General features: G+C 62.9%; 54 protein-coding genes and 2 tRNA genes (2 of these 56 only partly in view). 13 read left to right on the top strand and 43 right to left on the bottom strand.

The window, feature by feature from the left end; translation table 11 throughout:
* Window positions 1-1,083 carry the 3' portion of a phosphotransferase gene (locus ACEN42_RS06440; protein WP_371880945.1) on the top strand. It extends 15 nt beyond the left edge of the window, so 1,083 of the gene's 1,098 nt are visible here — the last part of the coding sequence; the start codon falls outside the window, past its left edge; the stop codon is at window positions 1,081-1,083.
* Window positions 1,084-1,101: 18 nt separating this feature from the next.
* Window positions 1,102-2,322, top strand: a complete 1,221-nt coding sequence (locus tag ACEN42_RS06435; protein ID WP_371880944.1) for an acyl-CoA dehydrogenase family protein — start codon at window positions 1,102-1,104, stop codon at window positions 2,320-2,322.
* 733 nt (window positions 2,323-3,055) lie between these two features.
* Here the strand turns inward: ACEN42_RS06435 and ACEN42_RS06430 are convergent.
* The 27 genes from ACEN42_RS06430 to ACEN42_RS06300 form a co-directional block, all read right to left on the bottom strand.
* Window positions 3,056-3,514 (bottom strand): MaoC family dehydratase, encoded by a 459-nt coding sequence (locus ACEN42_RS06430; RefSeq protein WP_238293844.1) that lies wholly within the window; start codon window positions 3,512-3,514, stop codon window positions 3,056-3,058.
* A 21-nt stretch (window positions 3,515-3,535) separates the two neighbouring features.
* Window positions 3,536-4,666: an acyl-CoA dehydrogenase family protein gene (locus tag ACEN42_RS06425; RefSeq protein WP_371880943.1), complete on the bottom strand. Its 1,131-nt coding sequence runs from the start codon at window positions 4,664-4,666 to the stop codon at window positions 3,536-3,538.
* 10 nt (window positions 4,667-4,676) lie between these two features.
* The gene (locus ACEN42_RS06420; RefSeq protein WP_371880942.1) at window positions 4,677-5,873 is read right to left on the bottom strand and encodes an acyl-CoA dehydrogenase family protein; all 1,197 of its coding nucleotides are present in this window, start codon (window positions 5,871-5,873) and stop codon (window positions 4,677-4,679) included.
* Window positions 5,874-5,930: 57 nt separating this feature from the next.
* Window positions 5,931-6,380, bottom strand: coding sequence for a DUF1178 family protein (locus tag ACEN42_RS06415; RefSeq protein WP_029672464.1), 450 nt, complete (start codon window positions 6,378-6,380; stop codon window positions 5,931-5,933).
* A 196-nt stretch (window positions 6,381-6,576) separates the two neighbouring features.
* Window positions 6,577-7,176, bottom strand: a complete 600-nt coding sequence (locus ACEN42_RS06410; RefSeq protein WP_035502982.1) for an NUDIX domain-containing protein — start codon at window positions 7,174-7,176, stop codon at window positions 6,577-6,579.
* 46 nt (window positions 7,177-7,222) lie between these two features.
* Window positions 7,223-7,543, bottom strand: coding sequence for a DUF2818 family protein (locus ACEN42_RS06405; RefSeq protein ID WP_029672462.1), 321 nt, complete (start codon window positions 7,541-7,543; stop codon window positions 7,223-7,225).
* Entirely contained in the window at window positions 7,543-9,000 is a 1,458-nt protein-coding gene (gene nuoN, locus ACEN42_RS06400) for an NADH-quinone oxidoreductase subunit NuoN (RefSeq protein WP_029672461.1), read from the bottom strand. The genes ACEN42_RS06405 and nuoN overlap by 1 nt, the downstream gene beginning before the upstream one ends.
* Window positions 9,001-9,040: 40 nt before the next feature.
* Complete coding sequence (locus ACEN42_RS06395; protein WP_029672460.1) at window positions 9,041-10,540, bottom strand: NADH-quinone oxidoreductase subunit M; 1,500 nt, start codon at window positions 10,538-10,540, stop codon at window positions 9,041-9,043.
* Between the two features lie 13 nt (window positions 10,541-10,553).
* Window positions 10,554-12,620, bottom strand: a complete 2,067-nt coding sequence (gene nuoL, locus ACEN42_RS06390; RefSeq protein WP_238214873.1) for an NADH-quinone oxidoreductase subunit L — start codon at window positions 12,618-12,620, stop codon at window positions 10,554-10,556.
* A 17-nt stretch (window positions 12,621-12,637) separates the two neighbouring features.
* Complete coding sequence (gene nuoK, locus ACEN42_RS06385) at window positions 12,638-12,943, bottom strand: NADH-quinone oxidoreductase subunit NuoK (RefSeq protein ID WP_007588140.1); 306 nt, start codon at window positions 12,941-12,943, stop codon at window positions 12,638-12,640.
* Window positions 12,944-12,963: 20 nt separating this feature from the next.
* The gene (locus ACEN42_RS06380) at window positions 12,964-13,653 is read right to left on the bottom strand and encodes an NADH-quinone oxidoreductase subunit J (protein WP_238214874.1); all 690 of its coding nucleotides are present in this window, start codon (window positions 13,651-13,653) and stop codon (window positions 12,964-12,966) included.
* 152 nt (window positions 13,654-13,805) lie between these two features.
* A complete protein-coding gene (nuoI, locus tag ACEN42_RS06375; protein WP_008341734.1) occupies window positions 13,806-14,294 on the bottom strand; it encodes an NADH-quinone oxidoreductase subunit NuoI in 489 nt (162 codons plus the stop codon).
* Window positions 14,295-14,316: 22 nt separating this feature from the next.
* Window positions 14,317-15,381: an NADH-quinone oxidoreductase subunit NuoH gene (nuoH, locus tag ACEN42_RS06370; protein ID WP_187608867.1), complete on the bottom strand. Its 1,065-nt coding sequence runs from the start codon at window positions 15,379-15,381 to the stop codon at window positions 14,317-14,319.
* A gap of 2 nt (window positions 15,382-15,383) precedes the next feature.
* Window positions 15,384-17,723 carry an NADH-quinone oxidoreductase subunit NuoG gene (gene nuoG, locus ACEN42_RS06365; RefSeq protein ID WP_371880941.1) on the bottom strand — a complete coding sequence of 780 codons (2,340 nt, stop codon included), beginning with the start codon at window positions 17,721-17,723 and terminating at the stop codon, window positions 15,384-15,386.
* Window positions 17,724-17,774: 51 nt separating this feature from the next.
* On the bottom strand, window positions 17,775-19,097 hold the full coding sequence (gene nuoF / locus ACEN42_RS06360) for an NADH-quinone oxidoreductase subunit NuoF (RefSeq protein ID WP_238293858.1): 1,323 nt from the start codon (window positions 19,095-19,097) through the stop codon (window positions 17,775-17,777).
* Window positions 19,094-19,579, bottom strand: coding sequence for an NADH-quinone oxidoreductase subunit NuoE (gene nuoE, locus ACEN42_RS06355; RefSeq protein ID WP_035502997.1), 486 nt, complete (start codon window positions 19,577-19,579; stop codon window positions 19,094-19,096). The genes nuoF and nuoE overlap by 4 nt, the downstream gene beginning before the upstream one ends.
* A gap of 151 nt (window positions 19,580-19,730) precedes the next feature.
* Window positions 19,731-20,984, bottom strand: coding sequence for an NADH-quinone oxidoreductase subunit D (locus tag ACEN42_RS06350; protein ID WP_187608864.1), 1,254 nt, complete (start codon window positions 20,982-20,984; stop codon window positions 19,731-19,733).
* 9 nt (window positions 20,985-20,993) lie between these two features.
* Window positions 20,994-21,596 carry an NADH-quinone oxidoreductase subunit C gene (locus ACEN42_RS06345; RefSeq protein WP_187608863.1) on the bottom strand — a complete coding sequence of 201 codons (603 nt, stop codon included), beginning with the start codon at window positions 21,594-21,596 and terminating at the stop codon, window positions 20,994-20,996.
* 21 nt (window positions 21,597-21,617) lie between these two features.
* Complete coding sequence (locus ACEN42_RS06340; protein ID WP_006052903.1) at window positions 21,618-22,097, bottom strand: NADH-quinone oxidoreductase subunit B family protein; 480 nt, start codon at window positions 22,095-22,097, stop codon at window positions 21,618-21,620.
* Between the two features lie 61 nt (window positions 22,098-22,158).
* Window positions 22,159-22,518 (bottom strand): NADH-quinone oxidoreductase subunit A, encoded by a 360-nt coding sequence (locus tag ACEN42_RS06335; protein WP_187608862.1) that lies wholly within the window; start codon window positions 22,516-22,518, stop codon window positions 22,159-22,161.
* A gap of 214 nt (window positions 22,519-22,732) precedes the next feature.
* Window positions 22,733-22,817 (bottom strand) — tRNA-Leu (locus tag ACEN42_RS06330).
* A gap of 127 nt (window positions 22,818-22,944) precedes the next feature.
* Window positions 22,945-23,319, bottom strand: coding sequence for a preprotein translocase subunit SecG (gene secG / locus ACEN42_RS06325; RefSeq protein ID WP_371880940.1), 375 nt, complete (start codon window positions 23,317-23,319; stop codon window positions 22,945-22,947).
* Window positions 23,320-23,407: 88 nt separating this feature from the next.
* Window positions 23,408-24,181 (bottom strand): triose-phosphate isomerase, encoded by a 774-nt coding sequence (gene tpiA / locus ACEN42_RS06320; RefSeq protein ID WP_035503004.1) that lies wholly within the window; start codon window positions 24,179-24,181, stop codon window positions 23,408-23,410.
* A gap of 165 nt (window positions 24,182-24,346) precedes the next feature.
* Window positions 24,347-25,363: an NAD(P)H-quinone oxidoreductase gene (locus ACEN42_RS06315; protein WP_371880939.1), complete on the bottom strand. Its 1,017-nt coding sequence runs from the start codon at window positions 25,361-25,363 to the stop codon at window positions 24,347-24,349.
* Between the two features lie 186 nt (window positions 25,364-25,549).
* Window positions 25,550-27,673 (bottom strand): polyribonucleotide nucleotidyltransferase, encoded by a 2,124-nt coding sequence (gene pnp, locus ACEN42_RS06310; protein WP_371880938.1) that lies wholly within the window; start codon window positions 27,671-27,673, stop codon window positions 25,550-25,552.
* Between the two features lie 353 nt (window positions 27,674-28,026).
* On the bottom strand, window positions 28,027-28,296 hold the full coding sequence (gene rpsO, locus ACEN42_RS06305; protein WP_035503009.1) for a 30S ribosomal protein S15: 270 nt from the start codon (window positions 28,294-28,296) through the stop codon (window positions 28,027-28,029).
* Window positions 28,297-28,455: 159 nt separating this feature from the next.
* Window positions 28,456-29,745, bottom strand: a complete 1,290-nt coding sequence (locus tag ACEN42_RS06300) for a branched-chain amino acid ABC transporter substrate-binding protein (protein ID WP_371880937.1) — start codon at window positions 29,743-29,745, stop codon at window positions 28,456-28,458.
* 195 nt (window positions 29,746-29,940) lie between these two features.
* Between ACEN42_RS06300 and ACEN42_RS06295 the strand changes: the two genes are divergently transcribed.
* Entirely contained in the window at window positions 29,941-30,456 is a 516-nt protein-coding gene (locus ACEN42_RS06295) for a hypothetical protein (protein WP_187608857.1), read from the top strand.
* A 75-nt stretch (window positions 30,457-30,531) separates the two neighbouring features.
* Here ACEN42_RS06295 and ACEN42_RS06290 read toward each other — a convergent pair whose 3' ends face one another.
* From ACEN42_RS06290 to ACEN42_RS06265, 6 genes are all read right to left on the bottom strand, one after another.
* Window positions 30,532-32,076: a 2-isopropylmalate synthase gene (locus tag ACEN42_RS06290; protein WP_371880936.1), complete on the bottom strand. Its 1,545-nt coding sequence runs from the start codon at window positions 32,074-32,076 to the stop codon at window positions 30,532-30,534.
* A gap of 379 nt (window positions 32,077-32,455) precedes the next feature.
* On the bottom strand, window positions 32,456-33,115 hold the full coding sequence (locus tag ACEN42_RS06285; RefSeq protein WP_035503013.1) for a C40 family peptidase: 660 nt from the start codon (window positions 33,113-33,115) through the stop codon (window positions 32,456-32,458).
* A 147-nt stretch (window positions 33,116-33,262) separates the two neighbouring features.
* Entirely contained in the window at window positions 33,263-34,861 is a 1,599-nt protein-coding gene (locus ACEN42_RS06280; RefSeq protein WP_371880935.1) for an ABC transporter ATP-binding protein, read from the bottom strand.
* Window positions 34,858-35,979, bottom strand: a complete 1,122-nt coding sequence (locus ACEN42_RS06275; protein WP_371880934.1) for an ABC transporter permease — start codon at window positions 35,977-35,979, stop codon at window positions 34,858-34,860. The genes ACEN42_RS06280 and ACEN42_RS06275 overlap by 4 nt, the downstream gene beginning before the upstream one ends.
* Window position 35,980: 1 nt before the next feature.
* Entirely contained in the window at window positions 35,981-37,021 is a 1,041-nt protein-coding gene (locus tag ACEN42_RS06270; protein WP_371880933.1) for a microcin C ABC transporter permease YejB, read from the bottom strand.
* Between the two features lie 13 nt (window positions 37,022-37,034).
* Window positions 37,035-38,903 carry an extracellular solute-binding protein gene (locus ACEN42_RS06265; RefSeq protein ID WP_371880932.1) on the bottom strand — a complete coding sequence of 623 codons (1,869 nt, stop codon included), beginning with the start codon at window positions 38,901-38,903 and terminating at the stop codon, window positions 37,035-37,037.
* Between the two features lie 233 nt (window positions 38,904-39,136).
* Between ACEN42_RS06265 and fabI the strand changes: the two genes are divergently transcribed.
* Complete coding sequence (gene fabI / locus ACEN42_RS06260) at window positions 39,137-39,934, top strand: enoyl-ACP reductase FabI (RefSeq protein WP_371880931.1); 798 nt, start codon at window positions 39,137-39,139, stop codon at window positions 39,932-39,934.
* An 89-nt stretch (window positions 39,935-40,023) separates the two neighbouring features.
* Here fabI and ACEN42_RS06255 read toward each other — a convergent pair whose 3' ends face one another.
* The 3 genes from ACEN42_RS06255 to ACEN42_RS06245 form a co-directional block, all read right to left on the bottom strand.
* A complete protein-coding gene (locus ACEN42_RS06255) occupies window positions 40,024-40,398 on the bottom strand; it encodes a hypothetical protein (protein WP_187608852.1) in 375 nt (124 codons plus the stop codon).
* Window positions 40,399-40,666: 268 nt separating this feature from the next.
* Window positions 40,667-41,020 carry a hypothetical protein gene (locus ACEN42_RS06250; RefSeq protein WP_187608851.1) on the bottom strand — a complete coding sequence of 118 codons (354 nt, stop codon included), beginning with the start codon at window positions 41,018-41,020 and terminating at the stop codon, window positions 40,667-40,669.
* 187 nt (window positions 41,021-41,207) lie between these two features.
* Window positions 41,208-42,521 (bottom strand): MFS transporter, encoded by a 1,314-nt coding sequence (locus ACEN42_RS06245; RefSeq protein WP_187608850.1) that lies wholly within the window; start codon window positions 42,519-42,521, stop codon window positions 41,208-41,210.
* A gap of 144 nt (window positions 42,522-42,665) precedes the next feature.
* Here ACEN42_RS06245 and ACEN42_RS06240 point away from each other — a divergent pair, with 144 nt between their 5' ends.
* The 9 genes from ACEN42_RS06240 (at window position 42,666) to ACEN42_RS06200 (ending at window position 50,489) form a co-directional block, all read left to right on the top strand.
* Window positions 42,666-43,466 (top strand): GntR family transcriptional regulator, encoded by an 801-nt coding sequence (locus tag ACEN42_RS06240; protein WP_371881076.1) that lies wholly within the window; start codon window positions 42,666-42,668, stop codon window positions 43,464-43,466.
* Window positions 43,463-45,139 (top strand): malonate decarboxylase subunit alpha, encoded by a 1,677-nt coding sequence (gene mdcA, locus ACEN42_RS06235; RefSeq protein ID WP_371880930.1) that lies wholly within the window; start codon window positions 43,463-43,465, stop codon window positions 45,137-45,139. Before ACEN42_RS06240 ends, mdcA begins: the two co-directional genes overlap by 4 nt.
* A gap of 5 nt (window positions 45,140-45,144) precedes the next feature.
* The gene (locus ACEN42_RS06230; protein ID WP_371880929.1) at window positions 45,145-46,011 is read left to right on the top strand and encodes a triphosphoribosyl-dephospho-CoA synthase; all 867 of its coding nucleotides are present in this window, start codon (window positions 45,145-45,147) and stop codon (window positions 46,009-46,011) included.
* A 23-nt stretch (window positions 46,012-46,034) separates the two neighbouring features.
* Window positions 46,035-46,337, top strand: a complete 303-nt coding sequence (locus ACEN42_RS06225; RefSeq protein ID WP_106856370.1) for a malonate decarboxylase subunit delta — start codon at window positions 46,035-46,037, stop codon at window positions 46,335-46,337.
* The gene (locus ACEN42_RS06220) at window positions 46,334-47,176 is read left to right on the top strand and encodes a biotin-independent malonate decarboxylase subunit beta (protein ID WP_371880928.1); all 843 of its coding nucleotides are present in this window, start codon (window positions 46,334-46,336) and stop codon (window positions 47,174-47,176) included. Before ACEN42_RS06225 ends, ACEN42_RS06220 begins: the two co-directional genes overlap by 4 nt.
* A complete protein-coding gene (gene mdcE, locus ACEN42_RS06215) occupies window positions 47,173-47,988 on the top strand; it encodes a biotin-independent malonate decarboxylase subunit gamma (protein WP_371880927.1) in 816 nt (271 codons plus the stop codon). Before ACEN42_RS06220 ends, mdcE begins: the two co-directional genes overlap by 4 nt.
* On the top strand, window positions 47,988-48,629 hold the full coding sequence (locus tag ACEN42_RS06210; protein WP_371880926.1) for a malonate decarboxylase holo-ACP synthase: 642 nt from the start codon (window positions 47,988-47,990) through the stop codon (window positions 48,627-48,629). The genes mdcE and ACEN42_RS06210 overlap by 1 nt, the downstream gene beginning before the upstream one ends.
* Entirely contained in the window at window positions 48,626-49,561 is a 936-nt protein-coding gene (gene mdcH, locus ACEN42_RS06205; RefSeq protein WP_371880925.1) for a malonate decarboxylase subunit epsilon, read from the top strand. The genes ACEN42_RS06210 and mdcH overlap by 4 nt, the downstream gene beginning before the upstream one ends.
* A 169-nt stretch (window positions 49,562-49,730) precedes the next feature.
* A complete protein-coding gene (locus ACEN42_RS06200; RefSeq protein ID WP_273654952.1) occupies window positions 49,731-50,489 on the top strand; it encodes a M48 family metallopeptidase in 759 nt (252 codons plus the stop codon).
* Window positions 50,490-50,544: 55 nt separating this feature from the next.
* Here ACEN42_RS06200 and ACEN42_RS06195 read toward each other — a convergent pair whose 3' ends face one another.
* From ACEN42_RS06195 to cysS, 7 genes are all read right to left on the bottom strand, one after another.
* Window positions 50,545-51,096, bottom strand: a complete 552-nt coding sequence (locus ACEN42_RS06195; RefSeq protein ID WP_371880924.1) for a porin family protein — start codon at window positions 51,094-51,096, stop codon at window positions 50,545-50,547.
* Window positions 51,097-51,399: 303 nt separating this feature from the next.
* Window positions 51,400-51,492: transfer RNA gene (locus tag ACEN42_RS06190), tRNA-Ser, on the bottom strand.
* 162 nt (window positions 51,493-51,654) lie between these two features.
* The gene (locus ACEN42_RS06185; protein ID WP_035503032.1) at window positions 51,655-52,905 is read right to left on the bottom strand and encodes an aspartate kinase; all 1,251 of its coding nucleotides are present in this window, start codon (window positions 52,903-52,905) and stop codon (window positions 51,655-51,657) included.
* 324 nt (window positions 52,906-53,229) lie between these two features.
* Window positions 53,230-54,657: a tRNA lysidine(34) synthetase TilS gene (tilS, locus tag ACEN42_RS06180; RefSeq protein WP_371880923.1), complete on the bottom strand. Its 1,428-nt coding sequence runs from the start codon at window positions 54,655-54,657 to the stop codon at window positions 53,230-53,232.
* Between the two features lie 38 nt (window positions 54,658-54,695).
* Complete coding sequence (locus ACEN42_RS06175) at window positions 54,696-55,667, bottom strand: acetyl-CoA carboxylase carboxyltransferase subunit alpha (RefSeq protein ID WP_035503035.1); 972 nt, start codon at window positions 55,665-55,667, stop codon at window positions 54,696-54,698.
* A 129-nt stretch (window positions 55,668-55,796) separates the two neighbouring features.
* A complete protein-coding gene (locus tag ACEN42_RS06170) occupies window positions 55,797-56,810 on the bottom strand; it encodes a DNA-3-methyladenine glycosylase (protein ID WP_371880922.1) in 1,014 nt (337 codons plus the stop codon).
* Between the two features lie 47 nt (window positions 56,811-56,857).
* Window positions 56,858-57,499, bottom strand: the final stretch of a protein-coding gene (gene cysS / locus ACEN42_RS06165; RefSeq protein WP_371880921.1) for a cysteine--tRNA ligase. Its footprint extends 756 nt past the window's final position; the window shows 642 of its 1,398 coding nt (coding positions 757-1,398); the start codon falls outside the window, past its right edge; it ends in the stop codon at window positions 56,858-56,860.

Below are 57,499 nucleotides of genomic sequence, written 5' to 3'. Positions count from 1 at the left end.
AAGAACAAGCACTCCGATTTTTCCGCGTTCGAAGGAACGCGCCCGGTGCAGGACAAACAGCGCTTCGACATCGACGCCCTCTCGACGTGGCTCGCAGCGAACGTCGATGGCTTCGGCGGCCCGTTGACCATCGAGCAGTTCGCGGGCGGTCAGTCGAACCCGACATTCAAGCTCGTCACGCCCGCGCAAAGCTATGTGATGCGCGCGAAGCCCGGACCCGTGGCAAAACTTTTGCCTTCCGCGCATGCCATCGAGCGTGAATATCGCGTGATGGACGCGCTCGCCTCCACCGACGTCCCGGTCGCGCGCATGCTCGCGTTGTGCGAGGACGAAAGCGTGATCGGCCGTGCGTTCTATGTGATGGAGTTCGTGCAGGGCCGGGTGCTGTGGGATCAGTCGCTGCCCGGCATGACGCCCGCCGAACGCGCCGCGATCTACGACGAAACGAATCGCGTGATCGCCGCGCTCCATACGGTCGATATCGAAGCCGCCGGACTGTCGGGCTACGGCAAGCCGGGCAACTACTTCGAGCGGCAGATCGGGCGCTGGAGCAAGCAGTATGTCGCGTCGGAGACCGAGAAGATCGAAGCGATGGATCGCCTGATCGAATGGCTGCCGCAACACATTCCGCAGACGCAAGGCGCGCGCGTCAGTGTCGTGCACGGCGATTATCGGCTCGACAATCTGATCTTCCATCCGAGCGAGCCGCGCGTGCTGGCCGTGCTCGACTGGGAACTCTCGACGCTCGGCGATCCGCTCGCCGATTTCGCGTATCACTGCATGGCGTGGCATGTCGATCCGTCGCAGTTTCGCGGCATCGCCGGGCTCGACTGGGCCGCGCTCGGCATCCCCGATGAAGCCGCCTATGTGAAGCGCTATTGCGAGCGCACGGGCTTCACGATCGAAGGCGACTGGAACTTCTACCTCGCCTACAACATGTTCCGCATCGCCGCGATCCTGCAAGGCATCATGAAGCGCGTCGTCGATGGCACGGCCGCGAGCGCGCAAGCCGTCGACGCGGGCAAACGCGCACGGCCAATGGCCGAACTCGCGTGGCAATACGCACAGAAAGTCGGCCGATAAAAGCGAGAGAGACAAGCCATGAACTTCGACTACACGCCCAAGGTGCAAGCGTTGCGCGAAAAGCTGCTCGCGTTCTTCGATGCGCACATCTATCCCAACGAACGCGCTTACGCCGACGAAATCGCGGCCAATCGCGCGGCGGGCAATGCGTGGATGCCGACGCGACTGATCGAAGGCCTGAAGGAAAAGGCGCGCGCCGAAGGACTCTGGAATCTCTTTCTGCCTGCATCGGAACGCGGCGCGGGCCTGACGAATCTCGAATACGCGCCGCTCTGCGAAATCATGGGCCGCGTGCCGTGGGCGCCGGAAGTGTTCAACTGCGGCGCGCCCGACACGGGCAACATGGAGACCATCGAACGCTACGGCACCGATGCGCATAAGGCGCAATGGCTCGAACCGCTGTTGCGCGGCGAAATCCGCTCGGCGTTTCTGATGACCGAGCCGGAAGTCGCGTCGTCGGATGCGACCAACATCCGTTGCAGCATCGTGCGCGACGGCGACAGCTATGTCATCGACGGCCACAAGTGGTGGTCATCGGGCGCGGGCGATCCGCGCTGCAAGGTGTATATCGTGATGGGCAAGACCGACACGCAAGCACCAAAACACGCGCAACAGTCGATGATTCTCGTGCCCGCCGATGCGAGCGGCATCACGGTGCATCGGCCGCTCAGCGTCTTCGGTTACGACGACGCCCCACACGGCCACATGGACATCACGCTCGACCACGTGCGCGTGCCCGCGACGAACATGCTTCTGGGCGAAGGACGCGGCTTCGAGATCGCGCAGGGCCGCCTCGGGCCGGGGCGCATTCATCATTGCATGCGCCTGATCGGACTCGCGGAACGCGCGCTGGAACTGATGACCAGGCGCACGCTCGGACGCGTCGCGTTCGGCAAGCCGATCGCGCATCATGGCGTGACGCAGGAGCGTATCGCCGAGGCGCGGATCATGATCGAGCAGGCGCGGCTTCTGACGCTCAAGGCCGCGTACATGATGGACACCGTCGGCAACAAGGGCGCGCGCGGCGAGATCGCGATGATCAAGGTCGTTGCGCCGAATGTTGCGTGTCAGGTGATCGACTGGGCGATCCAGGCGCACGGCGCGGGCGGCGTCAGCGATGACTTTCCGCTGGCGTATGCGTATGCGTCGGCGCGTACGTTGCGGCTCGCCGATGGGCCCGACGAAGTGCATCGTAATGCTATCGCGAAGCTGGAGTTTGGTAAGTTTGCGGATGTTTGAGGGTTCGACGGACGCGTCGCGATGGCGGCTTGCGCGTGGGGTATGGGGGTTTCGGGCGAATGCTTGGATTTCGCCGCCGGATCCCGGTTTCGTGTCGGTCTATTAGCTCTGCCCCTGTGCGGGGCGGCAGTCACTTTCTTTGCTGCTGCAAAGAAAGTAACCAAAGAAACAGCTATCCCCAGCCTAAGCACTTCACACCGGCCGCGGCACAGGCGATTGGCCTAATGGCCCGGCAATAGCGAGTGCCCTCGTAGGTCTCGCGGGGCTTGGACCGCGCACGGTCCGCCGCTCCAATTGTTTAAGCGTGCTGGTTCAGCACGAAATAGCTTCGGCACAGCGCTACGCGCTGCCGTTGGGTATGCAGGGGAAACCAACGGAGCACATGTGCAGTGCATTGAGATGGCGGCGTCAGCAAGGAAGAGCGCGCAAACCCGATTGACCGGTCGGCCGCGAAGCGGGCCGGAGCCATTTGGTGCTGAACCAGTTTGTTCTGTAGTGCGATGTGTCAGACCGTGCGCGAGCCAAGCCCGGTAAGTCCTTCAGGGGCGACACTTAGGCGAGTGCCACCGCGGGCTGGCAAGCATGACCAAACTGCGTGTGACCGCGGGCCTGAACGAGCTGCTTTCTTTGGTTACTTTCTTTGCAGCAGCAAAGAAAGTGACCCCCGCCCCGGGGAGGGGCGGTGCTATTAGACCGACACGAAACCGGGATCCGGCGAACACCCCAAGCACTCTCATCCCTCGCCGCCCGGATTACGCAGGCCGAAGAGCGCAGCAGAATCCACCGTCAGCACGACCTCGCCATGCTGGTTGTGCGCTTCCCATCGCGTCTGCACGATCCCGCGATCCGGCTTGCTCTTCGACACGCGCTTGTCGAGCACGCGCACGGTAAGCCGCACCGTATCGCCGACGCGCACGGGCTTGATCCAGCGAATGTTATCGAGGCCGGGGGAGCCCATCGAGGTCGAATCGCCGACCATGTCGCGCACAAGAATGCCCATCATCGCGGAACACGTGTTCCAGCCGCTCGCGACAAGTCCGCCAAAATGCGACGCCTCGCCAGCCGCCTCCGACAGATGAAAAGGCTGCGGATCATAACGCTCGGCGAATCCGACGATCTCTTCTTTCGTGAACGTGTGCGCGCTCAACTGCACTGCGCTGCCGATATCGAAATCTTCGTAGGCGTATTTCATGCAAAAGCTCCTCGATGAGCATCAGTCTTCGGTAACGGAAAAAGCGGGCAGCGCCGCGAAGCGCGCGAGATGATGATCGACATCGCCGAGCGTCGTCTCGATGATCGACAGGCGCTTGAACCAGTGCGCCGCGGGCAGTTCGTTGGTCATGCCCATGCCGCCGTGCAACTGCACCGCCTGTTGTCCGACGAAGCGCGCGGCCTGACCGACGCGCACCTTCGAGGCTGAGACAGCCTGTGCGCGCGTCGCGGCATCGTCGCTCGCGTAACGCGCGGCGGCCAGATACGTGATCGAGCGCGCCTGCTCCGCGTGGATCAACATTTCCACCATGCGATGCTGCAGCGCCTGAAAGCGCGCGATCGGCATGCCGAACTGCTGGCGTTCCTTCGTATAGTCGACGGTCGCACGATTGAGCGCATCGAGTGCGCCGAGCGCTTCCGCGCATAGCAGAAATGTCGCGTAGTCGGCGATTCGCTCGAAGGTCGCGGCGCCGGTATCGCGGCCAGCGAGGCGCGTCGCGGGTGTCTTGTCGAAGGTGAGCGTCGCGGCGCGCTGCCCGTCGATCGTGCGGTACTCGGTAATGCCAACCTTTGCCGCATCTTTCCCGACGATGAACAGCGCCACTTCGCCTTCCGCGCGCGCCGGCACGATCCAGTAATCGGCTTGCGCGCCGTGCTGGACCATCGACTTCGTGCCTTCCAGAGTGAAGCGCTCGCCTTCGCCGCTAGCGGTGGTGCGCAGATCGAAGAGATCGTAGCGCGCATGCGGCTCGTGGAACGCGACCGAGAGACGTATATCGCCGCGCCCCGCTCGTTCGAGCAACTCGCCGGCCATCGCACTGCCCTTCTGCGCAGCGAGCCGCAGCGCTTCGATGCCTACGGCCGTCGCCCAATACGGTTCGACGACGAGCGCGCGACCGAGCTCCTGCATCACGACGAGCATGTCGACCGGACCGCCATCGAAGCCGCCCTGCGCTTCGGGAACCGGCAGCGCGAGGAGACCCAGTTCGGCGAACGCGCGCCAATGATTTTCATCGACGCCCGCCTCCGACGCGACGATTTTCTGCCGCGCATCGAACGCATATGCCTTGTCGAGATAACGGCGCAGCGCATCGCGGAACTGCTGCTGTTCATCGCTGAAAGTAAAGTCCATGCGCCGCTCCTCAAAGTCCCAGAATCATCTGCGCGATGATGTTCTTTTGAATCTCGTTCGAGCCGCCGTAGATCGATGTCTTGCGGAAGTTGAAGTAGTACGCGGCGAGCGGCGCTGCATCGTCGTCGCCCGTGATGCTATGCGAGCGCTCGCCTTCGAGGAAAGCGGGATCGAAAGCGGCTGCCTGCGGGCCGATTGCTTCGACCATCAACTCGGTCAGCGCCTGCTGCACTTCGGTGCCTTTGATCTTCAGCATCGACGCTTCCGGTCCCGGACCCTTGCCGCCCGCCTCGCTCGCGATCACGCGCTGAACCGTCACTTCGAGCGCCATCAATTCGATTTCGAGCGCGGCGATTTTCGCGGCGAAGAGCGGATCGTGCAGGAGCGGCTTGCCGGCCTTGTTGCGGTCCAGAGCGAGCCGCTTGAGAAACAGTAACTCGCGCTTCGACAGCCCGACGCGCGCAATGCCCGTGCGCTCGTGGCCGAGCAGATACTTCGCATACGTCCAGCCGCGATTTTCCTCACCGACGAGATTCTCAGTCGGCACTTCGACGTCCTCGAAGAAGACTTCGTTGACTTCGTGATCCTCGTCGAGCGTGATGATCGGCCGCACGGTGATGCCCGGCGTCTTCATGTCGATCAGAAGAAACGAGATGCCTTCCTGTTTCTTCGCTTCGGGATCGGTGCGCACGAGGCAGAACATCATGTCGGCGTGCTGGCCGAGCGTGGTCCAGGTCTTCTGCCCGTTCACGATGTAGTGATCGCCGCGTCGTTCTGCGCGCGTGCGCAGCGACGCGAGATCGGAGCCCGAGCCGGGTTCCGAGTAGCCCTGGCACCACCAGTCGGTGCCGTCGAGAATGCGCGGGAGATAGCGCGACTTCTGCTCGTCGCTGCCGTACTTCATGAGCACCGGCGCGACCATCATTACGCCGAAGGGCAACACCATCGGCGCGCCGGCGCGGGCGCACTCCTCGTCCCAGATATGCCGTTGCGTCACGTCCCAGCCGGGGCCGCCGTATTCCTTCGGCCACGCGACCGCGGACCATCCGCGCGACGCGAGCAGCTTGTGCCAGTTCGCGTAATCGTCGCGGGTCAGACGCTTGTGATGGAGAACTTTGTCGCGCAGCGCGCGAGGAAGACTGGCTTCGAGCCAGATGCGGACGTCGGCGCGAAAGGCGTCGTCGGCGGGGGAATAACTGAGGTTCATGCGCGGAGTCTCCCTTATGGCCCATGCCGGAGCCAGAAGAGACGCCGCGCGCACGACTTACTGCAGCGGCTCCTTCAATGCTTCCGGAACAGGCAACGGCATCACGTCGATCCCTTCCTCGAGCAAGGCATGCGCGTCTTCAGGCGTCGTGACGCCGCGAATGTTGCGCGCCGGCGCCTCGTTGTAATGAATGCGCCGCGCCTCCTCGGCAAACCGCTCGCCCACGTTTTCGGTCTTCTCGATCAACTCGCGCATGAACTTCAAGGCGCGCGCCTGAAGTGCCGCCGACTCGGGCGCGGCTTGCGCCTGCGTAGCCTGTGGCGCCGCCTCGCCTCGCGCCGACGATAGATTCAGGCGCGGCGCGGACGGCATACGGCTCACGTCCGTCGCCGAGCAAACCGGACACGCAACCAGCTTGCGCGACAACTGCGACTCGAACTCCTCGGTCGAGGCAAACCAGCCTTCGAACCGGTGTTCGTGCGAGCACTTTAAATCGAGGACCTTCATGCTGATGGGGCTTCGTTGAAGTTTATCTCAAAAACGCGTTTTGTGAACGGTCGTTCTAAAAATCGAACAGATGCCGTCGACCGCCGCGCGACGAATCATTCATTCTAGCCGGTCGGCCCCTCCGACGCTTTTACTGACGCAAGAACGACAAAAGCGGCTGTCGAGGCCGCTTTTGCATAGTTCGGAGGGCGATCAATCAGTCCGTGATCGTCTCGCCGAGCTTCCATTCGCCCGAGCGAATCTTCTCCAGCCAGAAGACACCGATGATCGTCTTCACGTCGCTGATGCTGCCGTCCTTCACCCAGTTCATCAACTGCACTTCGTCGGCGATGAAGGTTTCGAGGAACTCGCCCTCGTCGAGCTTCGCATCGCCCGCATGCAGGCCGCGCGCAAGATAAATGTCGATGAACTCGGTCGAATACGAAATCACCGGATGGATGCGCGTGAGGAACGTCCACTCGCGCGCCGTGTAGCCCGTCTCTTCCTGCAGCTCGCGCTTCGCGCACGTCAGCTCGTCCTCGTTGGGATCGAGCTTGCCCGCCGGAAATTCGAGCAGCACGCGACCCACCGGATAACGGAACTGGCGTTCGAGCAGCACACGGCCGTCGTCGAAGACCGGCAGGATCATCACTGCACCGGGATGCTCGACGAACTCGCGCGTCGCGTGCTTGCCGTCGGGCAATTCCACGGTATCGCGTTTCAACGTAAGGAATTTGCCCTCGTGCAACGTGACGCTTTCGACCTTCTTTTCGATGAGGCCGTCGTCGTTGCCGGGAATCGAGGAATGATCTGCCATCTTGAGCCCTATGCTTTCGAAGCACGCTGCCGACGGCGAAAAGCCGTCAGCGGCGTTTGACGAGATACTGATACGTGAAGCCCGGGAAGGCCAGCACGATGAAGAGACTGAAGGTGACGGCATAAAACTGCCATCCCTGATCGAACCGGTTGCCGGCGCGCGCTTCCAGCATGAAGCCGAGCGCGCCGACCACGAAGTAAAGAACGATCAGCTCGCCGATGCGAATCCACGCGCTCTTCTTCGCCGCCTTACGTCCCGTCGGCGCCGAAAGGCGCACCGGGACGAGGGCGAAGAGACGCTGATTCAGGAACGGCACATTGGCGAGAACGAGCGCCAACAGGACGATGAACCAGCCTGCCGCCGACATTACAGCGGCAGCGTGTGCGAGATCGCCGTCAGGCACGCCGTCATCAGCGGACCCGGCACGAGGCCGAGCACCAGCACGGCCAGGCCGTTGAATGCGAGCAGCGAGCGGTTGAGGCCGCCGGCGACGATCGGTGATGCGTCTTGCGGCGCATCGAAGTACATCAGCTTCACGACACGCAGGTAGTAGAACGCGCCCACGAGCGAGGTCATCACGGCGAGAACGGCGAGCCACGTGAGGCCGGCGTTCATCGTCGCTTCGAGCACGGCGAGCTTCGCGTAGAAGCCGACCGTCGGCGGAATGCCGGCGAGCGAGAACATCATGATCATCATGACGAACGCGAACACGGGGCTGCGCTGGTTCAGGCCCTTGAAGTCTTCGAGCATTTCGGCTTCGAAGTCGCGGCGCGCGAGCAGCATCACCACACCGAAGGTGCCGAGCGTCGTCACGAGATAGATGATGCTGTAGAACATCGCGGAGCTGTATGCGCCGGCCGCGCCCGTCACCTTGCCGTCGACCACGCCGGCGAGCAGGCCGAGCAGCACGAAGCCCATGTTGGAGATGGCCGAGTAAGCGAGCATCCGCTTGATGTTCTTCTGCACGATACCCGTGATATTGCCGACGATGAGCGACAACGCCGCGAGGATCACGAGCATCTCCTGCCAGTCCACCGCGAACGGCAGCAGGCCCATCACAAGGAAGCGCAGGCCCCACGCGAATGCCGCGACCTTCGGACCGCCGCCGGTGAGCAGCGTCATCGCGGTCGGTGCGCCTTGATAGACGTCCGGCACCCACATGTGGAACGGCACGGCGCCCATCTTGAACGCGACGCCCGCGACGACGAAGATCACGCCGAACAGCAGGACGGCATCGTTGATGCGGCCCGAAGCGACGGCCTTCAGCACTTCGTTGAGTTCGAGCGAGCCGGTCGCGCCGTAGAGCATCGAGATGCCGTACAGCAGGAAGCCGGATGCGAGCGCGCCGAGCACGTAGTACTTCATCGCCGATTCATTCGACTGCGGCGAGTCCTTGCGCAGCGCGATCACCGCATAGAGCGACAGCGACATCAGTTCCAGGCCGAGATACAGCGTCAGGAAGTTGTTGCCCGAAATCATCACGCACTGGCCGAGCAGCGAGAACATCCCAAGCAAAAAGAAGTCGCCGCGGAACAGGTCGCGGTCTTCGAGATACTTCTTCGAATAGATGATCGACACCGCGTAGCCGAGACACACCACCGCCTTCATCGCGCTCGCGAACGGATCGACGATGTACATGCGCGTGAAGAAGTAATGCGGCGTCGGATCGAGCGCCGTGACGGCGAACCACACGCCGACGACGATCGTCGAGACGAGCGCGATCAGATACGTCGTGCCGCGGCTCTTCTCGCCGAACACCGTGTCGTTCAGCCAGGCCAGAACGACCGCGCCCATCAGGATCGCGTCAGGCCAAAGAATACTCATAGAGGCGTTTTGCATGATCTTTTAGTTCCTCCGCACGACGTTACTGAGCCAGCGGCAGCTTGGACTGCGCGACGTGGGAGAGCAGGTTTGCCACGGATTCGTGCATCACATCGGTAAAGGGCTTCGGATGCAGGCCCATATACAGCGTGAAGAGCGCGAGGATGGCGAGCATCAGGAACTCGCGCTTGTTGATGTCCTTGAGCTTCGCGACGTGGTCGTTCGCGACCGCGCCGAAGTACACGCGCTTGTACATCCACAGCGTGTAGGCCGCACCCAGAATCAGCGTGAACGTGGCGAGGAAGGCGATCCAGAAGTTGTACTTCACGGCCGCCAGAATCACCATGAATTCGCCGACGAAACCCGAGGTGCCCGGCAGGCCGCAGTTGGCCATCGCGAAGAGCATCGCGAACGCGGCGAACTTCGGCATCGTGTTGACGACGCCGCCGTAATCCGCGATCTGACGCGAGTGGACGCGGTCATAGAGCACGCCGATCGAAAGGAACATCGCGCCGGAGATGAAGCCGTGCGAGATCATCTGGATGATCGCGCCTTCAACGCCGAGCTGGCTCGACGGGCCGAACATGAAAAAGCCCAGCGTGACGAAGCCCATGTGCGCGATCGACGAATACGCGACGAGCTTCTTCATGTCGGCCTGCACCAGTGCGACGAGGCCGATGTAGATCACCGCGATCAGCGACAGCGTGATGACGACAGGCGCGAGGAAGTGGCTGGCGTCCGGCGCGATCGGCAGCGAAAAGCGCAGGAAACCGTACGCGCCGAGCTTCAGCATGATCGCCGCCAGCACGACCGAGCCACCCGTCGGCGCTTCCACGTGCGCGTCAGGCAACCACGTATGCACTGGCCACATCGGCACCTTCACGGCGAAGGCCAGGAAGAACGCTATGAAGAGCAGCACCTGCGGCGTCATGTCGAGCTTCGCGGCGTGCCACGTGGCGAGATCGAACGTATGCGTCTGCGTATAGAGGTACAGCAGCGCGACCAGCATCAGCAGCGAACCGGCCAGCGTGTACAGGAAGAACTTGAACGCCGCGTACACGCGATTCGGGCCGCCCCACACACCGATGATGATGTACATCGGAATCAGCGTGGCCTCGAAGAACACGTAGAACAGCAGGCCGTCCGCCGTCGAAAACACGCCGATCATGATGCCCGAGAGAATCAGGAAAGCGGCCATGTACTGCGACACGCGCTCGGTGATCACTTCCCAGCCGGCGATCACGACGATCACCGTGATGAGCGCGGTCAGCACGACGAACCACATCGAGATGCCGTCCACACCGAGGTGGTACGTGATGTTGAAGCGTTCGATCCAGTTCGACTGCTCGACGAACTGCAGCGCGGCCGTCGACGTATCGAAGCCGGTGATGAGCGGAATCGTGACGATCAGCCCGAGCACCGAGCCGACCAGCGCCACCCAGCGCGCAGGCGCCGGGTTCTGATCGTTACCAACTGCGAGCACCAGCAGGCCGAAAATGATCGGCAGCCAGATCGCGACACTGAGAATCGGAAAAGAGTGCATAGGATCCCTCGCCTTATTTGCCGCCGAGCGTCACAAACAGGGTCAAGAGCCCCAACATGCCGATAATCATGGCGAACGCGTAGTGATAGATGTAACCGGATTGAAGGAAGCGGATCACACCGGCGAACCAGCCCATGAACCGCGCACTGCCGTTGACGATGCCGTCGATGACGACCACATCGCCCTCTTTCCACAAGCCACGGCCGATGGCGACCGCGCCCTTCGCGAACACGATCTCGTTGATCTTGTCGCAGTAGTACTTGTTGTCGAGCAGCACGTAGATCGGGCGGAAGGTCTTGGCGACGACCGCCGGCAGATCCGGACGCTTCATGTAGAAGAACCACGCGACGATCACACCCAGCGCCGCGAGCCACACCGGTCCCGGCGTGATGATGCCGTGCAGCGCCATCGCCATCCAGCCGTGGAACTCTTCGGCCATTTCCTTCAGGCCTTCGTGGTTCTCGCCGATGAAGATCACCTTGTCGAACGCGACGCCGTGCGCGAAGAAGTCGCCGTAGATCATCGGGCCGATCATGATCGCGCCGATGATGATCGACGGAATCGCGAGCAGCACGAGCGGGAGCGTCACCACCCAAGGCGTTTCATGCGGCACATGAGCATGGCCGTGACCATGATCGTCGTGACCGTGCGAGTCATGACCGTGACCGTGCGCTTCGGCCTGGCCCATCGGCGAGTCGGGATGCTTCGGACCGCGGAAGCGCTCTTCGCCGTGGAACACCATGAAATACATGCGGAACGAGTACAGCGATGTGACGAACACGCTCGCGACCACCGCGAAGTACGCGAAGCCCGAGCCCGCCAGATGCGAGTACTTCACGGCTTCGATGATCGAATCCTTCGAGTAGAAGCCCGAGAAGAACGGCGTGCCGATCAGCGCGAGCGAACCGATCAGCGACGTGATCCAGGTGATCGGCATGTACTTGCGCAGGCCGCCCATGTTGCGCATGTCCTGATCGTGGTGCATGCCGATGATGACCGAGCCCGCGCCGAGGAACAGCAGCGCCTTGAAGAACGCGTGCGTGCCGAGGTGGAACACGGCGACCGGATACGCCGATACGCCGAGCGCCACCGTCATGTAGCCGAGCTGCGAGAGCGTGGAGTACGCGACCACCCGCTTGATGTCGTTCTGAACGACGCCGAGGAAGCCCATGAACAAGGCCGTGATCGCGCCGATCACCGTGACGAACGAAAGCGCCGCATCCGAATGCTCGAAGAGCGGCGACATACGCGTCACCATGAAAATGCCGGCCGTCACCATGGTCGCCGCGTGAATCAGCGCGGAGATCGGCGTCGGGCCTTCCATCGAGTCCGGCAGCCAGACGTGCAGCGGGAACTGCGCGGACTTACCCATCGCGCCGATGAAGAGGCACACGCACGCGACCGTCAGCAGACCCCATTGCGTGCCGGGGAACGTCATCGTCGCGAGCTTGTCGCCTTGCGCGAACACGTCGCCGTAATTCAGCGAACCGGAGAACGCGAGCAACAGGCCGATACCCAGCAGAAAACCGAAGTCGCCCACGCGGTTCACGATGAACGCCTTCATGTTGGCGTAGATCGCGCTCTCACGCGTGAAGTAGAAGCCGATCAGCAGGTACGACACGAGACCCACCGCTTCCCAGCCGAAGAACAGCTGCAAGAAGTTGTTGCTCATGACGAGCATCAGCATCGAGAACGTGAAGAGCGAAATGTACGAGAAGAAGCGCTCGTAGCCCACTTCCTCGTCCGCCATGTAGCCGATCGTGTAGATGTGCACCATCAGCGAGACGAAGGTCACGATGACCATCATCATTGCCGTGAGCGAGTCGACCAGGAAGCCGACTTCCATCTTGAGCGTGCCGACGTTCATCCATTCGTAGATGGTCGCGTTGAAGCTCGCGCCATGCATCACGTCGTTGAAGACGATCGCGGAGAGGATGAACGAGATGAAGACGCCGAGGATCGTGATGCGATGCGAGCCCTTGCGCCCTACCGCCTTCCCGAATAGCCCTGCGATCAGCGAGCCGGCCAGCGGCGCCAGCGGGACCGCGAGCAGGAGGTTTTCATTGAGTGTCGTGGACATAACAGCCTTGCCTGAAATTAACCTTTGAGCTGATCGAGGTCCTCGACGTTGATCGTGTCGAGGCTACGGAACAGGGTCACGAGAATCGCGAGACCGATCGCGGCTTCAGCCGCAGCCACGGTCAGCACGAAGAACACGAAAATCTGGCCGTGCACGTCGCCCAGATAGTGCGAGAACGCGACGAAATTGGTGTTCACCGCGAGCAGCATCAATTCGATGGCCATCAGGATGATGATGACGTTGCGCCGGTTCAGGAAGATGCCGACGATGCTGATCGCAAAAAGGATCGCACCGAGCACGAGGTAATGGGCAAGACTCAACATATTCGATTTCTCCTTCGCGCTCAGCCCTTGTTATCGACCGTGCCCGCGCCGATGTTTCCGGTCACGGCAGGTTCCGTAGCGGCGTCAGGCGCCTCCGTCTCGGACTTCATCTTCACGATGCGCACGCGGTCTTGCGCGCGCACCTTGACCTGCTGGCTGACCGTTTGCGTCTTCTTGTCCTTCTTGTCGCGGATCGTGAGCGAGATCGCCGCGATGATCGCGACGAGCAGCACGAGGCCCGCAATTTCGAACGCGAAGATGTAGTCCGTGTAGATGACCTTGCCGATCAGTTGCGTGTTCGGCATCAGCGCCGCGCCCGAAACGCCCGCGCCGGCCGAAGCGTCGCGCAGCGGAGTCGTCGTCGCGCCATAGCCATGCCACAGGATCAGCGCCGTCTCGATCACGATGATCGCGCCGACGATGCTCGCGAGCGGCACGAAGCGCTTGAAATCCCGCCGCAGGACATCAACGTTGATGTCGAGCATCATGACGACGAAGAGGAACAGCACCATCACGGCGCCCACGTACACGAGAACCAGCAGAATCGCGAGGAATTCGGCTTGCAGCAGCATCCAGATCGCGGCCGCGTTGAAGAACGAGAGCACGAGAAAGAGCGCGGATGACACCGGGTTGCGCGAGGTGATCACCTTCAGCGCCGACACGGTCAGCAGCAGCGCGAAGATATAGAACAGTACGGTTGTGAATTCCATGATTACCGGTTCATCGTTAGGCCATCATCAGGCATGGTGTGTCGGCGCTCGTGGACAGAATGCATCCTCGGCGCTCGCCGCAGTGTGCCAAACAGCAACAACAAAATCGCTGGCGCGATGCCGGAACGCCTGGTTCCGGCATCGAACGCATATCAGCGATAAGGCGCGTCCGCCGCCTTCGACGCGGCGATTTCCGTTTCGTAACGATCGCCCACGGCGAGCAGCATGTCCTTCGTGAAGTACAGATCGCCGCGCTTTTCGCCGTGATATTCGAGGATGTGCGTCTCGACGATCGAATCGACCGGGCAGCTCTCTTCGCAGAAACCGCAGAAAATGCACTTGGTCAGGTCGATGTCGTAACGCGTCGTGCGACGGGTGTTGTCCGCGCGCGTTTCCGATTCGATCGTGATCGCCATCGCCGGGCACACCGCTTCGCACAGCTTGCAGGCGATGCAGCGTTCTTCGCCGTTTTCGTACCGGCGCAGCGCATGCAGACCGCGGAAGCGCGGCGAGATCGGAGTCTTTTCCTCCGGGAACTGCACCGTGATCTTGCGCTGGAACGTGTAACGGCCCGTCAGCGCCAGACCCTTCAGCAGCTCGGTCAGGAAGAAGGTTTTGAAGAAGTTCTGAATTGCGTTCATGATGATTTCGTCCGCCCTTGTCTCACTTCCAGATGTTGAGCGGCGACATGATCCAGAAGCCGACCACGACCACCCAGATCACCGACACCGGCAGGAACACCTTCCAACCCAGACGCATGATCTGGTCGTAGCGGTAACGCGGGAAAGTCGCACGCGCCCAGATGAACACCGACAGCAGCAGGAAAACCTTGAAAACGAACCAGAATACGCCCGGAATGAAAGACAGGAAGCCGAACGGCGCATCCCAGCCGCCGAGGAACAGCGTCGTGGCGATCGCGGAGATCACGATCATGTTGATGTACTCGGCGAGGAAGAACAGCGCGAACGCCATGCCCGAGTAATCGATCATGTGACCCGCGACGATTTCCGATTCGCCTTCCACCACGTCGAACGGGTGACGGTTTGTTTCAGCGATGCCCGAGATGAAGTACACGACGAACATCGGCAAGAGCGGCAGCCAGTTCCACGACAGGAAGTTGACGCCCCAGCCCGCGAACATGCCGCGCTGTTGCGAGTGCACGATGTCCGACATGTTCAGCGTGCCCGCGACCATCAGCACCACGACGAGCGCGAAGCCCATCGAGATTTCGTAGGACACCATCTGCGCCGCGGCGCGCATCGCGCCGAGGAACGCGTACTTCGAGTTCGACGCCCAGCCCGCGAGAATCACGCCGTACACGCCGATCGACGAGATCGCCATGGCGTAAAGGAGACCGGCGTTGATATCGCCGAGCACCGCCTGCGCCTGGAACGGAATCACCGCCCAGACCGCGAACGCGGGCACCACGGTCATGATCGGCGCGATCATGTAGATCCACTTGCTGGCCGCTGTCGGCTGAATCACTTCCTTGAGCAGAAGCTTCAGCACGTCCGCGATCGGCTGCAGCAGACCGGCCGGGCCGACGCGATTCGGGCCGAGACGCACGTGCATCCAGCCGATGAGCTTGCGTTCCCAGAGAATCAGGTACGCCACGCACAGCAGGATGACAACCGCAACCACGAGGATGCGGACGAGCGCCCACACCGTCGGCCATGCGACGCCGAGAATCTGCGTGCCGCCTGCGTTGATCGTATCGAACAAGCCCATTTTTACGCCTTCTCCACTACCAGTTCACCGAACAGGCCGCCGAGCGCGGCGCCAGCCGCCGTGCCCGCCGACACGCGGACCACCGACTCCGCGAGATTCGCGTCGCGGACCGCGGGCAACGTCACCGACAGATTGCCTTGCTTGATACGCACTGCTTCGCCGTCCTTCAGACCGAGCTTGTCGAAGAGCGCGGTCGGCAAACCGGCCACGTTCGCGTCGCGTGCGGCCGCCGTCAGATGCAGCGACGGCGCGCGGCGCACGAGCGCATCAGCGTGATAAATCGGCACATCGGCGAGACGCTGCAGGCCGCTGCCGTTCAGCGTGACGTTCGATGCCGCGCGCTTCGCTTGCGCGGTCGTCTTGTTCGACAGACGCGAGCTCAGATCGCCCGTACCGAGCGCGGCGATGCGCACTTCTTCAGCCGTGTCGAACTCGAAGCCCGGCAGACCGAGGATCGTGCCCAGCACGCGCAGCACCTTCCAGCCCGGACGCGTGTCGCCCAGCGCGCGCACGACGCCGTTGAACGACTGTGCCGTGCCTTCCGCGTTGACGAACGTGCCCGACGTTTCCGTGAACGGTGCGATCGGCAGCAACACGTCCGCGTAATCCATGCCGTGCTTGAACGGCGACATCACGACGACCATTTCCGCCGCCTTGAGCGCGGCGATGGCCTGCGCCGGATTGGCCGTGTCGTATTCCGGTTCCGCGTTCAGCAGCACGTAAGCCTTGCGCGGCTGCTCGAACACTTCGCGTGCGTTGAGGCCGCCCTCGCCCGGCAATGCATCGACGAGATGCGCGCCGACCGAATTCGCGCCTTCCGTGAGGAAGCCGAGCGTCGCGCCGGTATTGTCGGCGATCCACTGGGCCGCCGCCTGAATCTGTGCAAAGTCGGGATGCTGAACCGCGAGATTGCCGAGCAACACCACGCGCACTTCGCCCGCCGACAGCGATGCCGCGACATCCTTCGCCGCCGCCGATGCTTCGCGACCCGCGAACGCGTCCGGCACTGCGACGCCGCGCGCTTCGCCGACCGCCGCCGCGATGCTCGCGAGCTGATCGAGCCACGCGGAAGGCGCGGCGACCAGACGATGCGCCGTCGGGATCAGCGAGTCGTCGTTGCTGGCATTGAGGAACGTGATCTTCGCGCCGTTCTTCGCGGCCTGACGCAGACGCGCGGCGAACAGCGGATGATCGCGGCGCAGGAACGAGCCGATCACGAACGCGGTGTCGATCGTCGACAGATCCGCGATCTTCGTGCCGAGCCAGGGCGCACCGATGCCGGCCGGCGCCGAGAAATCGCTCTGACGCAGACGAAAATCGATATTCGGCGTGCCGACGCCTTCAGCCAGTTGCTTCAGCAGATGCAGTTCTTCGACCGTGCCGTGCGGCGTGGCCAGAGCGGCGATGGCGTTCGCGCCATGATCCGCCTTGATGCCCTTCAGACCCTTCGCGACGTATTCGAGCGCGGTCTGCCAGTCGGTTTCGATCCAGTTGCCGCCTTGCTTGAGCATCGGCGTGGTCAGACGCTCGTCGCTGTTCAGGCCTTCGTACGAGAAGCGGTCCTTGTCCGAGATCCAGCATTCGTTGATGGCTTCGTTCTCCATCGGCAGAACGCGCATCACACGATTGTTCTTCACCTGCACGACGAGGTTCGCGCCGACGGAATCGTGCGGGCTCACCGACTTGCGGCGCGACAGTTCCCACGTCCGCGCGCTGTAGCGGAACGGCTTGCTGGTCAAGGCGCCGACCGGGCACAGATCGATCATGTTGCCCGACAGTTCCGAATCCACCGTCTTCCCGACGAACGACGTGATTTCCGAATGCTCGCCGCGGCCCAGCATGCCGAGTTCCATCACGCCGGCGATTTCCTGCCCAAAGCGCACGCAGCGCGTGCAGTGGATGCAGCGCGACATCTCTTCCATCGAGATGAGCGGACCCACGTTCTTGTGGAACACCACGCGCTTCTCTTCGCTATAGCGCGACTGGGACTTGCCGTAACCGACAGCCAGATCCTGCAACTGGCACTCGCCGCCCTGATCGCAGATCGGGCAATCGAGCGGGTGATTGATGAGCAGGAATTCCATCACCGACTGTTGCGCCTTCACGGCCTTGTCGGAGGTGGTGCGCACGATCATGCCGGCCGACACGGGCGTCGCGCAGGCGGGGACGGCCTTCGGCATCTTTTCGACTTCGACGAGGCACATCCGGCAGTTCGCCGCGATCGAAAGCTTCTTGTGATAGCAGAAGTGAGGAATGTAAGTGTCGACCTTGTGCGCAGCCTGGATCACCATGCTGCCTTCAGGCACCTCGACCGTCTTGCCGTCAATTTCTAGTTCAACCATGATGGATAGAGATCCTCAACCCTTGTCTCGCGCACCTGACTGCGCGCCTGATTACGCGGTAAGCGCTTCGGTGCGCGCGTGATGCGCATGTCCGCCGACGAGACAATGCTTGTGCTCGACGTGATATTCGAATTCGTCCCAGAAGTGCTTGAGCATGCCGCGCACGGGCATCGCCGCAGCATCGCCGAGCGCGCAGATCGTGCGGCCCATGATGTTCTCGGCGACCGAGTTGAGCAGATCCAGATCTTCCTTGCGGCCAAGACCATGCTCGATCCGGTGCACCACGCGGTATAGCCAGCCGGTGCCTTCGCGGCAAGGCGTGCACTGACCGCACGACTCTTCATAGTAGAAGTACGAAAGGCGCAGCAGCGAGCGCACCATGCAGCGCGTTTCGTTCATCACGATGACCGCGCCCGAACCCAGCATCGAGCCGGCCTTCGCGATCGAATCGTAGTCCATGTCGGTCGCGAGCATCATGTCACCCGGCACGACCGGCGCCGACGATCCGCCCGGAATCACGGCCTTGACCGACTTGCCGCGCACGCCGCCCGCGAGTTCCATCAGCGTCGAGAACGGCGTGCCGAGTGGAACCTCGTAGTTGCCCGGACGATTGACGTCGCCGGACACGGAGAAGATCTTGGTGCCGCCGTTGTTCGGCTTGCCGAGCTCGAGATAATTCTGCGGGCCGACTTCCAGCAGGAACGGCACGGCCGCGAAGGTCTCGGTGTTGTTGATGGTGGTCGGCTTGCCGTACACGCCGAAGCTCGCCGGGAACGGCGGCTTGAAGCGCGGCTGGCCCTTCTTGCCTTCCAGCGATTCGAGCAGCGCGGTTTCTTCGCCGCAGATGTACGCGCCGTAACCATGATGCGCATACAGCTCGAACGAGAAGCCGGAACCGAGAATGTTCGCGCCGAGATAGCCGGCCGCGCGCGCTTCTTCGAGCGCCGCTTCGAACACCCGATAGACTTCGAAAATCTCGCCGTGGATGTAGTTGTAGCCGACGGTGATGCCCATCGCGTACGCGCCGATGGCCATGCCTTCGATCAGCGCGTGCGGATTCCAGCGCAGGATGTCGCGATCCTTGAACGTGCCCGGCTCGCCCTCGTCCGAGTTGCAGACGAGATATTTCTGCCCCGGGAACTGACGCGGCATGAAGCTCCACTTCAGGCCGGTCGGAAAGCCCGCACCGCCACGGCCGCGCAGACCCGACGCCTTGACGTCGGCGATCACCTGCTCGGCCGGAATCTTTTCTTCGAGAATGCGGCGCAACTGCTTGTAGCCGCCGCGCGCAACGTAATCCTCGAGATGCCAGTTCTCGCCATTCAGTCCGGCGAGGATCAGCGGCTTGATGTGACGATCGTGGAGTGACGTCATTTCGAAAGTTCCTCGATCAACTGGTCGATCTTCTCGCGGCTCATGAAGCTGCACATACGGTGGTTGTTCACGAGCATCACCGGTGCGTCGCCACATGCGCCAAAGCACTCGCCTTCTTTCAGCGTGAACTTGCCGTCCGCGGTGGTCTCGCCGAAATCGATTCCAAGCTTCTGCTTGAGATACTCGGCGGCGCTGTCCGAACCGCCGTCCGGCCCGAGCTGGCAAGGCAGATTCGTGCACAACGTAATCTTGTGTTTGCCGACCGGCTTCAGCTCGTACATCGTGTAGAACGTGGCGACTTCCTGCACCGCGACCGGCGGCATGCTCAGGTAATCGGCCACGAACTGCATGAGATCGGGCGAGAGCCAACCATGCTCTTCCTGAGCGACAGCAAGCGCCGCCATCACCGCCGATTGCTTTTGCTCGGCGGGATATTTCGCGACCGCGCGATCGATTTCTTTCAGGCCTTCAGCTGAGATCATTTTCAGACACGACTCTTTCAATTCCTACCGAACGAAAACCTGCCGCGCCCTTCATGTTGCGGCAGACCTGGCGTTCCTGCGGATTCCTGTTATTGCGTTCGCATTTCCATGAACGGCGCCCGATGCGCGCGCCGTGCAGGTGGCGATGAAATCAGCGATCGATCTCGCCGAACACGATGTCTTGCGTACCGATGATCGTCACAGCGTCGGCGATCATGTGGCCTCGCGCCATTTCGTCGAGCGATGCGAGGTGTGCATAGCCCGGCGCGCGAATCTTCAGGCGATACGGCTTGTTCGCGCCATCCGAAATCAGGTAGATGCCAAACTCGCCCTTCGGATGTTCGACCGCCGCGTACGTTTCGCCTTCCGGCACGTGGAAGCCTTCGGTGAAGAGCTTGAAATGGTGAATCAGCTCTTCCATGTTGCTCTTCATGCCGACGCGCGACGGCGGCGCAACCTTGTGATTATCGACCATCACAGGGCCGGGATTCTTGCGCAGCCACGCAATGCACTGTTTGGCGATGCGGGTCGACTGGCGCATTTCTTCCACGCGCACCAGATAGCGGTCGTAGCAATCGCCATTCACGCCGACGGGGATATCGAAGTCGAGCTGGTCGTACACTTCGTACGGCTGCTTCTTGCGCAAGTCCCACTCGATGCCCGAGCCGCGCAGCATCGCGCCGGACAGGCCCATCTGCAGCGCACGCTCCGGGCTCACCACGCCGATGCCCACGAGACGCTGCTTCCAGATGCGGTTGTCGGTGAGTAGCGTTTCGTACTCGTCGACACAACCCGGGAAACGATTGAAGAAATCCTCGATGAAGTCGAGCAGCGAACCCTGACGGTTCTCGTTCATCTTGTCGAGCGCTTTCGCGTTGCGGATCTTGGATGCCTTGTATTGCGGCATCGCGTCCGGCAGATCGCGATAGACGCCACCCGGACGATAGTACGCCGCGTGCATGCGCGCGCCCGACACCGCCTCGTAGACGTCCATCAGATCTTCGCGCTCGCGGAACGCATAGAGGAACACCGCCATCGCGCCGACGTCGAGCGCGTGCGAGCCGATCCACATCAGGTGATTCAGCACGCGCGTGATTTCGTCGAACAGCACGCGGATGTATTTCGCGCGAATCGGCACGTCGATGCCGAGCAGCTTCTCGATGGCCATCACGTAGCCGTGCTCGTTCACCATCATCGACACGTAGTCGAGACGGTCCATGTACGGCACAGACTGGATGAAGGTCTTGGTCTCGGCCAGCTTCTCGGTCGCGCGATGCAGCAGACCGATGTGCGGGTCGGCGCGCTGGATCACTTCGCCGTCGAGTTCCAGCACGAGACGCAGCACGCCGTGCGCTGCCGGGTGCTGCGGGCCAAAGTTCAGCGTGTAATTCTTGATCTCTGCCATGGCGTTCTCTTAATGTTTCAGACCGCCATAGCGATCTTCGCGGATCACGCGCGGCGTGATTTCGCGCGGTTCGATCGTCACGGGCTGATAGACCACGCGCTTCTCTTCCGGGTCGTAGCGCATTTCCACATAGCCGGAAACCGGGAAGTCCTTGCGGAACGGATGGCCGATGAAGCCGTAGTCCGTAAGAATGCGGCGCAGGTCGGGATGGCCTTCGAACACGATGCCGTAGAGGTCGAACGCTTCACGCTCGTACCAGTTCGCCGATGTCCAGATATCGACCACCGAAGGCACGATGGGCACTTCGTCGTCCGGGGCGAATACGCGCACGCGCACGCGCCAGTTGTTCGTGATCGAGAGAAGATGGCTGACCGCTGCGAAACGCGGGCCGTCGTAGGCACCGTCGCCGTAGGTCGAATAGTCGACGCCGGCGAGATCCATGAGCTGCTCGAAGCGCAGCGACGGGTCATCGCGCAACTGCTCGCAGACGTTCAGATAGTTGGCCGCCTTGACGACGACCGTCACCTGACCCAGCGACTCCGTGATGCTCTGGAGACGGTCGCCAAACGCCGTCTCGAGGTTCGCTTTGAGGGTCTCGAGTTTGCTTGCCATAGTTTGGGGAGACTCAGGCCCTTACTGACGGGCGATGGTGTTGGTGCGGCGAATCTTCGCCTGCAACTGGATCACGCCGTAGACCAGCGCTTCGGCGGTCGGAGGGCAACCAGGAACGTACACGTCGACCGGCACGATCCGGTCGCAACCGCGCACGACGGAATATGAATAGTGGTAGTAGCCACCGCCGTTCGCGCACGAACCCATCGAAATGACCCAGCGCGGCTCGGCCATCTGGTCGTACACCTTACGAAGCGCGGGCGCCATCTTGTTGCACAGCGTACCGGCGACGATCATCACGTCGGACTGGCGCGGACTCGGACGAAACACCACGCCGAAACGGTCCAGGTCGTAACGGGCGGCGCCCGCGTGCATCATCTCGACCGCGCAGCACGCGAGACCGAACGTCATCGGCCACAGGGAGCCGGTGCGCGTCCAGTTGATGAGCTTGTCAGCCGTAGTGGTGACAAAGCCTTCCTTCAAGACCCCTTCGATACTCATTTGTTTTCCACTCCAGATGAGCAGCCAGCCAAAGCCGCCCATGAATCCGGTGATCTAACTGTCATTCCCAGTCGAGCCCGCCCTTTCTCCAGATGTAGGCGAAACCGAGCAAAAATTCGAGCAGAAAAATCATCATCGCCATGAAGCCGGGCCAGCCGATATCGCGCAGGGACACACCCCACGGGAACAGGAACGCCGTTTCAAGGTCGAAAATGATGAAAAGAATCGCGACGAGATAGTAACGCACATCGAACTTCATACGCGCGTCTTCGAAGGCTTCGAAGCCGCACTCGTACGGCGCGTTCTTCTCCGTGTCGGGCTTGTTGGGACCGAGAATCTTGCCGATGCTGATCAACGCAATACCTAAACCTAGGCCCACTACGAGAAACAAGAAGACGGGGTAATAGGGTGCGAGGTTCAAGGCTATCCTCTGATCGGTAGATGTGGTCTGTTATTGATTGGGACCTTCAGCCGGGACGGACCACCCGGCGGGAGAATGCACTTGGGACCGCTCACGATATCAGCACACTGTGACAACCGCTTTGACGCTGTCTATGCCGCCATGAAACCGTAAGGGTACTCCAGAAGTGACAATGCCAGCCGAAGCGAAGCAAGCGGCTGGCATTGGATAACTTTGGTGCCGACGGCGAGACTCGAACTCGCACAGCTTTCGCCACTACCCCCTCAAGATAGCGTGTCTACCAATTTCACCACGTCGGCACTGTACTGCAATCCGGGAAAACTACTTCTAAATTGCCGCGAATCGCTTCAAGACTTGAATTATAACTGGGCCCTACGAATTGTTCAACGCACAAAATGCAGATTATGCGAAAAATTCGTTCTGTCGTTATTTAGGCACGTCGGCGCCCGGCGCGGACGACGCGACCGGTGCGGAAGCAGGTGCAGAGCCCGCCGATGCTGCCGCCGAAGCCGATGTCGGCACGGGTGCGGCGCCACCGAGCACACCCGCCGATGTTTGCGGCTTGTAGCTTCCGAGATAGGTCAGCGTCAGCGTCGTGACGAAAAAGACCGCGGCGAGAACAGCGGTGGTACGCGACAGGAAGTTGGCCGAACCCGTCGCACCAAACAGACTGCCCGATGCGCCGCTGCCGAACGCAGCACCCATGTCGGCGCCCTTGCCATGCTGAAGCAGCACGAGGCCGATAACGCCCAGCGCCGACAGCAACTGGACAACGATAATCAATGTCTTCAAATACAGCATTTCAACTCACCCGATCCCTGATGTTTCCGTGACACCTTCGTGTCGCACTATGCTCTTTCGCCTGCCCTGCCCGCTTGCCGTTCGACGCTCAATGCGTCACGGTTTGCGCCGCCCGGCAGATCGCCAGAAAATCCTTCGACTTCAACGATGCGCCGCCGATCAGCCCGCCGTCGATGTCCTTTTGCCCAAACAACTCTTCCGCATTTTCAGGCTTCACGCTGCCGCCGTACAAAAGCGGCACGCTCGCCACCGATGCACCCTTCTCCAGCAGCTTGTGACGCAGAAATGCATGAACGTCCTGCGCCTGGCCCGGGCGCGCGGTCTTGCCCGTTCCGATCGCCCAGACCGGTTCGTACGCGACCACGATGCCCGCCGCCTGCTCTTCCGTCAGAATCGCCAATACGGCATCGAGCTGCGTGCCGATGATCTGTTCGGTCGTACCCGCCTGGCGCTCTTCGAGCGTCTCGCCGACACAGACGATGGGCGTGAGCCCCGCTTCGATCGCGCGCTGCGCCTTCGACGCAACGAGTTCCGGACTTTCGCGATGATACGCGCGTCGCTCCGAATGCCCGACGATGGCATACGTGACGCCAAAGTCCGCCGCCATCTCTGCCGCGACTTCGCCCGTGAACGCGCCGCCCGAATGCGCCGACACGTCCTGAATGCCCCATTGCACGACCGAACCGCTCAGAAGCGCCTGCGATTGCGCAAGGTAAGGACACGGAACGCACACGCCGACACGCACACCCTTTTGCAAAGCCGATGCCCCTGCGGCGACTTCGGTCAGCAGGGTCGCGTTGTCACTGATGCGACCGTGCATCTTCCAGTTGCCCACCACCAGTTTCGCTCGTTCTCTGGACATATGTCTCGTCAGTCGGCGGCGGCTTGCAAGAACCGCCTGTTATAAAAATGAACCGCTACGAACCGCAAACTACTTGCAAAACAGGCGATTTTACTGTGTTACGACGAAACCGGTCAAACCGTCAAAAGCGCCGCAACGTGAAACGCCGGATTTCGCATGGAAATGTCACGCGCCCTCACGCCAGTCGAGCACGATCTTGCCGACGTGCGTGCTGCTTTCCATCAGCGTGTGCGCGGCGGCGGCGTCGTGCGCCGGGAAAACCTGGTGGATCACCGGCTTGATGCGCCCCGCCTCGATTTCCGGCCAGACACGCTCCTTCAGCTTCGCCGCGAGCTTCGCCTTGAACGCGACCGGACGCGGACGCAGTGTCGAACCGGTGATGACGAGGCGCCGACGCAGCACGTCGTTCAGATTGATCTCCGCCTTGGCGCCGCCCAGCAGCGCGATCACGCAGATGCGCCCGCCATCGGCCAGCGCCTTGAGCTCGCGCGCCAGATAGTCGCCGGCGACCATGTCGAGAATCACGTCGACGCCGCGGTCATTCGTCAGCGACTTCACTACTTCGACGAAATCTTCCGTCTTGTAGTTGATCGCGCGCTCGGCGCCGAGCGCTTCGCACGCGCGGCATTTTTCGTCGGTGCCGGCCGTGGCAAAGACGCGAAAACCGAGCGCCTTCGCGATCTGGATCGCCGTCACGCCGATGCCGCTCGATCCGCCCTGCACGAGCAGCGTCTCTTCCGCGCCGTTCTCGCCCGCGCCCAGCTGACCACGCTCGAACACGTTGCTCCAGACGGTGAAGAACGTCTCCGGCAACGATGCGGCCTCGATCTCCGACAAACCCTTCGGCACCGGCAGACACTGTTCGAGCGGCGCAACCGCATATTCGGCGTAACCGCCGCCCGCGAGGAGCGCGCACACGCGATCGCCTTTTTTCAGACCGAACGGGTTGTGTTTGGGATCGAAATCGCCATCGACGATTTCACCGGCCACTTCCAGCCCCGGCAGATCGGATGCACCCGGCGGCGGCGCATACGCGCCCTTGCGCTGGAACATGTCCGGCCGGTTGACGCCGGAAGCGGCAACCTTGATCAACACCTCGCATTTGCCCGGCGCAGGTGTCGGACGTTCGCCCAGTTTCAGGACTTCGGGTGCGCCAAACTCAGTGATTTCGATGGCCTTCATATCCTCTCCCTGTGCCGACCAGCGTCAGTGTGCATTCGAACCGGATGGCACTGCGCGCGCCTGTAGCAATCACGCTGCACACTGCCATCGAGTCCGATGACGCGTCGGACAATGCATAGCGTCCGAAGCGTCATACATGAAAACGGCCGGCTCGCATCAGCGGCCGGCCGTCTACACATTACCGCATTACGACTGCGGATGCGTGGGTTCCGCCTGCTGTGCGGCTTCGTTCAGAAGCGCCTTCGCCGACAGACGCACACGACCCTTTTCGTCCGTCTGGATGACCTTGACCTTCACGATCTGGCCTTCCTTCAGATAGTCGTTGATGTCCTTCACGCGCTCGTTGACGATCTCCGAGATGTGCAGCAGACCGTCCTTGCCCGGCAGGATGTTCACGATCGCGCCGAAGTCGAGCAGCTTGAGCACCGGGCCTTCGTAGATCTGGCCGACTTCCACTTCAGCCGTGATGTTCTCGATACGCTTCTTCGCGTCGGCCATGCCTTCCGCGCTCGTGCTCGCGATCGTCACGACGCCGTCGTCCGAAATGTCGATGGTCGTGCCGGTTTCTTCCGTCAGCGCGCGGATCACCGAACCGCCCTTGCCGATCACGTCGCGGATCTTCTCCGGATTGATCTTGATGGTGATCATGCGCGGCGCGTAGTCGGACAGTTCCGTATTCGTGTGCGGAACCGCAGCCGTCATCTTGCCGAGGATGTGCATGCGGCCTTCCTTCGCCTGTGCGAGCGCGACCTGCATGATTTCCTTCGTGATGCCCTGGATCTTGATGTCCATCTGCAGCGCCGTCACGCCCTGTGCCGTGCCGGCCACCTTGAAGTCCATGTCGCCGAGGTGATCTTCGTCGCCCAGGATGTCGGTCAGAACCGCGAACTTGTTGCCTTCGAGGATCAGGCCCATCGCGATGCCCGCGACGTGCGCCTTCATCGGCACGCCGGCGTCCATCAGCGCGAGGCAGCCGCCGCAAACCGACGCCATCGACGACGAGCCATTCGATTCCGTGATTTCCGACACGACGCGGATGGAATAGCCGAATTCGTCGGGGCCCGGCAGGCACGCGACCAGCGCGCGCTTGGCCAGTCGGCCGTGACCGATTTCACGACGCTTCGGCGATCCGACGCGGCCGGTTTCGCCCGTTGCGAACGGGGGCATGTTGTAGTGAAGCATGAAGCGCTCGCGATATTCGCCTTCGAGCGCGTCGATGTTCTGCTCGTCGCCCTTCGTGCCGAGCGTCGCGACGACCAGCGCCTGCGTTTCGCCACGCGTGAAGAGCGCCGAACCGTGCGTGCGCGGCAACACGCCCGTGCGGATTTCGATCGGGCGGACCGTGCGCGTGTCGCGGCCGTCGATGCGCGGCTCGCCGTTCAGGATCTGCGAGCGGACGATCTTCGCTTCGATATCGAACAACACGTTGCCGATGGTTGCCGCATCGGCAACCACTGCTTCCTCGGCGAGCTTCGCCGAGGTCGCCGCGTAGACTTCCTTCAGCTTGGTCGAACGCGCCTGCTTGTTGCGCAACTGGTAAGCGGCCTCGAGTTCCGTCTTGGCGATTTCCGTGACGCGCGAAATGAGCGCTTCGTTCTTCGCGGCGGGCTTCCAGTCCCACTCGGGCTTGCCGCCTTCGCGGACGAGCTCATGGATTGCGTCGATGGCCGTCTGCATCTGCTCGTGGCCGAACACCACGCCGCCGAGCATCACTTCTTCCGACAACTGCTGCGCTTCCGATTCCACCATCAGCACAGCGCGCTCGGTGCCCGCGACGATCAAGTCGAGCGCCGATTCCTTCATTTGCGGACGCGTGGGGTTCAGCACGTACTCGTTGTTGATGTACGCGACGCGCGCGGCGCCGACCGGACCGTTGAACGGCAGGCCCGACACGGCGAGCGCGGCCGATGCGCCGATCAGCGCGGGAATATCCGCCGGAACGTCCGGATTCAGCGACAGGACGTGGATGACGACCTGCACTTCGTTATAGAAGCCTTCCGGGAAGAGCGGACGCAGCGGACGGTCGATCAGGCGCGAGATGAGCGTCTCGCCTTCCGACGGACGGCCTTCGCGGCGGAAGAAGCCGCCCGGGATCTTGCCGGCTGCATAGGTCTTTTCGAGGTAATCGACGGTCAGCGGGAAGAAGTCCTGGCCCGGCTTGGCGGTCTTCGCGCCGACGACGGTCGCGAGCACGACGGTATCTTCGACATCGACGATCACCGCGCCGCTTGCCTGACGAGCGATTTCACCCGTTTCCAAGCGGACATTGTGTTGTCCCCACTTAAATTCTTTGACGATTTTATTGAACATTGTGACTCCTTCTACGTTGGCCGCGCCGGTCGTCTGGCGCTGACTGGGGCGGTCGCGAGCCACGCTTGAGAGGTGTGTTATGCCATTCCAGCGCGGGGCCTGCCCGACGTGCGCGCGCACGCCGCGCTGGAATGACACAAAGCTCTGCCGCGAGGCCGGACCGGGTGTCGAACCGGATGATGCATCCGGGTAATCCGGGTAAAGCGATGAACTGCTGAAGTACCAACTACGCAGTGCCGACCGATGAAAACGCGATCGCGCACCACTTCACGGCCGGAACGTACAAAAACAAAGTGCCTGTATCAGCGGACTGACACAGGCACTTCGTTCTAACGGCGGCCGTTTGACGCCAATTACTTGCGCAGACCCAGCTTCTCGATCAACGAGCGATAACGATCCGCATCCTTGCCCTTCAGGTAGTCGAGCAGCTTGCGACGACGGCTCACCATGCGCAGCAGACCGCGGCGGCTGTGGTGATCCTTCGAGTGCGACTTGAAGTGGACGGTGAGTTCGTTGATGCGGCTCGTGAGGAGTGCGACTTGCACTTCAGGGGAGCCGGTGTCGTTGGTGCCGCGCGCATATTCTGCGACGATGTCGGACTTCTTGACTTCTGCTACGGACATTTGCTTTTCCTTTGATTCAGACAGGCGGTCACGGAAGAAAGGCCGTGCCGTGGGTTTGCCAATTTCGGATTTCGCCTTAGTCAAAACTCCAAGACGAAGCGCGGAGTATATCACACTGATGCCCGCCGAAGACAGGGTTCCGGCGGGCGCGGGCGACGCCTAGCGTGCCGGACGCGTCATTTTGCAGCTCGTCTCCAAGACGGTTCTCTGCGCCGGCACGGCAAGCAGCGTGCGAAAGCCGTAACCGGAGCCTTCGTTGTCGAGCGGGACGCCCTTCGCTCCCGCCTTGTCCATTTCGATGACATAAAGGGGCTGGATCACCTGATGATCGTCGGCGCGCATCGTCATCGCGTGGAAGCCTTCGCCGTCGAATTTCATGCCTTCGAGCGCGCGCGCCACCGCGAGCGGGTTCGCGCTGCCCGCGCGGGTCATCGCCGAGGCGATCATCTCGATCATCAGCGGCATGCGCGCGACGAGGTAATCGTCCGCGGCGGCCGGGTAGCGGGCGCGAAACGCGCGGTAGTAAGCATCCGATGCCGCACCGCCCACGTTCGGATGCCAGTCCGCCACCGCGATCACGCGCTTTACGCCAGCGTCGCCGAGCGCCGCCGGCGCGCCCAGACTGTTTCCGTAGAACGTGTAGAACTTCGTGTCGAGCCCCTGCTCGCGCGCCGCTTTCACCAGCAACGTCAGATCGTTACCCCAGTTGCCGGTGATCACCGCGTCCGCTCCGCTCGAACGGATTTTGGCGATGTAAGGCGCGAAATCCTTCACACGGCCGATCGGATGAAACTCGTCGCCGGCAATCGCGATATCCGGCCGCCGCTCCTTGAGCGCGCGCTGCGCTTCGCGGCTCACGTCGTGGCCGAAGCTGTAGTCCTGATTCAGCAGATAAACCTTCTTGACCGCGCGATCGTCTTTCAACGCGTCGGCGAGCGCGTCCATGCGCATGCCGGCGTGCGCGTCGAAGCGGAAGTGCCAGAAACTGCACGCGTCGTTGGTGAGCGCGGGATCGTCGGCGGAATAGTTCAGGAAAAGCACGCGGCGGTCCGGTTCGCGCGCGTTCTGCTTGTCGATCGCCGCAACGAGCGCCGCCGCCACCGCCGAGCTGTTCCCCTGCATTACGAAGCCGATCCCGTCGTCGATCGCCGCGCGCAGTTGCACGAGCGTCGCCTCGCTGCTGCCCTTGCCGTCGAACACGACGAGCTGCAGCGGATGCATGCCGTCCGCGAGCTTCACGCCGCCCTGCGCGTTCACGCGCTCGACGCCGAAGCGCAGATTGCGCTCGACCATCGCGCCGGCATTCGCGAACGGGCCGGACATACCTTCGATCAGCGCGAGCTTGATGGGCGGCAAATCGGCTGCTTTCGCCGTCAAAGAGAATGCGAGACAAGTCGATGCCACCGTGAGCAGCCATCGCGCCCCGCGCGTGCTGATTCCTTTCTTCATGGGTTCCGCCGATCCGCCGAAAGCGCGGATCATAGGCCGCACCGGGCGCGCCGCGCAAGTCCGTCATTGCCGACACATCCGCTCGAATGGTGTGGCGTATCGGAGAATGTTTTGCCGCGCGCGCGTGTCAAAATCACGAGAAACATCGCATAAACGCTGCTCGCCGGCGCGAGGAGCAAGCACGTGGAGGCTTCAATGCTGCACAAACTCAACCGCATGCGCGCGTCGCTTGCGTGCGCGGGCGTCGCGCTCCTTCTGTCCGCGTGCGCACAGCCGTGGCAGAACTATCAGACCGGCGCCGATGCATCGACGGTCACCGCCCGGCTCGGCCCGCCGCGCGAAGTCTACGATTTGCCCGACGGCGGCAAGCGCCTGATGTGGCCGACGCAACCGCTCGGCGAATTCACCACCGCCGCCGACATCGACGCATCCGGCAAGATCGTAAGCGTCAGGCAAGTGCTCGACGAGAACGAGTTCTACAAGGCGCAGATCGGCACGTGGACGAAGAAGGACGTGCTCGTGAACTTCGGGCGGCCGGTGGAGACGTCATACTTTCCGCTGATGAAACGCGAAGTCTGGACCTACCGCTACATGGAAGCGAACGTCTGGTACATGATGTACAGCTTCTATTTCGACGATCAGGGCGTTCTGCGCCTGACGCAGAAGACGCCCGATCCGCTGCACGATCCCGACCGGCGCAATCTGTTCTGAGCACGTTAGCGCCGCGCCATTGAAAAAGCCCTCTCGCGAGGGCTTTTTGCTGTCAGTCGAGACCGCGCCCGCCAATCAAAGCTGCGGATTGAGCTTCTCGACCTTCGAGTGCAGCTTGTTCAACGCGGCGATATACGCCTTCGCCGACGCAGCGACGATGTCCGGATCGGTGCCGACGCCGTTCACGATTCGCCCGCTCTTCGACAGGCGCACCGTCACTTCGCCTTGCGCCTGCGTGCCGGTCGTGATCGCGTTGACCGAGTACAGCACGAGTTCCGCGCCGCTTTCGACCTTCGATTCGATCGCGTGCAGCGTCGCATCGACGGGACCGTTGCCGCCCGCTTCGCCCGTGACTTCGCTGCCTTCCACCGCGAACACCACCTTGGCCTGCGGCTGCTCGCCGGTTTCCGAATGCTGCTTCATCGACACGAAGCGGAAGTGTTCCTTCGCCTGCGCCTCAGCGGATTCCTCGGAGACGATCTGCATGATGTCTTCGTCGAAGATTTCGGCCTTGCGATCGGCGAGATCCTTGAAACGCGCGAACGCCGCGTTCACGTCGGCTTCGGATTCGAGCGTCACGCCGAGCTCATCCAGACGCTGCTTGAACGCGTTACGGCCCGACAGTTTGCCGAGCACGATCTTGTTCGCGGCCCAGCCCACGTCTTCCGCGCGCATGATTTCGTAGGTATCGCGCGCCTTCAGCACGCCGTCCTGGTGGATGCCCGACGCATGCGCGAACGCATTCGCGCCAACGACCGCCTTGTTCGGCTGCACGACGAATCCGGTGATCTGCGAGACGAGCTTCGACGTGGGGACGATCTGCGTCGTGTCGATGCCGACATCGAGCCCGAAGTAATCCTTGCGCGTCTTCACGGCCATCACGATTTCTTCGAGCGACGTGTTGCCCGCGCGCTCGCCGAGACCGTTGATCGTGCATTCGACCTGACGCGCGCCGCCGATCTGCACGCCCGCGAGCGAATTGGCGACCGCCAGGCCGAGGTCGTCATGGCAGTGAACCGACCAGACGGCCTTGTCGGAATTGGGCACGCGCTCGCGCAGCGTCCTGACGAGATTGCCGTAATGCTCCGGAATCCCGTAGCCGACCGTATCCGTGATGTTGATCGTGCGCGCGCCTTCTTCGATGACACCTTCGAGCACGCGGCAGAGGAAATCGATATCCGAGCGGCTGCCGTCTTCCGGCGAGAACTCGACGTCATCGGTGAACTTGCGCGCGAAGCGCACCGCGAGGCGCGCCTGCTGGTAGACCTGCTCCGGCGTCATGCGCAGCTTCTTTTCCATGTGCAGCGCCGACGTGGCGATGAACGTGTGGATGCGGAACTGATTCGCGGGCTTCAGCGCATCGGCGGCGCGCTGGATGTCCTTGTCGTTCGCGCGGGCGAGCGAGCAGACCGTGCTGTCCTTCACGAGCGATGCGATCGTGTTGATCGCGTCGAAATCGCCGTTCGAGCTCGCGGCGAAGCCCGCCTCGATCACGTCGACCTTCATGCGCTCCAGTTGCTTCGCGATGCGGATTTTCTCTTCCTTCGTCATCGACGCGCCGGGGGACTGTTCGCCATCGCGCAAGGTCGTGTCGAAGATGATCAACTTGTCTGCTGCCATGTTGGGCTCCTTTGGGGAGATTTATCGATTGTTGGAAATATCGCGATCGAAACGATAAGGCAAAAGGGAATTCGGGTGTTCGCGCCACCGCTGGCGTCGAAAACCTGAAAGGACGAGCAGACGGGAGGCGAGAAGAATTAGCGCGGTAGGCGCGCTAGCAGCGATAGTGCGCATAGCGACGCACCAGCCGGGAACAGCGAGAAGGGGAACGGAAAAAAGTTCATTCAAAAACTATAACGGCTTTTAGAGGCGCGTGCAATGAGGCTTTCCGATCGCGCCGATTGACGCTCATTCGCCGCGCCTGTTTGCCGAAGCCGGCTGAAAAACAAAAAAGCCTGCGTCCCGGAGGAGGCAGGCTTTTTCGATGCCGGACAGCCGATCAGTAACCGCCGATCGACGCGCTCACGCGCTGGCGCAGTTCCGAGCCATCGCCGACCGGCGCGTTCTCGATGCGGCGCGCGCCCTGAAAGCGCTTTTCCCAGTAGCCGTCTTCCATATCGTCGACACGGATCGTGCTGCCGGTGGACGGCGAATGCACGAACTTGTTGTCGCCGATATAGATGCCGACGTGAGAGAACGAGCGGCGCATCGTGTTGAAAAACACGAGATCGCCCGGCTTGAGATCGGAGACGGTCACCTTCTCCCCGACACGGCTCATTTCCTCGGCGCGGCGCGGCAAGGTCATGCCGAGCGTGTCCTGGAAGACGTAGCGCACGAAGCCGCTGCAGTCGAGGCCGGAATCCGGCGTGTTGCCGCCCCAGCGATAACGCACGCCGATCATGTTGAGCGCGCCGACGACGACGTCGCCCGCCTTGCTCGCCACGCCCGACAGAAACGACTTCGCGCCGCCCGAACTGCTGGCGGCGTCTGCGCTCGTTGCGTCAGAGGATTTGCTCGAGGAAAAAATGCCGTTGTTGGCATTTTGGCTACTACTGCTGACTTCATCGGCGAACGCGCCGGAAGTTGTTGTCATCAGAAGGCCGATTAACATACCCGCGGCGGCGCGCGCGCATGTTTGAGTCAACGTTAGTGGTTGCATCGGTCGGTAGGTTTTACAATTAAAGGCTGCGAAATCAGGGAGATACGTGAAAGTTTGGAGGGATACTAGCCACAAAGTATTTAACTGTCAAAAGAAATAGAAAAATACAATTGAGATGGGCACCCAATTGGTGAAAAAGAAAGATTTTTAGGAATTCAGTGCTGCGGTCAGAAGCTTTCGTGTGTATTCGTCGGAAGGGTTCGCAAAAATCTTCTCTACTTCGCCCGACTCCACGACAAAACCATTTCGCATCACCGCCACGCGATGCGCCATCGCACCGATCACCTGCAGGTCGTGGCTAATGAAAACGTAACCGAGATTGTGCTTCTTCTGAATGTCGGCCAGCAGCGCAAGTACTTGAGTCTGAATGGAAACATCGAGTGCGCTCGTCGGTTCGTCGAGGATCAGGATGCTCGGTTCGAGAACGAGTGCGCGGGCAATCGCGATACGCTGCCGCTGTCCTCCGGAGAATTCGTGCGGATAACGATCGAGCGCCGCGCGCTCCATGCCGACTTCGCGCAGTACCGCGATCACCTTCGCGCGCCGCGCGGCTGCATCGAGTTCCGGACGATGCAGCGCGAGCCCTTCGCCGACGATTCTCTCCACCGTCTGCCGCGGCGACAGCGAACTGAACGGGTCCTGAAACACCACTTGCAGGTTCGAGCGCAGCACCGCCTTTTCGCGTCCGCGAAAATCGCCGATCGCGCGACCCTGAAACTGCACCGTGCCCGTCGAGGTGCGCTGCAGGCCGAGCAGCGCCATCGCGAGCGTGGACTTGCCCGAACCCGATTCCCCGACGATGCCGAGCGTCTCGCCCTGCCGCACCGTCAGTGTGACGTCGTCGACGGCCTTGAAGCGGCCGCGCCGGAACCAGCCCGCAAAGCCAGGCAGACGCGTCGCGTAGTCGACGGAGACATCCTTCGCGTCGAGAAGCACCGGCGCGATCGGCAGCACGGGCAGCACATTGCGCTTCGGCTTGCTCTGCATCAGGCGCTTGGTGTACGGATGCTGCGGCGACGTGAAAATCTCCTCCACGGCAGCGCTTTCGACCAGCACGCCCTTATCCATCACCGCGACGCGCTCCGCGAAACGCCGCACGAGGTTCAGGTCGTGCGTGATGAGCAGCACGGCCATGCCGCGCTTCTCGGCTTCATCGCGCTGAAGCTCCAGTAACAATTCGACGATCTGCGCGCGGATCGTCACGTCGAGCGCCGTGGTCGGCTCGTCGGCGAGCAGAAGCCGCGGCCGGCAGGCGAGCGCCATCGCGATCATCACGCGCTGGCGCTGCCCGCCCGAAAGCTGATGCGGATAACTGTCCACACGCCTTTCCGGCTCGGTGATGCCGGTGCGCGCGAGCAGCGCGATCGCGCGTTGCCGCGCCTCACGCGGACTCGTGCCGTCGTGTAGCTGGATCGTCTCGCCGATCTGGTCGCCGACCGTATAGAGCGGATTGAGCGCCGTCATCGGCTCCTGAAAGATCATCGCGATGTCGGAGCCGCGCAGGCCGCGCATCGCGTGCTCGCTCTTCGACAGCAATTCCTCGCCGGCGAAGCGGATCGAGCCGGTCACTTCGGCATCGCGCACGAGACGCAGGATCGACAGCGCCGTCACGCTCTTGCCCGAACCCGATTCGCCGACGAGCGCCACACGCTCGCCCGCGCGGATATCGAGATTCGCGCCGTCGACGGCGAGCGTGTCACCGAAGCGCACGCGCAGATCCTGAATCGAAAGAAGCGGCTCGCTCACTGCCCGCCTCCCGCTTTCACCGCATCGGCGATGCGCGTGTCCAGCGCGTTGCGCAGGGCGTCGCCCATGAAGGTCAGCAGCAGCAGCGTGGCGACGAGCACGCCGAACGTCGACAGCGAAATCCACCAGGCGTCGAGATTGGCCTTGCCCTGCGCGAGCAGTTCGCCGAGCGAGGGCGTCGGCGACGGCACGCCGAGGCCGAGAAAATCGAGGCTGGTGAGCGCGAGAATCGCGCCGCTCATGCGAAACGGCAGGAACGTGATGACGGGCGTCAGGCTGTTGAGCAGCACGTGCCGCCAGATGATCTGCCAGTTCGACAGCCCCATCGCGCGGGCTGCGCGCACATAGTCCTGCGTGCGATTGCGCAAAAACTCCGCGCGCACGTAATCCGACAGGCCGATCCAGCCGAACAGCGACAGCAAGATGATCAGCAGGATCAGGCTCGGCTCGAAGATCGACGCGAAGATGATGAGCAGATAAAGCTCCGGCAGCGCGCTCCATATCTCGATCAGTCGCTGCCCGGTGATATCGATCCTGCCGCCGAAATACCCCTGAACCGCGCCCGCGACGACGCCGAGTACTGTGCCGATCGCCGTCAGCACGAGCGCGAACAGCACCGACACGCGAAAGCCGTACACCAGCCGCGCGAACACGTCGCGGCCGCGATCGTCGGTGCCGAGCCAGTTTTCGCGCGAGGGCGGCGCCGGGTTCGAGCCTTTCGAAAAATAGTTGAGCGTGTCGTAGTAGTAGTGATTCGGCGGATAGATCGCGAAGTTGCCGGGTGCGCTGAAACGGTCGCGCACGAAGGGATCGAGATAATCGGCGGGCGTCGGGAAATCGCCGCCGAAGGTCGTCTCCGCATAGGTCTTCACGAGCGGGAAGTACATATGCCCCTGGTAGCGCACGACGAGCGGCTTGTCGTTCGACCAGAGCGGGCCCGCGAGGCTGATGACGAACGCCACAACGAACACGACGAGGCTCCAGTACCCCAGGCGATTGCGCTTGAAGCGCAACCAGACGCGCCGCCCCGGCGGCACCGATGCCTCGCCGCGCAGCGGTTGCGCGTCGCTGCCGTTGGCCTTGCGCCGTGACGATTCCGATGAAGCGGCTCGATTCAAATCAGCGCTCCAGTTGTTCGAATTGAATGCGCGGATCGACCCAGACGTAACATAGATCCGAGATGAGCTTCGTCGCGAGGCCGATCAGCGTGAAGAGATAGAGCGTGCCGAGCACGACCGGATAGTCGCGCCGCACGACGGATTCGTACGAGAGCAGGCCGAGCCCGTCGAGCGAGAACAGCGTCTCGATCAGCAGGCTGCCCGTGAAGAACGCGCCGATGAACGCAGCCGGAAAACCGACGATCAGCGGCAGGAGCGCGTTGCGAAACACGTGCTTCCACAGCACCCGGCGCTCGCTCAGCCCTTTCGCGCGCGCGGTCAGCACGTATTGCTTGCGAATCTCGTCGAGGAACGCGTTCTTCGTGAGCATCGTGATGATGGCGAAGCTGCCGACCACCGACGCCATCACGGGCAGCGTGATGTGCCACAGGTAGTCGAGAATCTTGCCGCCCAAGGAAAGCGTCGCCCAGTTGTCGGACGTGAGATTGCGCAGCGGGAACAGTTGCCAGAACGATCCGCCGCCGAAGAGCACGAGCAGCAGCACGCCCAGCACGAAGCCCGGAATCGCGAAGCCGACAAGCACGACGAGACTCGTCGCGACATCGAACTTCGAGCCGTTCCTGACGGCCTTCGCGATGCCGAGCGGCACCGATATCAGATACGTGATGAAGAAGGTCCACAAGCCGATGCTGATCGACACCGGCAGCTTCGACACGATCAGCGACCACACGCTCTGATGCCTGAAATAGCTCTCGCCGAGATCGAAGCGCGCGAACTTGCCGAGCATCAGGACATAGCGTTGCAGCGGCGGCTTGTCGAAGCCGTAGAGCTTCTTGAGCTGCTCGACCTGTTGCGCGTCGACGCCCGAATGCGTGCGCAGGCCGAAGCCGCCACCGCCCTCCGACTGACCGCGCCGCAGATCGTGAACAGCCTGCTCGACGGGTCCGCCCGGCACGAACTGGATCACGACGAACGTGAGCGTCAATACGCCGATGAGCGTCGGGACCATCAAGAGTATGCGTTTAAGGATGTAGCTCCACATGGCGCACCGTCCTTTATTTCGCCGCGGGCGCGGCTTTGGCCCACCACGTCGATATGACCCATTCCTCGGCGCCGTAATACAGCGGCAATGTCGACGGAAAGCCGAGCGTATTGCGATACGCCACGCGATGCGTCGCCGAGTACCAGTGCGGCACCACATAGTAGCCGTTCATCAGCACGCGATCGAGCGCGTGCGTCGCGTCGACGAGTTGCTCGCGCGTCTGCGCGGAAATCACTTTCTGCAGGATCGCATCGACGGCGGGCGACTTCACGCCCGCGAGATTGTCCGAGCCCTGCTCGTCGGCGGACTTGCTGCCGAAGCGCGAGACCTGCTCGGTGCCCGGCACCTGCACGTCGGGCATGCGCACGCTCGTCACGTCGAAATCGAACGCATCGAGACGCTTCTGGATGAGCGCGTAGTCCACGGTGCGGAAGTTCATCGAGATGCCGAGCTTCTGCAGATTACGCCCGAACGCGGCCGCGACCGGCTCCATCGACGCGCCGCCGCCCGTGTCGTCGAGAATCTCGAACGCGAACGGCTCGCCCTTCGCGTTGCGCAGCGCGCCGTCGCGATACGTCCAGCCGGCTTCCCGGAGCAATTCACGCGCCTTGATGAGATTCGCGCGCAGCGACCCGGGCGGATCGGTGTCCGGCTGGCGCGGCATCTCGCCGAACACGGCGGGATCGAGCTCGCTCTTCAGCGGGTTCAGTATCGCGAGTTCGCCTTCGCCCGGCTTGCCTTTCGCCTGCAGATCGGTATTGACGAAAAAGCTGTCGATGCGCCTGTACTGATTGAAGAACAACTGCCGGTTGAGCCACTCGAAATCGAGCGCGAGATCGAGCGCCTGACGCACGCGCACGTCCTTGAAAAGCGGCTTGCGTGTGTTGATGAAAAACCCCTGCATGCCCGTGCCGTTGTGCTGCGGGAACTCGCGCTTGATGAGCTCGCCGCTGTCGAAGCGCTTGCCGATATCGCGCCGGACCCAGCTTCGCGCGATATATTCGACGAGCACGTCGTACTCGCCCGCCTTGAAGGCTTCGAGACGCGCGGTGGAATCGCCGTAAAGCTTGTAGTCGATGTGCGCGAAATTGAACATGCCCGCGCGCACCGGCAGCGACGCGCCCCAGTAATCCGGATTGCGCCTGTACGAGATCGTGCGGCCGTTGTCGAACCGGTCGATCAGATACGGCCCGCTGCCGACGGGCTTCTGAAACGCGATCTGATCGAACGGAATGCGCGTTCCGTCCGGCTTCATCCCCCACTTGCGCGAGAACACCGGAACGCCGCCCGCGAGCAGCGGCATCTCGCGCGTCGCGCTCTTGAATTCGAAGCGGATCGTGAGCGGATCGACAACGACCGCGCGCGCGATCTGCCCGAAGTACACCGAGAACTGCGGCGCGGCCAGCGGACTCTTGAGCGTCTCGAACGAGAACTTGACGTCCTCGGCCGTCACTGGATCGCCGTTGGAGAAGCGCGCTTTCGGGTTGATGTGAAACGTCGTCGACATGCCGTCGGGCGCGACCGCGATATCGTCGGCGAGCAGGCCGTACGCGGTCGCTACTTCGTCGGAACTGCCTGTAGTCAGGCTCTCGAACATCAGCGAAAGACCGGGCGCCGGGTTGCCGCGCAAGGTGAACGGATTGAACTTGTCGAAGCTCGTCAGCCGGTTCGGATTCGCGAGCACGAGCGTGCCGTCGCGCGGGGCATCGGGATTGACGTAATCGAAATGCTTGAAGTCCGCCGGATATTTCGGCTCGCCGTATTGCGCGATTGCGTGAACCGCGTGGGCCGGGGTCGCGAGCCACGCGATCGATCCGGCCAGTGCAAGCGCGATGAATCTGCATGAGGCGCTGAATGAGCGGATCGTCGTGCGAGTCGTCATGTGCCTCTTGGCGCGATGTGTGATGAAGCGTTGAATGACCCGGGCAGAGTCCGAAACGAGCGGCGCGGGAATCCTGGGCGGGGCATTGCATTGTGAGAGAATTCTACCCAAAATCACGCGCCATACGGCTCGCGGCCTACGGGTTTGCATTTAGGCCGATTGCGCCACGCACGCTACGCGCGGTATCCGCTTCATGATCCGCGCGCGACACTGACATCAAAGAAGGAGCATTCATGGGCTTTCTCGCTGGAAAACGAATTCTGCTGACGGGCCTGCTGTCGAACCGCTCGATCGCTTACGGCATCGCGGCGGCCTGCAAGCGCGAAGGCGCGGAACTGGCGTTCACGTATGTCGGCGAGCGATTCAAGGATCGCATCACCGAATTCGCGACCGAGTTCGGCAGCGACATGGTCTATCCCTGCGACGTCGCCGACGATGCGCAGATCGAAGGGCTCTTCGCGTCGCTGAAAGAACGCTGGGACTCGCTCGACGGCCTCGTGCATTCCATCGGCTTCGCGCCGCGCGAGGCGATCGCGGGCGACTTCCTCGACGGCATGACGCGCGAAAACTTCCGCGTCGCGCACGACATCTCCGCATACAGCTTCCCCGCGCTCGCGAAGGCCGCCCTGCCGCTGCTGAAAGACGGCTCGTCGCTGCTCACGCTCTCCTATCTCGGCGCCGAACGCGCGCTGCCGAACTACAACACGATGGGTCTCGCGAAGGCATCGCTCGAGGCGAGCGTGCGGTACATGGCGGCAGCGCCGTCGCTCGGCGGCAAGGGCGTGCGCGTGAACGCCATTTCGGCCGGCCCGATCAAGACGCTTGCGGCGAGCGGCATCAAGGGCTTCGGCAAGATCCTGAATTTCGTCGAAGAGAACGCGCCGCTCAAGCGCAACGTGACGATCGAGCAAGTGGGCAATGTCGCGGCGTTCCTGCTGTCGGATCTGTCGGGCGGCGTGAGCGCGGAAGTCGTTCACGTCGATGCAGGGTTCCACGCGGTCGTCGGCGGAATGGGCGGCGAGGCGGAATAACCGGCTTCTTGCCTGCTTCAAAATAAAGCGCCGCTCACTTTCACGTGAGCGGCGCTTTTTTGCTGCCTGCGACCGTTTAAATGCCGCGTTCACCGATGTCCATGCGGGCCGCCATGACCGTTACCGTGTCCATGCCCATGCCCGTGTCCCGGCGGCGGACCATGATACGGCCCGTGCCCATGCCCGTGATGGCGATTCCAGTCGTTGCGGCTCCAGTAGCGCCGGCCGTCCCAATACCGGTTGCCGTGCCAGCCGATGAACACCGGCGGCGCATACATCGGCGCGGGCTGATAGACGACCGGCGGAGGCGGCGGCGCGTAGACCGGCGTCGGCGCGACATATACCGGCGCCGGAATGCCGATGTTCACGCCTACGTGCACATCGGCGCGCGCGGCGGCCGTCGCGCTCAGCGCTGCGATCACGAGCACACCCGCCACGATTCGTCCCGAAAGATTCTTCTTCATACGCAATCCGACCTCGCTTTTCTGCCTGTTCGCTTGGCACGAAATATAACGGAAAGCTTTCATCGCATTATTTCAGCTTTGTAAGTTTTCGCGCGCTTCAGCTAAATGTCAGGAGAAAGCTTACCTTTTGTTACATTGGGCTCAGGTGGGAAATCCCTGCGAGTGTTGTTTTAGCGGCAAATCCGTCCTATGCCGATAAAGCCGCAACAAAAAAGCCACCCGCTGCGAAGGGTGGCTCTCGGTGCCCTACAACGGCAATGCGCGACGCTCAATGCCAGCCGTTGTGATGGCCGTTGTCATGTCCGTGACCGTGATCGTGGTCATGACCGTGATCGTAATGGCGATAGTAGTCATCGCGATTCCAGTAGCGGCGGCCATCCCAGTAACGATCGCCATGCCAGCCGACCACGACGACCGGCTGCGCGTACATCGGCGGGGGCGGCGGCGCGTACACGACGGGCGGCGGAGGCGGCGCATAAACCGGCGCGGGCGCGACATACACGGGCGCGGGCACCCCGATGTTGACGCCCACGGACACTCCCGCACTGGCCGCGCCGGAGGCCATCAAACCGCCGATCATCACGGCGCCAGCCAGCACGGAAGCCTTCGATACCTTGTTCATGTGATGCCCCACCTCGATGGGTTGTTTGTTGTGTTGACGGGACTATATCGGACGGATGCCCCTTCAAGTGTTCGACTTCGTAACCTGCTATTACCGTCGAAAAACTTACGAAAAGTAAGCTCGCGCGCATGAAAAAGGCGGCCTTCGCATCACGAAGGCCGCCGTCCGCAAACGGGTTTTCTTCCGCTCAGTTCGGCAGTTCCTGCCCCTTCGTTTCCGGCGCGAGCGGAATCACCGCGAGGCCGATGAGGAACGCAACCGCGGTGATCGCGATCGGCACGCCGAGCGTCTTCATGTGGAGCACCATCGCGCCGATGCCGAAGTTCACGATCGCGCCGAAAAAGCGCCCAATCGACGTGCAGAATGCGAACGCGGTCGCACGCACGCGGGTTTCGAACTGCTCGGGCAGCCACAACGAGAACAGCGCGAAGTTGCCGCCGAAGAAGCCGAGCACGACGAGCAGCGCGATGAACGGCACCAGTCCGTTCGGCAGATAGAACGCCCAGCCGAACGCGAGCGCGATCGACGCCGCCATGCCGACGAAGTACACCGCGAGCGTCTTTCGGCGGCCGATCTTCTCGGCCATCGGCGGCAGCGCGAGACAGCCGATGATCGTGCCGATCGAAAGCAGCCCGGTCGCGATCGACGCCATGCGCGCGGCGTCGTGCTTGTCCATGCCGGCCTTCGTCGCGAGCTGGACGACCGCGGACGGCTCGTACACCGCGCCCGCCCACAGCCCGATGATCGCCACCGTCAACAGCACCGCCGCGACGATCGTGCGTTTGCGATATTGCGCATTGAAGATCGTCTTGAGCGAGCTTTCGTGCCTGACGTGCGGATGAACGGTTTCGGCGCGCTCCCACTTGTCGGTTTCCTTCACGCGCAAGAGCACCATGATCGACACGACGACCGGGAACAGGCCGACCAGGAACATCGCGCGCCAGCCGAAGGTCGCGCCGATCGTGTAGTTCAACGCCGCGGCAAGAAAGAAGCCCGCGTAATAGCCGGTCTGCAAATAACCCGCACCCATTTTCCGGCGATCTTCCGGCCACGCCTCCGCGACATACGTCCCGGCCAGCGCCCATTCGCCGCCGATACCCACGCCCGCCAAGAAGCGATAGATGCCGAGCTCCCACACCGTATGCGCGGTCGCAGCGAGGCCGGTGAAGATGGCGAACGTGAAGATGGTCGCGGCCAGCACCTTGGTACGCCCGAAGCGGTCGGCGAGCGGACCCCAGATGAACGAGAGTCCCCATCCCACCAGAAACAGCGCGAAGAGTATCGAGCCGGCGAGCCCGACATTCGCCGGCGTCGCTTCGTAGCCCGAGCGCGGCAACAATTCGGTGAGCGCCGGCGCAAGCACGAGCGCGTAGATGAACGAATCCATTCCGTCGAGCGTCCAGCCGGCCCATGCGCCCCAGAAGCCGGTGATCTGCGACCGGTTGAGCGGCGTCTTCGTGGCGCGGGTGGCGCTTACCTCTCGATCTAGCGTTGTCGGCATGGCCATGTCTCTCCAACGAAATTAACGACGCGCGAGTTAAAAGTGTTTGTTCTGGCGTCTAGGGAAAGCACCGGGGTTTCGTGTGCACTTTTATATATAATATTTGAACAGCAACCCGCGACAACTCCGCACTTTCACCTATCCATGCCGACAGATCTCCTAGCCGTGTCGCCTCCGGCTTCCTTTCACGATGCGCAGTTCGAGCCGCGTCAGAGCACGTCGCGGTTCATCGCGGATGCGCTGCGCGCCGCGATCGTCGATGGCTCGCTGCTGCCGGGCGAGCCGCTGCGCCAGGACGCGATCGCGCGGCAGTTTTCCGTCAGCGCCATTCCGGTGCGCGAAGCGTTTCGCCAGCTCGAAAGCGAAGGCTGGGTGACGATCGAGCCGAACCGGGGCGCGGCGGTCAGCCTGCAATCGGCCGACGAGGCGCGCGAGATCTACGAGATCCGCGCGTCGCTCGAAAGCCTGGCTATCGGCATCGCGATCGGACATCACTCGGCCGAGACGCTCGCCCACGTGAAGCGCCTGCTCGAAGCCGCAGAAAACGAGCCTGATCCCGCGCTTTACGTCGTGCGCAACGAGCAGTTCCATATGAGCCTCTACGCGCCCGCGGATCGCCCGCGTTTGATGGAACTGATCGGCCAGATGCATCGGCGAGGCGAGCGCTATCTGCGCCTTAAGCTCGGGCTTCCGATCCACAAAGATGCATCCGATGCCGAGCATCGCGCGATCTTCGATGCTCTCGTCGCGCGCGATATCGAGCAGGCGCAAATGCTCGTCGCGCGCCATCTGCTCTCGACGGGCGATTTGATCTACCGATTTCTCGCCGATGCCCAATCGCTCGCTCAATCGAGCCACATCAAGAAGAAACGCCGCCCGCGCGCTTCGGCATCTTCCCGCACGACCCAAACGACCCAAACGACTTCTCCAGAGACAGACCGATGAACTCGTCCACACCCGCCGACGCCCTCACCGCAAGCCGGAACTGGAACACGCGCGCGCAGGAAAAAGCGCGGCGCCTGAAGCTGATCGAGCCGTGGCTCGATGGCTTGGTGCTCGATCCCGCGCGCATCGTCGATGCGCTGAGCGCGCTGATCGTCACCGGCGATCGTGTCGCGCTTGAAGGCAACAACCAGAAGCAGGCCGACTTCCTCTCGCGTGCGTTCGCGAAGCTCGATCCGCAGCGGGTGCGCGACATCCATCTGCTCATTTCGAGCATCAGCAGGCCCGAGCATCTCGCGCTCTTCGAGCAAGGCATCGCGCATAAGGTCGATTTCGCGTTCGCCGGGCCGCAGAGCCTGCGCGTCGCGCAACTGCTCGAAGACGGCCAGTTGGAGATCGGCGCGATTTATACGTATATCGAACTGTATGCGCGCATGTTCATCGATCTCACGCCGCAGGTCGCGCTCGTGTGCGCCGTGCAGGCCGATCGTCACGGCAATCTCTATACGGGCGCGAATACCGAGGACACGCCGACGATCGTCGAAGCCACCGCGTTCCGCCACGGCATCGTGGTCGCGCAGGTGAACGAAATCGTCGATGAACTGCCGCGCGTCGATATTCCCGGCTCGTGGGTCGATGTCGTCGTGGAGGCGGACCGCCCGTTCGCCGTCGAGCCGCTCTTCACGCGCGATCCGCGCCACATCGGCGAGTTGCAGATTCTGATGGCGATGATGACGATCCGCGGCATCTACGAGCGTTACGGCGTGACGGCGCTCAATCACGGCATCGGCTTCGATACCGCCGCGATCGAGCTGCTGCTGCCGACGTACGGCGAATCGCTCGGACTGAAAGGGAAAATCTGCACGAACTGGGCGCTCAATCCACATCCCACGCTGATTCCGGCGATCGAATCCGGCTGGGTGCAGAGCGTGCATTGCTTCGGCAGCGAAGTCGGCATGGAGGACTACATCGCCGCGCGCTCCGACGTGTTCTTTACAGGACGCGACGGCAGCCTGCGCTCGAATCGCGTGTTCTGCCAGCTCGCGGGGCAATACGGCGTCGATCTCTTCATCGGCTCGACGCTGCAGATGGACGCCGACGCGAACTCGTCGACGGTCACGCTCGGACGGCTCGCGGGCTTCGGCGGCGCGCCGAACATGGGACACGATCCGCGCGGCCGCCGCCATTCGAGCGAAGCGTGGCTCAAGCTGCTGAAGGACGACGGCCCGAATCCGAAAATCGCGCGGGGTCACAAGCTCGTCGTGCAGACCGCCGAGACGTACAAGAAAGGCGGCGAGCCGACCATCGTCGATGCGCTCGATGCGATCGCCGTCGGCGAGAAAAGCGGCATGCCGATCGCGCCCGTCATGATCTACGGCGACGATGTCACGCACGTCGTGACCGAGGAAGGCATCGCGTATCTGCATGCGGCCGAAGGCGTCGATGAGCGCCGCGCCGCGCTCGCGGCCGTCGCCGGCGTGACGCCCATCGGCATGCGCGCCGATCCTGCCAGAACCGCCGAGTTGAGACGGCGCGGCATCGTCGCGTATCCGGAAGATCTGGGCGTGCGGCGCGGCGAAGCGAAACGCTCGCTGCTCGCGGCGCGCAGCATCGACGATCTCGTCGCGTGGTCGGGCGGCCTCTACGCGCCGCCCGCGCGCTTCAGAAGCTGGTGATCGCGATGAATGCCCTTCCCTTGTTGCGCGAGGACGTCTGCGAAGTTGCGACGTCGCCGCTGATCATCGCGACACACGCCGTCGATGCGCTCATCGCCGAGGCGCGTCTCACGCCCAAGCCCGCGCTCGTCGATGAACGCGGCAGCGGTGCGCATCGCGATCTCGATCTCGACACGATGCTGCGTTCCGCGCGTGCGCTGCAACCGACGTTCCTCGCGATCGCGCGCGCGGCGCATGGCGTGCGGCCATCGCAGACGCTGCGCGAGCAACTGGCGCGCATCGGCCGTGAAGGCGAAGCCGCGATGATGCGCGCGACGAGCGGCAGCAACGCGCATCGCGGCGCGATCTGGATCATCGGACTCCTATGCGCGGGCGCGGCGATGCACGCACCGGACGATGCCGACGCGATCTGCGCGTCGGCTGCTGCGATCGCGCGCTACGACGACCGTTATGCGCCAGTGTCCGTCACGGCGAGTCACGGCGCGCGCGTGAGCGAACGTTATCGGGTCGCGGGCGCGCGGGGCGAAGCCCGCGATGCTTTTCCGCATGCGCGGCTCATCGGCCTGCCTGCGCTCGACGCTGCACGCGCACGCGGTCTCGACGAATCCGGCGCGCGACTCGATGCGCTCATTGCGATCATTGCGTCGCTGGACGATACGTGTCTCCTGCATCGCGGCGGAATGATCGCGCTCGATGCGGCGCAACGCGGCGCGAAGCGCGTGATGAATCATGGCGGCATGGCCACGCAGGAAGGACGCGCCGCGCTCGTGCGACTCGACGCCGACTTGCTGGCGCTGAACGCATCGCCCGGCGGCGCCGCCGATCTGCTCGCGGCGACACTCTTTCTCGACAGTCTCAGGCGTCTCATTTAAGGCGCATCGAAGGGGAACGAACGATGGAAAACATGCGATACGAATATCCGGCCAAACGGCCCGTCACGCGCCGCGCGCATGTCGGCGTGGTCGGCTCGGGCGATCTCGAAGTGCTGCTCTCGCCGTCGCAAAATGCGAACGCGGAAGTGGTGATCCGCACGAGCGTCGATGGCTATGGCCACGTGTGGAAAAGCGTGCTCGACCGCTTCTTTCAGCGCTACGACGGCGCCGCGAAGATCGAGCTGAACGACTTCGGCGCGACGCCCGGGGTCGTCATGCTGAGACTGAACGAAGCCGTCGAAGCGAGCGAAGGAGACACGCCATGAACGCGCACGACACATTTCTCGCGCGGCACAGCTTCATCGAACTGACGGCACGCGAACGCATCCGCGCGTTGCTCGACAAAGGCACGTTCCGCGAACTGCTCGGTCCGTTCGACCGGATCGAATCGCCGTGGCTCGCGATGCAGAACATCGTCTGCCAGTCCGATGACGGCGCGGTCATCGCGCGCGGCATGCTTGGTGGCGAGCCCGCGCTGATCGCCGCGATCGAGCCTGCGTTTCAGGGCGGCAGCATCGGCGAAGTGTCGGGTGCGAAGATCGCCGCCGCGCTCGAACTGGCTCTGGGCGAATTCGAAGCCGGACGCGCGATCCGCCCCGTCGTGCTGTTCGAAACCGGCGGCGTGCGCTTGCAGGAAGCGAATCTCGGGCTTGCGGCCATCGCGGAAATCCAGGCGGCGATCGTCGCGCTGCGCGCTCATGTGCCGGTGGTCGGCGTGATCGGCGGGATGGTCGGCTGTTTCGGCGGCATGTCGCTCGCGGCCGCGCTCTGCACCGAACTCGTGATGACGCGTCAGGCGCGGCTCGGCATGAACGGGCCGGAAGTGATCGAACAGGAAGCGGGCATCGAAGAACTCGATTCGGGCGACCGGCGTCTGATCTGGTCGATGATCGGCGGCGAGGAACGCGTCGCGGTCGGGCTTGCGGACACGCTCGTCGAAGACGATACCGATCAGGTCCGCGAAGCCGTGCTCGCCGCGTTCAAGCGAGGCGTGCCGATGCAGCATCGCACCGAAAATATCGACGGCTTCATCGCGCGGCTTGCGCAAGTGAACCCGGACGCGATCGATCCCGACACGCTGCGCACACTCTGGGGCACATCATGACCGACGCACTTTCCCGCGGCGAACGCTGGCTCGACGCGCTGACTTCGCCGTCCACGCGAACCGAAAGCGGACCGATCCGCGCCCGCGACGGCCAGCTCGATGGCGAACGCGCGAGCTTCTTCGCCGTCGTGCCCGATCCGGAAAACCGCTTTCCCCGCGCGACCGAAAACGTCGTCGGACTCGAGCAAGGCTGGCTGCTCGCGCGCGCCGTGCGCGAAGCCATCGACGCCGATCGCGATGCCGGCGTGAAGCGCCCGATCGTCGCAGTCGTCGATGTGAAAAGCCAGGCGTACGGACGCCGCGAGGAACTGCTCGGCATTCATCTCGCGTGCGCGGCGGCCGTCGACGCCTACGCGAGCGCGCGGCTCGCGGGTCATCCGGTGATCGCGCTGATCGTCGGGCCCGCGATGTCGGGCGCGTACCTCGCGCACGGCTATCAGGCGAACCGCATCGTCGCGGTCGACGCACCCGGCACGGCCGTTCACGCGATGGGCAAGGAAGCCGCCGCGCGCGTCACGCGACGCAGCGTCGAGAGTCTCGACGCGCTCGGCGACACCGTCCTGCCGATGTCGTACAAGATGAGCGCGTACGCGAAGCTCGGCTTGCTGCACGAACTGATCGAAGGCGTCGATGCCGATGCGCCCTCTTCCGTCGATATCGAGCGCGTGAAAGCATCGCTCGCGGCAGCGGTGAAGGACGCGCGCAACGGTCCGCGCGACCTGTCGGTGCGTCTCGCTTCCGACGATGCGAAACGCACGCGGGCGGCGTCGATCGAAGTGCGCAGACGCATGCGCGAGCAGTGGAGCGCGTGATGAACCAGATGCCGCGTCCGCACGATCTGCTGCGGCTCGCGCCCGGCGCGACGATGTTGGACGAAGCGCCGGATTGGGTCGCTGCGTCGCTCGTGCGCGCGCCGTTCGTCGTCGTGCGGCGCGCGCCGCGTATCGGCGATGCGATCGCGGTCGGCGTGCGAGGCGCGACGCGTGGTGAACGCTTCGGCACGTGGATCGAGCCGCGCTGGATCGAAGCGATCCTCACGCCGGAAGATCTGCGCATGCGCGAGCCCGATCAAGCGCGCGCCGCGCTGCCCGCGTTCGCGTTGCTGCGCGCGGTGCCTTCCATCATCGATCGATGCAACCTCGACTGGGGTCCAACCGGCAGCGCTGGTTTCGAACTCGCGAGCGCGATGCCGACGATCACGCGCGACAGCGACCTCGATATCGTCGTGCGCGCGCCGGAGCCTTTGCCGCGCGCCGACGCATCGTCGCTCTTCGACGCGCTCTCGCGCGCCGCGCAGGTAGCGGGCACGCGCGTCGACGTGCAGATCGAAACATCCGACGCGGCGTTCTCGCTCGCCGAATTCGCGCGCGCGAATCAGCATCGAGGCCTGCGCGTGATGCTGCGGCATGCGGACGGCCCACGGCTCGTCGACGATCCGTGGGCGGCGGCATGATCGCGTATCTCTTTCCCGGACAAGGCGCGCAGACGCCCGGCTTTCTGCATCGTCTCAGCGGCGACGCGCCGCATCCGGCGATCGCGCGCACGCTCGCGGAAGCGTCCGCCGTGCTCGGCGAAGACGTGCTCGCGCTCGACACCGCCGATGCCCTCGCATCGACGGTCGCCGTGCAGGTCACGCTCGTCGTCGCGGGCGTCGCGGCGGCGCGCGCGCTCGCGGAGGAAGGCATCGAGCCGGAAGCCGTCGCGGGCCTGTCGGTCGGCGCGTATGGCGCGGCGGTCGTCTGCGGCGCGATCGCTTTCGACGACGCGCTGAAGCTCGTGCGCCTGCGCGCCAGATTGATGCAGGACGCCTATCCGCGCGGTTACGGCATGCTCGCGGTGCTCGGTCTGAATGAGCGCGAGATCGCCCGCGCCATCGCCGACAGCGGCGCCGATGCCTACATCGGCAATCTGAACGCGCCGCGCCAGATCGTCGTGTCGGGCAGCGATGCCGCGCTCGCGCAGGTCCGCGAAATCGCGCTGGCGCGCGGCGCGCGCAAGGCCGAACGGCTCTTCGTGAGCGTGCCGTCGCATTGCGTGCTGCTCGAAAAAGCCGCCGAAAGTCTGATCGACGCGGCGCGCGACGTGCGCATCGACACGCCGCGTATCGCGTATGTCGGCAATCGCGGCGCGCGCGTGCTGCGCCATGCCGATGCCATCCGCGAAGACCTCGCCAACAATCTGCGCTATCCGGTGCGCTGGCACGATTCGACCATCGCGCTTTCCGAGCTCGGCGCGAAAATTTTCGTCGAGATGCCGCCGGGACAGACGCTGACCTCCCTTCTCGCCGACGCCCTGCCCGGCGCGCCCGCCTACGCGATGGACGCCGCGCCGATCGGATCGATTGCCGCGCGCGTGCGGATCGCACGAAACCGCGCGAACGATTGATTCGCTTCCCGTGCGCGACTGATGCGCGCTTCGCGCTGGCGTTTTTATCCTTTCTGCCTACAAAATCGGAATTTTCGTGTAGCTTACAAGTCGACTGTCATTAGCATTGCGCCGGCGTCCGCGCATTTCTGCGCAACGACAACCAAAATGACATTCCAAAGGTAAAACTATGACGATCTTCCGCATCGCGCTTGCGGCATCCGCCGTGTTCACCCTCGCATCGTGCAGCAGCATGGGCAGCATGGATCCGAATCAACTGATGCAATCCGGGCAACTGGCGACGCAGGCGCTGTCGCTCAGCGATTCCGACGTCCGCACGCTGTCCGACAAATCCTGCGTTCAACTCGACAAGGAAAACCAGATTGCGCCGGCCAACAGTCCGTACACGCAGCGCTTGAACAAGATTTCGAAGCAGCTCGGCGACAACATCAACGGCGTGCCCGTCAACTACAAGGTCTACATGACGAAGGACGTCAACGCGTGGGCGATGGCGAACGGTTGCGTGCGCGTCTACAGCGGCCTCATGGACCTGATGAACGACGACGAAGTGCGCGGCGTCGTCGGGCACGAAATGGGTCACGTGGCGCTCGGCCACACCAAGAAGGCGATGCAGGTCGCGTATGCGACATCGGCGGCGCGCTCGGTGGCGGCGTCGGCGGGCGGGGTCGTCGGGAATCTGTCGGCGTCGCAGCTCGGCGATCTGTCGGAGAAGTTCGTGAACGCGCAGTTCTCGCAATCGCAGGAAAGCGCCGCCGACGACTACTCGTTCGACACGCAAAAGAAGAAGGGATACAACCCGGCGGGACTCGTGACCGCGTTCCAGAAACTCGCATCGATCGATGGCGGCAAGTCGAGCATGCTCGATTCGCATCCGTCGTCGCCGGCGCGGGCGAAGCATATTCAGGATCGGATCGCGTCGGGGAAGTAACGCGTAGTTGAGCGCAACGCGCGCGCGGTAACGCGCGCGCGTTGGCAAAGAACAATCAGAAGAAGTAGTAGTGCACGCCCACGGTCAGGCTATCGTTGCGGCGATGACCGCCCTGGTAGCTCGACGTGTCGCCGGTATATTCGGCTGCCACGCTCCAGTTTTTCTCGAGCTTGTATTCGACGCCGCCGCCGTAATGCAGACGCGTATCGGGCCACGTGCCCGTGAAGCCGATGCGGCCGTACGGCATGATGTTTCCGTCGACGGGCATGCCGAACTTCAGGTCGATGCCGCCGTCCTTTTTGGTCGTCGAGCCGTCGTGAAAATCCATGAATCCTTCGAAGCCGATCACGAACTGGCCGACGTCGTAATTCACGCCGGCCACGAGACCGGGGAAGTACGTCGTCTGCGTGGACTTCGGGTCCGGGCCGGTAATGTCCGACCAGTCGACACCGAACTTCGCGCCGACATAAGGACCGGCGAACTGGCTATGCGGGCCTTGGACGCCCATCAGCTTGAGAAGAGTCGGATCGAGCGCTTCCGAATGCGCCTGTGCCGCGCAAAGCAGCGACAAGAGCGCTGGAGCAATGAGCTTTCTGATAACTGCCATGACTGAACTGCCAACCTTGAAAAAGGTGTTGCCCGATGGCGTCGGCGCATTCGGGCAATACCGTAATCGGGACAACGAACGTACGCGTTGCGTTGCACTCTTGCTTGCCTGACGGCAAGCAACCCGCGAGGTTAGTTAGCTCCGGTCAGCATAGAAAGCGGAAATGTCCTAAAGCGAGGTGGCGTGTTGTCGTATGAACTTCGCGCAGGATAACGAACCAATTCGCTGGCACGAAAGCCGATCGCCGCGCAAAAAGAAAAAGCCCCGCAAGTTTTTAAGCTTGCGGGGCCTTTCTACGACAACTGGCGGAGACGGAGGGATTCGAACCCTCGATCCAGTTTTTAGCCAGATGCTCCCTTAGCAGGGGAGTGCCTTCGACCTCTCGGCCACGTCTCCCAAACTTTTCGTCGCACCGGGAGTGCAGTGCAACGAGATCGAGATAATAACGTGTTCGCAGGCGCGGGTCAAACTGGCGTGATTATTTTTTTCAAAACGATCAATACCGAAAGGCCCTGCTCCGCAAACCGCAACGGAGCGCAGGATTCAAACCCGCGCAATTTACGCGCGGTCGAGCTCGAACGCCTTGTGCAGCGCGCGCACGGCGAGTTCGGTGTACTTCTCGTCGATCAGCACCGAAATCTTGATCTCCGACGTGGAGATCATCTGGATGTTGATGCCCTCTTCCGACAGCGTGCGGAACATCGTGCTCGCGATGCCCACGTGCGAGCGCATGCCAACGCCCACCACCGACACCTTCGACACCTTCGGATCGCCCAGAACGGTTTCCGCCTGGACGTGGCCCTTCACCTGGTTGTTCAGGATTTCGAGCGCGCGGTGGTAATCGCCGCGGCCGACCGTGAACGTGAAGTCGGTCTTGCCGTTCACGCTCTGGTTCTGAATGATCATGTCGATGTCGATGTTCGCATCGGCGACCGGCCCGAGAATCTGATACGCGACGCCCGGCTTGTCGGGCACGCCCATGACCGCGATCCGCGCTTCGTCGCGCTGGAACGCGATGCCAGAAATCACTGCTTTTTCCATGTTCTCGTCTTCTTCAAAAGTAATCAGGGTGCCGGAGTGCATTTCGGCCTCGAGCGGCATCAGCGGATCGGTCAGGCTGGAGAGCACGCGCGTCTTCACCTGATACTTGCCGGCGAATTCCACCGAGCGGATCTGCAGCACCTTCGAGCCGAGGCTCGCCATTTCCAGCATTTCCTCGAAGGTCACGCGGTCGAGCCGGCGCGCTTCTTCGACGACGCGCGGGTCGGTCGTGTAGACGCCGTCGACGTCGGTGTAGATCAGGCACTCGTCCGCCTTCATGGCCGCCGCAATGGCCACCGCCGACGTGTCCGAGCCGCCGCGGCCGAGCGTCGCGATATGACCTTCGGGATCGACGCCCTGGAAGCCCGTGATGACCACGACCTTGCCCGCGTCGAGATCCTTCAGCACGCGCTCGCCGTCGATTTCGCTGATGCGCGCCTTCGTGAACGCGCTGTCCGTCTTGATCGGCACCTGCCAGCCGGCATAGCTCACGGCGTCGAGACCTTCGGCGTGCAGCGCGATGGCGAGAAGCCCCACGCTCACCTGCTCGCCGGTGGAGGCAATCATGTCGAGTTCGCGCGGGTCCGGGTCGGCCTTGATGTCGCGTGCGAGGCCGAGCAGGCGATTGGTTTCGCCGGACATCGCCGAGGGCACGACGACCATCTTGTGGCCTGCCTTGTGCCATTTGGCGACGCGCTTGGCGACGTTCTTGATGCGCTCGACCGAGCCCATCGAAGTGCCGCCGTATTTGTGTACGATGAGTGCCATTGTCGTTTTGAACTGGAGGGAAAACCGCGCTTCACGCGCGTTGGCGCGAGAGCGCTTGAGACTCGCGCTCGATTTGCTTCAGGGGATGTCGAAGCCTACGAACAGCGGGCGCTGCCGCACGCCCGTCGCGCGCTCGCACGAATGTTGTACGCGGCGCACGGATGCGTCGATGCGGGCGAAATCGAGTCTTTTGAACGGAGATGCCGCGCAAAAACGCGCTTGGGCGAAACGAGTTACCGTACCCGATCGAGGCTGAAATTACAAGATGGAGCGCCGGTGACGGCGATTTTACCGGCTTCGGCGCAACGGCTGCTCAAAAGCACCCTACGCCAGCAGCAAATCCGGCCGCCACGAAATGCGGCACAGCGACCCGAGCGCCGCGCTCGGCGCCGCGTCGCGATTCACGCCCACATGCGGCACGAACAGCAACGCCTCGCCGACGAAAAGCAGCGGCACGTCGCGCTTCCAGGCGGGCACGCCGCGCTCCTGAAACAGGTTCTTGAGCGTGCGGCTCGGCGCTTCGGACGCGACGCGCATGCGCTCGCCGCCGGCACGCGAGCGCGCGACGAGCGGCGCGGCACGCAACACGCCCTCGCCGACGACGTCATCGGCGGGTTCATCGACGAGCTCGAACACGAACGAGCCGCGCCACTGCGGCAGACGCCATACCTCTTCGCCCTGCCATTGCAGTTCCTGCGCGGCTTTTAACGCGGGCGCGCCTTCGTCGAGATCGGGCGCATCGCCGCTGTCGCCCGGTTCCCAGAACAGCACATTGCGATAAACACGCAAGCTGTGACCGGCATGATCGACGCGCAGCGCATGGCCATCGCGCGCGGTGGCCGCATCGCGCAACTGGCGCAGCATGTCGGCGATACGCGCCGTCGATGCAGCCAGCAAGCCGCGCGAGCGCATCCAGAAACGCATGAGGTTGATCGCGCGGTCGTCGTCGAGGGCGAGGAACGCGTCGAGCATCAGCGCGCCCTCTTCGCCCGCGCTCTGCACGTGCGCCAGATCGATGCGCGCGAGCTGGTCCAGCAGCCGCTGCGCCGACGCCGCATGCGATGCCGTGCGCGCAAGCGCGTCGCGAAAACCGGGGAAATGCACCGCGAGCACGGGCAGCACGTCATGCCGCAGCGCGTTGCGCGAATAGCGCGTGTCGCCGTTGGATTCGTCGTCGATCCAGCTCAGATCATGTTCGTGCGCGTATTGCTCGAGCTGCGCGCGCAGCAACCGCAGCAGCGGACGCAGACGCGGCACCGCGCCGTCCGCGCGCTGCGGCGCCATCGCCGCGAGACCCGCGACGCCCGCGCCGCGCAGCAGTTGCAGCAGCACGGTTTCGGCCTGATCGTCGGCGTGATGCGCGATCAGCAGTGCGCTCGCGCCGTGCTCGTCGCAGAGGTCGTCGAGCGCACGGTAACGCGCGTCGCGCGCCGCCGCTTCGAGGCTCTCGCCGCCCGCGCGCGCGACATCGACATGACGGGCGGCGTAACGCACGTCGAGCGATGCCGCAAAGCTTTCGCAATGCGCGGCCCACGCATTCGCGTTGGGGCTCAGGCCATGATGAATGTGGAACGCGACGACCCGCCGCGCGCCGAAGCAGCGCACGGCCGCGTCGAGCAGCACGGTGGAATCGAGCCCGCCGCTCAATGCGACCGCGAGAAGCGCATCGGAGGAAAGATCCGCGTCCGAAACCGTCGCGCGCACCGCCTCGAAGACGAGGCGGCCGGCTGGGGTTTCGTTATCGGATGTCACGAGAGTTCGTGAAAGATGAGTTGCCGAAGTTGGCGGGCTTACGCGCCCGGCAGCGATTCCTTGTACTTGCCGTACGCCATCAGCTTCTCGAAGCGGCGCTCGCGCAAGTCGTTGACGCTCATGCCCTGGAACTGACGCAGCGAATCGGCGAGCGCGCGGCGCAGGAGCGCGGCCATGCCCTTCGCATCGCGATGCGCGCCGCCGAGCGGCTCGTTCACGATCTTGTCGATGAGACCGAGCGCCTTCAGGCGATGCGCGGTGAGGCCGAGCGCTTCGGCCGCTTCCGGCGCCTTCGCCGCGCTCTTCCACAGAATGGACGCGCAGCCTTCGGGCGAGATCACCGAGTAGGTGGAGAACTGCAGCATCATCACAGTGTCGGCGACGGCGATCGCGAGTGCACCGCCCGAGCCGCCTTCGCCGATGATCGTCGTGATGATCGGCGTCTTGAGCTCGGCCATCACATACAGATTGCGTCCGATGGCTTCGGACTGTCCGCGCTCTTCCGCGCCGATGCCCGGATACGCGCCCGGCGTATCGACGAACGTGAAGATCGGCAGGCTGAACTTCTCGGCCGTACGCATCAGACGCTCGGCCTTGCGATAACCCTCGGGGCGCGGCATGCCGAAGTTGCGCAGCGCGCGTTCCTTCGTATCGCGGCCCTTCTGATGACCGATGATCATGCACGGCTGACCGTTGAAGCGCGCGAAGCCGCCGACGATCGCGAGGTCGTCCGCATAGGCGCGATCGCCATGCAGTTCGTGGAAATCGGTGAAAAGCTCGCTCACATAGTCGAGCGTGTACGGGCGCTGCGGGTGACGCGCGATTTGCGAAACCTGCCACGGCGACAGGTTCGCGTAGAGATCCTTCGTGAGCTGCTGGCTCTTTTTCGACAGCCGCTCGATTTCTTCCGAAATATCGACAGCGGAATCGTCCTGAACGAAGCGGAGTTCTTCGATCTTCGCTTCGAGTTCAGCGATCGGCTGCTCGAAATCCAGAAACGTGGTCTTCATATGTTCGAGTCCTAGAACAGCGGGCAGCGCGTATTCTAACCGCGTCCGTCCCTCAAAAATTCGCGCGGGAACTATCGATTATAAATCAACGATAGCCCGCGAAATTCGCGCGTCCTGCGCGTGTGTATTTTAATGATCCGCCGGAATCGGATTGAGACTGCGCCACATGTACCACGTCGCGACCGTACGCCATGGCTCCCAGTTCGCTGCCACTTCGCGCGCTTCGCTGCGCGTCACCGGCTCCCCGCTGAAATAGTTGACGCTGATGGCCTGAATCAGCCCGAGATCGTCGAGCGGCAAAACGTCCGGCCGCGACAGATTGAAGATGAGGAACATCTCGGCGGTCCATCGGCCGATGCCGCGAATCTGCGTGAGCTCGGCGATGACGGCTTCGTCGTCCATCGACGTCCATGCATCGACATGCAGCGCACCGGATTCGAAATGCTGCGCGAGATCGAGGATGTATTCGGCCTTGCGTCGGGACAAGCCGCACGCCTGCAGCTTCTCGTGGCCGAGCCGGATGAAATGCGCGGGGTGAACCTCCGGGCATGCGCCCTTTACGCGTTCCCAGATTGCTTGCGCGGCCTTCACGGAAATCTGCTGACCGGCCACCGAGCGCGCGAGCGTCGAAAACGGATCGCCGAGATTGACGAGATGGATCTCGCCGAACTTCGGGATCAGCTTCTTGAGGATACGGTCGCGCTTCATGAGATCGGCGCACGCGCGATCCCAGTAGTCGGGACGAACGATCTCGCGCGTGAGCCCGCCGATCTGCACCGGCACCGCAGCATCGGACGTGACGACGCGCGACTTGCGCACGACCTCGCCACGCTCCGCGACGAGCGCCTGCGCGTTCGCGCCATCGCCGGCGACAGCGCGGCCGTTGCCCTTCGCGGGCGACGCTTCGGCTTCTTCCGTGCCCGCCTTCGATAGCCGCGCGGCACCGTTCAGGCGCGCCGCCGTTCCAGGCTTCGCCGCCTTGAGTGCAGCGCTTCTGGCCGTCTTGCGGCCGACCGTTGCACCTGCGCCATCGATCTTCTGCGTGTTCGCTTTCGTTTGCGCGCCGCGCGTGCGCTTTGCCGCGCCCGACGCATCGCTAACAGACGCGGGTCGTTTGACCGGCGTCTTCCTGGCCGTTGCCATCTTGCCTCCTGCCTGGTGAGTCGATCAGAGGGTACGAAGGGCCGCGTTCAAACGCGGCGCCATTCGGTCGACCCACCCGGTTTGTCTTCAAGCGCAATACCGGCTTCGAGCAATTCGGCGCGAATCCGGTCTGCTTCGGCATAGTTCTTCGCTTGCTTCGCGGCGATGCGCGCGGCGATCTTCGCTTCGATCTCTTGCGGCGAGAGTCCTTGCTCCGAACCCGTGCCGCTCGCCTGCTGCAGGAACGCACGCGGTTCGCGCCCGAGCAGACCGAGCACGCCCGCGAGACCCTTGAGCTGGCGAGCGAGCGCGGGATCGCGCGTACGATTCACTTCGCTCGCGAGATCGAACAGCACCGACACGGCCACGGGCGTGTTGAAGTCGTCGTTCATCGCAGACTGGAAACGCTGCGCGCTCGCCTCGTTCCAGTCAAGTTGCTGATTGTCCGGCTCGACATCCTTCAACGCCGTATATAGGCGCGTCAATGCGTTCTTCGCATCGTCGATATGCACGTCGCTGTAATTCAGCGGCGAACGATAGTGTGCCCGCGCAATAAAGAAGCGCACGACTTCGGCATCAAATTTTTCAAGGACTTCGCGGATCGTGAAGAAGTTGCCGAGCGACTTCGACATCTTCTCGTTGTCGATCTGCACGTAGCCGTTGTGCATCCAGTAGTTCACGAACCGCTT

Source organism: Caballeronia sp. S22, assembly GCF_964261745.1.
Lineage (GTDB): Bacteria > Pseudomonadota > Gammaproteobacteria > Burkholderiales > Burkholderiaceae > Caballeronia > Caballeronia jiangsuensis.
The sequence above is the reverse complement of the archived record's forward strand: the minus strand, read 5'-3'. Positions and strand labels throughout refer to the sequence as shown.

Coding starts and splice junctions, on each gene's coding strand:
- ACEN42_RS06435 (WP_371880944.1), top strand. CDS start 1,102: ATGAACTTCGACTACACGCCCAAGGTGCAAGCGTTGCGCGAAAAGCTG.
- ACEN42_RS06430 (WP_238293844.1), bottom strand. CDS start 3,514: ATGAAATACGCCTACGAAGATTTCGATATCGGCAGCGCAGTGCAGTTG.
- ACEN42_RS06425 (WP_371880943.1), bottom strand. CDS start 4,666: ATGGACTTTACTTTCAGCGATGAACAGCAGCAGTTCCGCGATGCGCTG.
- ACEN42_RS06420 (WP_371880942.1), bottom strand. CDS start 5,873: ATGAACCTCAGTTATTCCCCCGCCGACGACGCCTTTCGCGCCGACGTC.
- ACEN42_RS06415 (WP_029672464.1), bottom strand. CDS start 6,380: ATGAAGGTCCTCGATTTAAAGTGCTCGCACGAACACCGGTTCGAAGGC.
- ACEN42_RS06410 (WP_035502982.1), bottom strand. CDS start 7,176: ATGGCAGATCATTCCTCGATTCCCGGCAACGACGACGGCCTCATCGAA.
- ACEN42_RS06405 (WP_029672462.1), bottom strand. CDS start 7,543: ATGTCGGCGGCAGGCTGGTTCATCGTCCTGTTGGCGCTCGTTCTCGCC.
- nuoN (WP_029672461.1), bottom strand. CDS start 9,000: ATGAGTATTCTTTGGCCTGACGCGATCCTGATGGGCGCGGTCGTTCTG.
- ACEN42_RS06395 (WP_029672460.1), bottom strand. CDS start 10,540: ATGCACTCTTTTCCGATTCTCAGTGTCGCGATCTGGCTGCCGATCATT.
- nuoL (WP_238214873.1), bottom strand. CDS start 12,620: ATGTCCACGACACTCAATGAAAACCTCCTGCTCGCGGTCCCGCTGGCG.
- nuoK (WP_007588140.1), bottom strand. CDS start 12,943: ATGTTGAGTCTTGCCCATTACCTCGTGCTCGGTGCGATCCTTTTTGCG.
- ACEN42_RS06380 (WP_238214874.1), bottom strand. CDS start 13,653: ATGGAATTCACAACCGTACTGTTCTATATCTTCGCGCTGCTGCTGACC.
- nuoI (WP_008341734.1), bottom strand. CDS start 14,294: ATGAACGCAATTCAGAACTTCTTCAAAACCTTCTTCCTGACCGAGCTG.
- nuoH (WP_187608867.1), bottom strand. CDS start 15,381: ATGGGCTTGTTCGATACGATCAACGCAGGCGGCACGCAGATTCTCGGC.
- nuoG (WP_371880941.1), bottom strand. CDS start 17,723: ATGGTTGAACTAGAAATTGACGGCAAGACGGTCGAGGTGCCTGAAGGC.
- nuoF (WP_238293858.1), bottom strand. CDS start 19,097: ATGACGTCACTCCACGATCGTCACATCAAGCCGCTGATCCTCGCCGGA.
- nuoE (WP_035502997.1), bottom strand. CDS start 19,579: ATGATCTCAGCTGAAGGCCTGAAAGAAATCGATCGCGCGGTCGCGAAA.
- ACEN42_RS06350 (WP_187608864.1), bottom strand. CDS start 20,984: ATGGCAGAGATCAAGAATTACACGCTGAACTTTGGCCCGCAGCACCCG.
- ACEN42_RS06345 (WP_187608863.1), bottom strand. CDS start 21,596: ATGGCAAGCAAACTCGAGACCCTCAAAGCGAACCTCGAGACGGCGTTT.
- ACEN42_RS06340 (WP_006052903.1), bottom strand. CDS start 22,097: ATGAGTATCGAAGGGGTCTTGAAGGAAGGCTTTGTCACCACTACGGCT.
- secG (WP_371880940.1), bottom strand. CDS start 23,319: ATGCTGTATTTGAAGACATTGATTATCGTTGTCCAGTTGCTGTCGGCG.
- tpiA (WP_035503004.1), bottom strand. CDS start 24,181: ATGTCCAGAGAACGAGCGAAACTGGTGGTGGGCAACTGGAAGATGCAC.
- ACEN42_RS06315 (WP_371880939.1), bottom strand. CDS start 25,363: ATGAAGGCCATCGAAATCACTGAGTTTGGCGCACCCGAAGTCCTGAAA.
- pnp (WP_371880938.1), bottom strand. CDS start 27,673: ATGTTCAATAAAATCGTCAAAGAATTTAAGTGGGGACAACACAATGTC.
- rpsO (WP_035503009.1), bottom strand. CDS start 28,296: ATGTCCGTAGCAGAAGTCAAGAAGTCCGACATCGTCGCAGAATATGCG.
- ACEN42_RS06300 (WP_371880937.1), bottom strand. CDS start 29,745: ATGAAGAAAGGAATCAGCACGCGCGGGGCGCGATGGCTGCTCACGGTG.
- ACEN42_RS06295 (WP_187608857.1), top strand. CDS start 29,941: ATGCTGCACAAACTCAACCGCATGCGCGCGTCGCTTGCGTGCGCGGGC.
- ACEN42_RS06290 (WP_371880936.1), bottom strand. CDS start 32,076: ATGGCAGCAGACAAGTTGATCATCTTCGACACGACCTTGCGCGATGGC.
- ACEN42_RS06285 (WP_035503013.1), bottom strand. CDS start 33,115: ATGCAACCACTAACGTTGACTCAAACATGCGCGCGCGCCGCCGCGGGT.
- ACEN42_RS06270 (WP_371880933.1), bottom strand. CDS start 37,021: ATGTGGAGCTACATCCTTAAACGCATACTCTTGATGGTCCCGACGCTC.
- ACEN42_RS06265 (WP_371880932.1), bottom strand. CDS start 38,903: ATGACGACTCGCACGACGATCCGCTCATTCAGCGCCTCATGCAGATTC.
- fabI (WP_371880931.1), top strand. CDS start 39,137: ATGGGCTTTCTCGCTGGAAAACGAATTCTGCTGACGGGCCTGCTGTCG.
- ACEN42_RS06255 (WP_187608852.1), bottom strand. CDS start 40,398: ATGAAGAAGAATCTTTCGGGACGAATCGTGGCGGGTGTGCTCGTGATC.
- ACEN42_RS06250 (WP_187608851.1), bottom strand. CDS start 41,020: ATGAACAAGGTATCGAAGGCTTCCGTGCTGGCTGGCGCCGTGATGATC.
- ACEN42_RS06245 (WP_187608850.1), bottom strand. CDS start 42,521: ATGCCGACAACGCTAGATCGAGAGGTAAGCGCCACCCGCGCCACGAAG.
- ACEN42_RS06240 (WP_371881076.1), top strand. CDS start 42,666: ATGCCGACAGATCTCCTAGCCGTGTCGCCTCCGGCTTCCTTTCACGAT.
- mdcA (WP_371880930.1), top strand. CDS start 43,463: ATGAACTCGTCCACACCCGCCGACGCCCTCACCGCAAGCCGGAACTGG.
- ACEN42_RS06230 (WP_371880929.1), top strand. CDS start 45,145: ATGAATGCCCTTCCCTTGTTGCGCGAGGACGTCTGCGAAGTTGCGACG.
- ACEN42_RS06225 (WP_106856370.1), top strand. CDS start 46,035: ATGGAAAACATGCGATACGAATATCCGGCCAAACGGCCCGTCACGCGC.
- ACEN42_RS06220 (WP_371880928.1), top strand. CDS start 46,334: ATGAACGCGCACGACACATTTCTCGCGCGGCACAGCTTCATCGAACTG.
- mdcE (WP_371880927.1), top strand. CDS start 47,173: ATGACCGACGCACTTTCCCGCGGCGAACGCTGGCTCGACGCGCTGACT.
- ACEN42_RS06210 (WP_371880926.1), top strand. CDS start 47,988: ATGAACCAGATGCCGCGTCCGCACGATCTGCTGCGGCTCGCGCCCGGC.
- mdcH (WP_371880925.1), top strand. CDS start 48,626: ATGATCGCGTATCTCTTTCCCGGACAAGGCGCGCAGACGCCCGGCTTT.
- ACEN42_RS06200 (WP_273654952.1), top strand. CDS start 49,731: ATGACGATCTTCCGCATCGCGCTTGCGGCATCCGCCGTGTTCACCCTC.
- ACEN42_RS06195 (WP_371880924.1), bottom strand. CDS start 51,096: ATGGCAGTTATCAGAAAGCTCATTGCTCCAGCGCTCTTGTCGCTGCTT.
- ACEN42_RS06185 (WP_035503032.1), bottom strand. CDS start 52,905: ATGGCACTCATCGTACACAAATACGGCGGCACTTCGATGGGCTCGGTC.
- ACEN42_RS06175 (WP_035503035.1), bottom strand. CDS start 55,667: ATGAAGACCACGTTTCTGGATTTCGAGCAGCCGATCGCTGAACTCGAA.
- ACEN42_RS06170 (WP_371880922.1), bottom strand. CDS start 56,810: ATGGCAACGGCCAGGAAGACGCCGGTCAAACGACCCGCGTCTGTTAGC.